The sequence below is a fragment of the Chryseobacterium sp. 22458 genome (genome assembly GCF_052044975.1).
Lineage (GTDB): Bacteria > Bacteroidota > Bacteroidia > Flavobacteriales > Weeksellaceae > Chryseobacterium.
Genome location: NZ_JBQEOA010000001.1, coordinates 822,423 through 880,093, shown reverse-complemented (window position 1 = coordinate 880,093; position 57,671 = coordinate 822,423). Strand labels below are relative to the sequence as shown.

Genomic DNA, 57,671 nt, shown 5'->3' with positions numbered 1-57,671 from the left:
TTCGCCATAGAAATACAGGTTTCCAAGGTTCTGTAAAGCCAATCCGTTTCCAAGCTCTGCAGCTTTCCGGAAACATTTTAATGCTTTTTTGACATCCTGCGGATATCCTATCCCCTCCTGATAATGGTACCCCAGATTATTCCATGCATAGGGCTGGTTTTTCTGTGCCGATTTTTCATACAGAAAAAGACCTTTTTCAAGATCATAAAACTCCGGAATATCACGGTCTGTATAGATGTATCCCAGCTGCATCATCATCTCTGCATCACCACGATCCGCACCAATAGTATAAAGCCTTACCGCATCTTTGATGTTTCCTTCATTTTGGTATTCAGCCGCCTTTGATCTTAGAGTATCATTATCAAAATAAGCCTCATACCCGGAGCCTACCCTTTCTTTCCATTGGTTATAAAAATTTGTGAAATATTCCAGATCTTTTCCACGGAGATTATAGCGTTGCTTATACAAAGCTCCCATTTTGGCATCAGGAACAGGATGTAAGACCCTGTTGATATCCAGAATAAACATTTCTTCTTTTCTGAAAAGACAAAGTAATTCTTCCTGATATTCTATTCCTTCACAGATATAATCGTATACTTCACCGGCAGTTCCCGTCTTATGATCATAATAGAACATGCCTTCACGGGTGGTTATACGAAATGCTTCATGACTGCAGATTTCGATTTTACGGTGGTTTTCAGATAAAGGTAGTAACCATCGGTCTTCAGGAACATTATAAAGGCCAGTTCCGGTATGATCCGTGATGATCATTACATCTTTTATCAGATAATTGAAATTACTGACCGCTATATTCTCAATAATATGATCGCTTAATCTGTATACTTTATGTTTTGTATCCAATATCAACCATCTCTTATCTTTCTTGTAGGCAAAAGATGACCAGTCGTCCAGTTTAACGATCTTATCGATCTCGGTATCCAGAAGATTTCCATCCGGCTGTATGATGCTATGTTTTTTCTGGAATTTATTGGGCTTGACTGAATAATATCCGTCTGAAACGGGATACAACACGTCTTCAGGATGTTCACCCAAGAAAACACCGTCAAATGTATAATAGGCCCTTTTGGAAGTCCCTGCCTTCTTCTGATACAGAAAACCGGAATAATCATGTTCAAATGGCTCCTCCGACTCATTGGCAATAACCTGTTTACCCGCTATATCAATGACAATATATTTCCCTTCTTTTTTAGCATTGAAAAGCCCGGTGTACCACAACAACTCCAGCTCATCATATTCACAGGGAATAACCGTTTTTCCTGTGTAGATGTCGATTAACCCGCTTTTGCTATCTGTTTCTATGATTCCATAATTTCTGTTTTCTATAAAAAGAGAATCAAAGGCTTCATCATAGGTACATTCCACAAGCACTTTTCCGTCATTATTCAGATATCCGAATTTACCGTTTTTCTGTGCTACAGCAATTCCTTCCTCATTAAAAGCAAATATTTCGTCATAGACGGCCGGTATTACTATATTTCCTTTTTTATCTTTTAATCCCCAAAGACTGTTTTCCTCAAAAGCTTCTGTAGGATTTTTATACAGCTCATCATTCCAATAGCCGAGACCATACTCTACCCAGTCTGTCTGCAGCATATCCAGGAAGGATTCATAGCCACTTCTGGCAAAGATTTCTTTTTCCAGCCATCCCAGATTCTGCTTAGATATCGCTTTATCATACAGCCTGCTTTTTTCTTTGATCTCCAGCACCCAGTCTTTGGCCTGATCGCTGTGTTTTTCTTCATTCATATTGAAGACATCCCAGGCATCTATCACAAAAGTATCATAAGGAAGAGCATCCAGCATCTCAAACATTTTGTTGACGGGCTCGTAATATACCTTTTTATAAAGCAACTGATAGTGCTCACCCAATAGCTGATAGAATGATTTCAGCCTTTCTACGCCATTGATCTTATCAAAGTACAGTAGTTTTCCCTTCGATCTCGGCTCACAGGAAAATAGCGGAAGAAACAATTCGGGGATTTCATAATTCCATTCGCCCAGATAATGAGAATATTGTTCTCCTGTTTCTGAATCAACATTATATACGTAAATACGGTGTGCCATATTTTATTCTTAAATTGTTAAAAACCAAATTTGGAAAACAGTCCCGGTTTCTTCCATGAAGCTTTATATTCATCAGCAACAGGATCATAATCTGAAACCGAACGCACCTGATCCAATATCATATGGGCTTCTTTTAAATTTCCAGCCTGATAGAATACCACGGCTTTTGCCAGTTCAACACTTTCCATGAGATCATCATAGCCCCATTCTTCACTATTATAGATGGTTGTAAATCTGTCTGCCAGCAATAATGTCTGATCTTTATTCTTCAGTTTTTCATAAGCCCGTATTCCATAGCTGAGCCACAATACATAATCTTCGGGATCCATTGCTTTCTCGCATTCAGCATCGTATTGACTGAATACAGAAGCTGCTTCTGAGTAACTTCCCTGAAGAAAATCACTTTTTACGATCATATAAATGGTTTTGGCTTTATCAAAAGCATCTAAAAGGAATTCTTTTTTATTAGTGAGATAGTTTTTAGCGGCTAAAGCTACTTTTGCATGGTTCTGCCCCTCATTGTAAATCTGCATCAGGGCATACTGAGGATTGGGTTCCTGAGGAAAACGTTCCGCAACCTGTTCATAATAAGATCTTCTTGTATCCAGATTTTTCGTCTGCAAATCTTCAAACAGAATGCCTTCCAATATATTTTTACCGGCTTCCAAATCCCTGTAATCATAATCATCAATTTCCGGATTTTCTTTGTTGTGTTGATAGATATAGGTAAGCAGCTCTTCAGTTTCCTGACACACATCCCCGGCTCCCAACAATTCATGAAGTTGAATCCGGCGTGCCTTATAATATAGATTTTTGTAAAAATAATCTTCGGATTCCCCGTAAAGGCTGAAATAGGTGGTAAGTGCCTCTTCTGCTTTCTCATAGTTTCCATCATCCAGTAAGGCGTCAATCCGGACCAGATGAAGTTCCATAAACTCAGAGTATTTAAGTCCTTCGGAAGCGGTTTCAGCAGCAGCCTGATAATTGCCCAGTAAAGAATATTTTATCGCCAGGTTATTGCAGCACATTGCCCTTGTATGCAGATCATTGTGATAATCGCTCTCCCACTCTCCTTTTTCAAAATATCTACGGAAGGCTTCATAGGCCTGCTCATAAACTCTGCGGCTAACTTCAATCCATGGAAGCTTGTCATGGTCATCCTCCAGTTCATCTATAAATTCATTCATATAAACGCCTTCGTTATAGATGTCTGCCGGATAATCCGCAAACTCAGGAATTTCAGCTGTAACGGTTTTATACAGGTGATATTCCGATTCTGCCTTTCGTCTCCAGGCTGTGGCATTTGAAGATATTGCAATGGCTTTTTCCAATAAAGGAATGGCTTCAGCATAACGTCCGTTTTCGTACAGATAGGTTCCGGCAAAATGATATCCTGAGAAAAGTTCCGGGTAGGTGTTGATAACTTCAAGGGCATGATGATAATAGAAATCCGGAGCCATATTCAGCATATCGCTGTAATTCCGTTCAATGATCAGCTGATAGTAGAAAACGTCGGGATTACTGAATCCATTCTGAATAAGTTCTGCAAAACGCTGATGCCATTCCACCAGTTTTTCATGAATGTATGTAGCGGAATTTGATCCTTTAATTGCTTTGAGCATCATTTTCAGCGAGAGATCGGGAGCATTATTTTCATAGGCAATATCTGCAAGGTTGATGAAATCATATTCATTTATGCTTACAAATGAAGAATGTTCCTGCTCAATAACAGAAACAAGCTCTTCTCCGGAAATCTTTTTTTCACGATCCAGAAGATAGATCTTTTTGATCCAGAATAATGATATATTCTTATCTTTTTGCTCTCTGTTATCAGCATCTTTCCGGAAATAATATATCCCGGCTTCAAGACTGTTCAGAAGGGCCTGGTTCTCTTCCAGTGATTCGTATATTTTAACCAGAAAATCATATCCATATCCCGCATAGTCAGGATCTTCCAGCATACGTTCCGCATAGCTTATAAATTCATTTTTATTCTCATGAGTAACATGTTTTTTGCTTCTGCCTATCTGCATCAGGGTATATTCATTTTCTAAAGGGTAGCTCAGAATATTGTATAATGCTTTCTGATTGTTGGGATTCAGCTGCAGGATTCTGCGAAGGTAAGGAACAACATGATCTCTGATGGCTTCGTAAATCTCTTCATGCCCTTCATAATAAACAATATCATGATAAGCTACTGCCATTAAAAATAAAACCTCTTCATCTTCAGGATGAGATAATAAATACAGTTCCCCTTCTGCAATACACTGATCCAGATCTCCTCTGTAAAACAGTTGTTGTAATTTATCGTACATTATTAATATTTGCTTTATAATTCAATCGTACATTTCCTGTTTGCCTGTACAAATTCATGATTCATACGATGTGGCATGCAAAATATAAAAAACAATAGGAAAAACAAACGGCAACCCTTATAAATCCCCGAAACCAGTGAGTAAATAACGCCAACCCATAGCCGGATTTGTAGTTTTTAAGTTTTAATTTTACCGTGAAATAAAAAATACAGATTCTTCAATCATAATCAATATGAAAAAATTATTTACAGGACTTTCTCTGGCTTTATCAATGATGGCGGCTGCTCAAAAAGCTCCTGCAAAGAAAAGTCTACTGGTTCTGTACAATTACCAGACCTTTGGATGTAATGTAAAGGGATATTTTGACTCTTCCAAATACAAAAAAGAAGAAATAGACGGTACTTACCAACTTGTACATTCTTTGAACGGATCTCCGTTTTCGTCTCTTACCGTTTTCAATACTGTGAAATTTGACAAAGTGCGTAATAACAGTTCTCCACTTCTGCAACAGGCAGAGAAAGAGTATGAGCAGAGAAAAAGAACACTTAATACTCTAAAAATAATAGACCGCCCCTTATGGAAAAAGCAATATGCAGATGCTGTTCAATTGTTAGAAAATGAATATCAGCTCAGAAAAGAAATCCTTATGGGGTATTCTGATCCTCAATCACTTCAAAAAAGTACCTTTTATAATACCTGTAAAGAGTATATAAATGCCATAACTACAACAGATCAACAGAGAATGTATTCAGTATGGAAGAGTTTATCTGAACCTAAAAATGATGAAGAACCCCATTCAAAAAGAAAGGAAGCTTTTAATGCTAAATGGAATGACCAGCGGAAGGATGATTATGCCCTTATGGATCTTATGAATGCTTTCAGTAATTGTGCGAATCATAGCTTCAGATCTAAGGCTGATGAAAACGGTGATCTTTTTAAAGCTTTCGATGAGGTATTTACCTATCTGAAAAGGGATTGCGACCAGCCATAAACTGATCATAAACCTCCTGTTTAAAGCAAAAAATAAAAATTCTCATTAATTGATAAAAATAACTGCATAAAATTGACACATCTCTTTAATTTTCAAATTAAAAGCCTTAATTTTGCACTGAAATTTTAGAAAATTCGGATTCTTTCTACAACTATGTGCATGGACAAAATGATGGTCGGGCTTTCTCTGGCTTTATCTATTAGTATTTCGGGACAAAAAGTTCCCTCAAAAACCACCAATCTGACACCGTACAGCTATCAGACATTCAATTGTGATAACAAAGGATACTTTGACGCCACCAAATATGAAAAAGAGGAAATAGATGGCGTTAATAAACTTTTATATAAATTTAACGGAGTCCATTTCGACACGAATCCTATTTTTAAACTTTCCAGCCTTGAAGACATCCGTAAAAATAAAGACGCTCATCTGGAAAACCTGGAAAAACAGTATCAGGAGAAAAAACAGGAGCTTTACAGCCTTAAAGTTATTGATCTTCCGGTCTGGAAGAAACTGTATGAAAATGCCATTCGCACTTTTGAAAATGAATATGAGCTGAATAAGGAAGAAATTCTTGCTTTTTCTGATCCATCCTCTCTTAAAAACAGCAGATTTTATGAAACATGCAGAAAATCTATTGATGCCATATCATCTCCGGACAAAGAAAAAATGGTTGCCTCATGGAAAGCTTTTACAGAACTTAAAAGTAAAAACAATGCTGATCCGCAAGGCGTAATGAATCGTTTCAATGCCAAAATGAATGATCCTCAAAGGGAAGATTATGCACTGATCGATATGATTGGCCTAAGCTTCCACAACTGTGCCAACAGCAGCTTCAGACAGAGACCTGAAGAAGAGGAAACGGCTTATAAGGATTTTGACAGAATTTTCATGAAACTGAAGAAGAATTGCGATGTCCCGTAAAGAATAAAATAAAGAGTATATAGCATCCGGTTTGGGTGCTTTTTTTTTGAAATTTTAGTAATTATACTTGTTTTCAGACCTAGAAAATTTCACTTTATAACATAACAAAAAGCATTGATATTCTGCAAGATAAACCATCTGTTTACTTTATATAAAAGTATGGTGATAGCAGATTTATAATCAAAATTACGGGATGAAAAAGTACACCCCGTAACAGATTATTGATTTACGTGCCCATCTTGCTTGAACCTTAAGGTACAATAACACCAAATTTTTTCCATGTATTGAGTGTGGAATCTATACAGATCCATCCCATATGTTCAATAGGCTGAAAAACATCTACAATGTCCCCTTTCACATTTAAATTATTGGTACCGGAAGGTAGCGGGCACATTGCGATCACTCTTACCAAAGGATTTTGTTCAGAATCGTAAGCATAAACATAGCCAAGGTTCACCCTGTTTACAATATTTACATCAAGAGAATGTGTAATACCTGTAGCTTCATTATCACTGAAACGGTTATTGATTCCGACAATTGCCAAACGCTGAGCCTCCCATCTTGAAATATCCAATGCAAGTTTACAATTTCTGAATTCATTATGATCAACAGTATTAATGATTCCGAAGGTACGATGAGGGAAATTTTCAACACTATTACCTGCTTCTCTGAAAGAGACAATTCCTTTATTTAAATTGATAAATTTGTTATGCATGATAGACGGTTTCAAAAGTAGAAGTCCATACATATCTAAAGAAACGCCCCTATTATTCTGAGCTTTATCAGTTGATGAAAATGTATTGTCGGTTATTGAAATTCCACCAATACATTTAGTATCGGACTGGGTTTCGGTATAAAAACACGATCCTGTATCAATGGTTACAATATTCCCCGATATGTTTATTTTTTCAATATAATTATTGGGAGCTGAGGCATGTAAAGATATTGCAGAGACATCCCCGTTGATAATGTTATTGCATACATTTACATTGGATATTCCTCTGTCAGAATTTTGTACTGAAAGACGTATGGCCCCGTCACGATAATGATCTATTTTGTTACCTTCTATAACAATATTGTTCATTCCTCTTACACACTCAATGGCAAAAGCTTCATATGTGCCTGTTTTTGTACCATTGAGATCATACCCGGAATATGATATAATATTATCAGATACTACACCGCCCAATGTATTTTCAAGTTTTATCCCCGAACAATAGTTTGAAATATCTCCCCGCCCGCAATAAAGAATGGTATTGCCTGATATAATATCATCGCCGGTTCCAGCTACGGTTTCTTTATTATCGGTTCCCCGAAGATAAAACCCATGACGTGCTGTATTGCCAATTATATTACCGGTGGCTATCATCCGGCTAATGCCTCCCGCATAATGTACTAATATCCCATGTCTTCCCAGAGGGTCAGAATTGGTTGCCCATCTGTTTTTGATGTGAATATTTCCTGATACAATATGATCAGACATTTTATTGATATCAGTATTATTAAAGAAAATATCTTTTCCACCCGATGCAAGAGATATAAAAATATCTGAATTTGAATAACTGGTATTATTTGTAAAAATACAGTTCCCGCTAATAGTTCCTGCCCCGATATCTATAAAACCGAAATTTGAATCATCAAAGTAATTATTTTCAATTCTTGCTCCCTGTGTTTCCTGAATGGTTATAATCCCACATGCAGCATTATGATCCAATGCTTTAAAGTTGTAAAATGAATTTCCTGAGACGAAAATATCCTGAACACGCCAAAAATAAAGACAGCAGCTACTGTTTGTGTTACTTACCAGCTTAGCTCCTGTTCCGTGAAATGTATTGTCTCTTACGACCGTATTATTCCCTGCGGCTATATAGCAGTTTTGGTAATTTGTGATATAAACGGTACATCCTTCCAAGATCCCGTTATCAGGTATATTAATGGCACGACCTATTTTCATTTTACCGGATCCCTGTCCGGATATTTTCGAGAACTTATTAAAAATTTTATTTACCTTATCAGTATCGTCAGCAGTACCATTTATTCCATAATACATGGGATGAACTCCCTCTTTGAAATGATGCTCCAACTTTATGCTCTGCATGTTACCCATGGAATCTGTGTAGTCTACATTAAAAATGCTCCCATCATCCGGTGCATCCGGGGTATTGGTTAAATAATATTCTATCGGAGCAGGGGTATCTCCTTTCATATCATATCCCAATAATAACACCCCCGAATATACTCCTGACTTAAGGTCTGAAATTTCAGCCGGAGTTAATAAATAAAGTTGTGAAACTGTTTCTTTAATTAGTAAATTACTCATAATTGTTTTTTACGAAATTTACATACAAATCTTAATGAGGTATAATAAAAATGGACTTATGATCTGTCTTTTCAGTAGTTTTTACTTTGTTGAATACTCATGACAGCATCCTGCAACTTATCAAATAAATTAATAATGAATACGTTACGGTTATTCCAATTAAATTCCTTAATTTTGCACCCCGAAAATAAGGATTAGAGATATGAAAAAAATTGGTGAGCACAGAACCCTTCTTGGAGTAGACAAAAATGTTACTTTAAAAGAATTGAAAACAATTTACAGAAATGCGATGAAAGATACGCATCCTGATAAATTCATCAATGATGAAGCCGGAAAACTGGAAGCGGAAGAAAAAAGTAAATCTGTGATTGAAGCCTATCATTTTCTGGTAAGCATTAATCCTGAAACACAGGAAAAATACAAAGAAGAATATACGGAAACCATCACAAAGTCTAATATTCAGGATTTTTATCTTGAAAAATCTATTCTGACTGTTCAGCATTTGAATGGGATGATGTATGAATATATCGGTGTTCCAAAAAATACCTATATCAAAATGATCAATGCTGATTCACCAAGCCGTTTTGCAAGAAGACACATCTATGGAAACTTCGTTTATAGAAAGTCTGGCGAAGCAATGGCAGATTAATTTTTTCTTTACATAAAATAAAAAGGACTTTCACATAACACCGAAAGTCCTTTTTTGCTTTTTGATAATTTAATTTCCTTTAATTAATGATCTCGCCTTCACTATTTTTTAATTTTTCCTGAAACTTTTGAAGTTCTTCAGCGGTTGGCCTCAGCCAGTCTGTTGCTTCCCCGATAATCTTCAATGGGGATTCGGAACGATAGGAACGGGTTGGGTTTCCCGGAAATTTTTTATCTGTAAGATTGGGATCATTTTCATAAGAACCTGTAGGCTCAATGATGTACACCCGTTCACGCCCGGTTCCTTTTGCCAAAGCAGCAGCAAGACCGGCACCATTCACTAAAGCTGTAAAATAAATATGATTCATTCTGAGTTCAGATTTATAGTTGGAATTACTTCCTGCCGTCAGTAAATCTCCAATTTTCAGATCTGCTTTTGTACCATGATAAAAGGGACCTTTGTCTGAGGGATGATTCTTCAATTGCATGGCCAGTTCAAAGTTATCTTTTGCTTTCTCTGTTTCACCCATCTCTTCATAGCATTTGGAGATGTTCAGATAAATAGCAGGAAAAGCACTCTTCACCGTATCATCATTTATTTTTTGGCCCAATTGCAATGTGGTTTCAAGCCATTTTAATCTGTCTGAAACCGTTTTCTGATGTCTGGATATGTAATGAGCCGTGAGAAATTTTTCAAGATCATCAGTCGCTTCCTGCCAGCCTTGCTGAAACAACTGTAAAGCTTCCTCAGGATGCCCTTGTTCTTCCATACTCATCCCCTGAAGACAAAGCTTAACAACCTTATTGAATGGTGAAAATTCCATATTTTTATTTTTTTAACTTAGATGCTGCAAACTTACATAATTTAATCCAGTCCGGAATATAAGCATATCGCAATGAAAAAGCCGCATCCAGGAATATGGAACGGCTTAGATAGAAGATTGCAGTACACAATTATTAAACTCAAAAATATTGGTTATTTCTGAATCTGTTTATGATTACAAACATAAGATCCGGTTATGAAAATAAAAAGCGCCTCAGAAATTCTGAGGCGCTTTCGATTAATTAAAGGTATATGATATTTTATTTGTCTAAATGCTTAGGTGTAAATCCGTCTTCATTCAGTTCTCTGTGTACATAGTCTGCCTTCATTTCAGCTTCGTAGTCTACTTTATTATCTTTACCCATTCTGCGCAGAATAGAATCAAATAATGAATATACTACCGGTACAATGATCAATGTAAGGAATAGAGACGATGTCAGACCACCGATTACTACCCATGCAAGACCTTTGTTCATCTCTGCTCCGGCTCCTGTTGCCAATGCAATCGGTAACATACCGAAGATCATCGCAATAGTTGTCATCAGGATCGGACGAAGACGGGCGTGGTTGGCCTGAATCAATGCATCATGAGTACTTGCTCCCGCTTCTTTTCTTGCGTTGGTAAAGTCTACGATCATAATCGCATTCTTCGCAACAAGACCAATCAACATGATCATCCCCAGCATTGTAAAGATATTCAATGAATTCGCAGTCAAGGCAAGAATTACCATTACCCCGATCATTGCCAGCGGAATAGAGAACAATACCACGAATGGATATACGAAACTGTCATATAATGATACCATTACCAGGTATACCAATACGATAGCTGCCAATAAAGCAATTCCTAAAGTACCGAAACCTTCCTGCTGGTTTTCCATATCACCACTCCAGATGTAATCTACACCCACAGGTTTTTTATCATTCATGAATTTAGCAGCCCATTCGTTCGCTACATCTCCTACCGGTCTACCTACTGCTTTAGCTCTTACTTTTACAGAAGGAGATTTATCTCTACGTTCAAGCAAACTTGGCCCTGAACCCATTTTTACCTCAGCAAACTGGCTCAGACGAACCTGCTGACCCTGAGGGTTTGTAAAGATCAGGTTTTTAACATCATCAATAGATTGTCTGTTGACATCCCCAAAACGGATGTTGATATCATATTCATATTCTCCGGCTCTGAATTTCCCGTCTGTGTTTCCGTTGAATGCAGTCTGCATCGTTTGTCCTACACTTGAAAGGTTTAAGCCTAAAGAAGCCATTTTATCTCTGTCTATTGTCACCTGTACTTCCGGGTTACCAGAGTCTGTTGACAATTCAGCATCTACTGCTCCAGGAACTTTTTTCAACAATTCTAAAATTCTTGTTGCCTCTTTTACAGCAATTGCATTATCAGGAGCTGTAACTACCATTTCGATCGGCGCATTCTCAGCACCCATAATCCCGATTGGAGCTGTTTTGAACTCTACTCCTGTAAATTTCTCTTCTAAAGCTCTTTTTACTTTTGCAGCTTTGATGTTGGTACTTTCAGAACGTTCAGATTTGTCTGTTAAGTTTACCTGAACTTCAGACTGGTATGTTGTTGCCTGTGCTCCACCAAAACCTGTAGACTGCTGTCCTACTGTTGTAATAAGGTCTACAACATCTTTATCGTTTCTTAAAAACTTTTCAACTTCTAATGTCAGCTGGTTTGTTTTTTCAACGGTTGCATCTTTTGAAAGCTCCATTTGTACCAGGAACTGACCACGGTCGATTGGTGGGAAGAATTCACCTCCGATGAATCCGAAGATTACCAAAGAGAATGAACTGATCAGAATAATGAAGGTGATCACAACTGTAGAAATTCTTCTTAAAGTTGTTTTAAGACACCATTCAAGGATGTCTGTAACCCAGTGTGTAAATCTGTCAATTAAACCTTCAAACCAAAGGATGAATTTCTCGAACCAGTTTTTACCGGTCAGGTGCTCAAGTTTACCAAATCTTGATGATAACCAAGGAATGATGGTAAATGAAGCCAGCAAGGATAATAAGGTTGCAATAACCACCGTGACGCAGAACTGTGCCAGGATGTTTGCTACAAGCCCTGAGCTCATCGCAATCGGTAAGAATACCACCACAATTACCAAGGTAATCGCAGCAACGGTAAATCCGATCTCAGAGGCACCGTCATAAGCTGCTCTGATCTTGCTTTTACCCATCTCCATGTGACGGTAAATATTTTCCAGTACAACGATCGCATCATCCACCAGGATTCCTACCACAAGGGACAGTCCCAGTAAACTCATCAGGTTCAAAGTATAGCCCATCAGGTTCATTCCAATGAATGCCGCTACCAATGATGCCGGGATAGAAACCATTACGATAAATGCGTTTCTGATACTGTGAAGGAATAGTAGCATTACAATTGCCACGAGGATAATCGCTAAGAATAAGTCGAAAATAACGTGGTTGGCAGATTCAAGGGTAAATTCAGTCGTATCGTTTACGATTTTTACTTTTACTCCCTGAACTTTGTACGCTTCCTCTACAGTCTTGATGGTTTTCTGAACACTTTCAGATACAGCCACCGCATTGGCGTCAGACTGCTTTTTCACCTGCATCAGGATGGTAGGAAACTGGTTGAATCTCGCTACTTTTTCTACGTCTTTCTGAGAGTCGAAAACGGTTGCAATATCAGATAAACGTACCTGTGCTCCATTTTTATTGGAAACCACAAGGTTGTTCATTTCCTCAGTAGATTTATACTTTCCTGAAAGTCTGATTGTAGATTTTGTAGTTCTCGTTTTCAAACTTCCTGTAGGGAAATCAAGGTTTGATGAAAGAATTGCCTGTTGTACATCACCTATTGAAAGCCCATACCCCTGTAATTTTTTCTCATCCAGGTTCACCTGAATTTCTCTTTCCTGTCCACCTACAAGATCTACCTGTGCCACACCGTTTACACGGGAAAAGATAGGTTCTATCTTTTTATCCAGTAAGTCATAAAGATCCTTACTGTTCAGTTTATCCGATGAAATACTCATCGTGATAATCGGAAGGTCATCCAGTGAGAATTTGTTCAGTGACGGTGCTTTTACATCATCAGGAAGGTCTGCCAGAATAGCATTTACCTTTCTCTGCGCATCATTCAAAGCATAGTCTACATCGGCTCCGTCGTTCAGCTGAACCATGATAACCGATAAACTTTCGTATGAAGAAGATTCTACTTTTTTTACGTTTTCCAAAGACCCTACGGCATCCTCAATCTTCCGGGTTACGGAGGTTTCCACCTCTGCAGGCGAAGCTCCAGGGTATACCGTAGAAATGGTTACCATATTGGTTTCAAACTTCGGAATCAATTCGTATCCCATGAGTGTATAACTCAGGATACCTCCCAACGTCAGAATCGTAAATAATACGATTACCAACGAAGGTCTTTTGATCGATATTTCTGCTAACTTCATAAATCTTCTACTTTATAATGTTCACTTTAGATCCATTGTCCAGGTTGATCTGTCCGCTGGTTACTACTTGTTCACCACCATTCAGTCCGCTCAATACCTGTACTTTGTCTCCGTAAACTTTTCCAATAGTTACTTTGATCAGCTTGGCAACTCCATTTTCAACAACGAATAGCTGCCCTGAACTTACTCCATTTACAAACGCTTCTGCAGGAACTGTCAGCATATTCTGCGTTTCTGCACCGTGGTTTGTGCTGAATTTAGCCGTTGCATACATCCCTGCTTTTAGGTTTCCTCTGTTCTGAACTTCGATTTCAACAGGGAAATTCAAAGAGGCATCACTTTTAGGAGCAATGAATGTAATTCTACCTACGAAAGAATCTTCCGGTAAAACGTTCACTTTAATAGGAACTTCCTGACCCAGCTGAATTTTTCCGATCTGGCTTTCATCCACTAATACCGAAAGTTTCAGGCTGTTGATATTAACGATTTCAAACATTGCCGTTCCCGGAGAAACTACAGTTCCCGGCTCAACCATCTTTTTGTTGATTGTACCGCTGATTCCTGCACGGATGCTTGTATCATTTACTTTTACTCCCTGAGCTTTAACGGCAGCCTGCATATTTTTAAGCTGTAATCTTGAATTGTCAAGCTGTTGTTTGGTAACTCCTCCGGTTTTATATGCATTTTCATAACGCTGGTTATCAATGATCGCATTCTGAAGGTTATTCTGCGCCTGTGTAACGTCAACTTCAATTGCATCTCTTTTGATTGTTGCCAAAACCTGCCCTGCCCCTACTCTGGATCCTTCTTTTACCAAAACATTGACAATACGTCCTGAGATTTCTGAAGACTGATTCATTTCCTGTTTAGGAAGGAAAGTTCCGTTTGCAGAATAATCCGTATCAATATTTTCTCTTGTAACCGTTACAATATTTACGTTGATCTTATCTACCTGCTTGGCAACTTCTTTTACTTCCTGGGTCTGCTTTTCTTTGTTACCGGCAATCTTGTAAGCAGCTAAACCTACCAGTACAGCAGCTACGATGATATATATTAAAGTTTTTTTCATTTTCGTTTATTATAAGTTTTGTAGTGTGTTTAGTTCACCCTTAGCTTTTATCAGTTTGATCTCAGCCTGTTTGTAATCCAGTAATGCATTGGAATAGTTCTGTTTTGCCTGTGTTAAAGCATTTTCAGAATCCAGTACTTCTGTAAGTGTTGCCAGACCATATTGATAGTTTGATTGGGTATTTTTCTGTACTCTTTCAGCCAGTTCTACATTGTCTTTTGTACTTTGGATATTGATAATGGCATTTTCCATATTGGTAATGGCATTTTTATAATCCAGATCAAGGCTCAGCTGTGTTTTCTGAATATCCTGATCAATATCCTGGATATCAATTTCAGCCTGCTGAATTCTTGCTTTTGTAGCACCACCTGTAAAAATTGGAATATTCACATTCAGGCCTATTGCTGAATAATCACTCCAAAGCACTCCGTTATTCAGTCCGTTCGTTAAAGGAAATTTTTTCCCCATACCAGCCCAGCCATAACTTGCGGTAAGATTAACGGTAGGATAAAGGTAGGCTTCTGTAGCTTTTTTATTAAACTGAAGAAGTTCTCTGTTTTTGGATAAAACCTTAAGCTCTGTACGGTTTTCAAGGTTTACATTACTCGCAATCAGTTCAGGTTTTGGCTCAATTGTCTTTTCTTCAAGCTCAATATCAGTCCCGATAGGAACTCCCATATAGAATTTCAAAGCATTCTTTGAAAGTTCCACTGAATTGATCAATTGCTGCTTGTTTGACCCGATATTAGTAAGCTGTACATTGGTACGGTCCAAATCGATTGATTTCGCCAATCCGTTATCTACAAGGCTTTTAATAACATTTCTTACTTTTTCGGTATTGGCATAGCTCGCTTCTACCGTTTTAAGATTCTCTTCCTGTACAAAAACCTGATAATAGGCAGTTGCCACATTTTCAATAATCTGTTCGTTGGTAAGGTCTGCATTCAGTACATAAAATTCTCTTGTAGTTTTTGCAGCTTTCAGTCCTGTAAATACTCTCTGATCGAATAATGCCTGCTGAAGCTGAACAACAGCACTTGAGCTCCAGGGCTGCCCAAGCTGTGCTTTAATTCTTTCACCACCAAATTCAAGCAAAGATTCCTGGATAACCGGGTTGTATGTAAGTCCGGCTGTTGCACTGATCTGTGGAAGAGCTCCGGCTCTGGCCTCATCAATCTTATATTCGGCTTTTTTGATCTGTAAAGCTGCCTTTTTAGCTTCTGCTTTATTCTGAAGTGCCTGTTTGATCGCTTCCTGAAGGGAAACCTGCTGCTGGGCAGACACCGATGAAAAACCGAAAATCATAAATGCTGCAGCTATCCCGATTTTTAGCTTTTTAGCAGTTATACGTTTTCTTTTCATAATTTTATACTTCGTTTATTTTTTATTTAATTTTCAGTCATTATTTTATTTCTAAATGACGAATCATTGTAAGAAATACTTTAATCTTTTTTAATTTTTAAATAATATATTGATAATGATTTCTTTTCTTTCTGAAATAATCTTATCATAATCTTCATCACTGATCATCAGATTCTCCATAAACAGTGGTCTTACAGCACTCGGAAAAACCAATAATGAAACCATGTTCAGGATAAACTGAACGGGAGCCATTTTTTCAATGTTTCCCAATTCCATTTCTTTTTCAATATCGCTATACATCTGGTTGAGGATATCTTCTTCAATTTCTCTCTGATGGCAGGTGCCCTTATTGATCTGCGAAACGATATAGGTCTCCAGATAGGGATACTGAAGGCTTGTGGCAAGGCTTCCTTCTATGAACTTGCTAATCTTTTCTTTAAAAGGGAGATCAGCATTCTGAATGATCTTTGATTTTTCCTGTTCTACTCTTTGCGCTTCATCAAAGATGATCTGGATAAGTTTATCTCTTGAACGGAAATAATAATTAATAAGGGTCCTGTTCACTCCCGCTTCATCGGCAATCTCCTGCGTAGTAGCATCAAATTTTCCTTTCACAAAGAATAAATTCTTCGCTGTCTCCTTGATCAATTCCTGTGTTTGGTCTTTTTTTGCTTGATTTGACATTTTTGTTAAACAAATTTGTGCAAATTTATAGTAAAAAATATTTTTGACAAAATTGTTAAACAAAAAAATTAAACAGAAAAATCATGATATGCATCATGTTTTTGAAATAAGTTCCTGATGATTGAATGCATCAACCTACCTCGCAATAAAAAATATACGTGGAATTTATAGGTCGAGGTAAAGCTTTAAGTGGACAGATCAGCAAAGAACCGGCTCGTGATCAGGGATAATAAAAAACGGGCAGAAATTTCTGCCCGTTTTTATTTTTATAATAATTTGATCTTATCTTCAAGAATATCGATGATCTTATCTTTATAAAGTCCGCCGATTGCTTTTTTAAAGTTTTTCTTGCTCATCTGAAGCTCATCTTTGATCTCTTCAGGTGAAGACTTATCAGACACATACAGCAACCCGTAGTTTTCTTCCAGTTTATCCAGAATCTTCTGTTTAAATTCGTCGATATTTTCAAAGCCGTCAGGCTGTAGTGAAACATCTATTTTTCCGTCTTCACGGATTGCCTTGATGTATCCTTTTTCCTCTGATAAAGGATACAGCTTTTTGAAAACATCAGAAGCGTAAATCAAACCAATATATTGCTTATTGATCACCACATTCCAGCCCAGCTCACCTTCGTTCATCATGATCAGATCTACTTTATCTCCTTTTCTGAAAGGAAGATCCTGATACTGAGGATTTCTCTTGAACTTGGTTGTTCCTGTGATCAGCTCCATATCCTCATCTACATAAATGTAAACAAGATATCTTTTGCCTTCAATAATCTTGGTTTTCTGCTGTTTGTAAGGGATAAATAGATCTTTAATAATTCCCCAGTCCATAAATGCTCCGCTCGGAAGGCTCTGCACACAACTCATGACAGCGAATTCACCTACTTCAGCCAATGGAATTTCCGTAGTAGCCTTAAGTTTATCATCGTCCTGATATACAAAAACTTCAACGTACTCACCCACTTCCTGCTCTTCACGAATGAAGATTTTTGGAAGAAAAGCTTTTTCACCGGATTCTTCATCTGTTAAGATCCATCCTGAATTAATTTTTTCTGAAATTTGTAAATTCTGAGTTTTTCCGAGTTGCATTATGATAAAATTAGCTGACAAAGGTACGGAAATTTGAAGATTTTAACCTATTGAATATTTTTAAGAATCATTTTATCTTTCAAAAAGCCTTTAAAACCTGTACATTTGAATAAAATACCATACCATGAAAAAATATTTTGTTCTCCCCTTCTTTCTTTTCAGCATGATCTCTTATGCACAGCTGTTGGATAAAACAGCCCTTAACATCGGTTACCGCTATACCGGAAGGAATGTTCTGCAGGCAGGCCTGGAGTTCAGAATCGGGGAATCTAATTATAAATCCTTAATTATTGGTCCTTCTGTACTTTACACCCGGATTAATGAGACAGATAAGTTTATTCCGGAAGCTAATATCAACTTTGTTAATAATGGTGTGATGTTTGGGGTTTCCGGCAATCAATATTCGTTGGAGCCTAGGATCGGAATTTCGTTATTCAATGCGCTGTTTCTGAATACGGGATATGCTTTTCCCATTCACAGAGAAAAATATTTTAAAGGAATCACTTTTGGTGTACAGTTCAATATTGCTCCGAAGGGATCTAAATTTTATGACAGGGTAAAGATGATGTAATGTTTAAAATAAAAACTGTGTCTATTCCGATCGGGAAATATACTCCATTACTTCACGTTTGCTGCTTTCAAAATCAAAAGCATCGTATACGACGAAGTACCTGTCTTTATCGGCACAATTACGATACATCGACTTGGCCATTGCTATTTTATTATTATCAAAGCTAAGCACCTTCACCAAATCTCTTATTTGCACAGCAGTAAACATAGTACTTCGCATTTGCTGTTTGATCATAGCTATTTTACCATCATCAAATTTTTCATTTCTCTGCAGCATATCAAAGAACTGGCGGAAAGAATTATTACTCATAACATTTCCGGAATCCGACCAATCTCCGGGATGATTCCCATATGGATTATTCCAGATGTCATTCCAGTCATTAAACCCATATTGTTCTTTTACAGGATAGGAATCTAATAAATATAATCCTTCATTGGTAAAGAAATCCAGTACCATTCTGCTGTTATTACGAAGCATTAAAGTTGTTCTGTAAATTAAAAAACCGTTTTCATAGATAGAGACAGGCACTCTTCCCGACTGCAAATCAAAAAAGCGGTATTTTCCGGCGGCGTTTGCCATCATCTGATCTCCAACTTCCACGGTAAAGAATCCCTGCTCGGGTATTCTCAGAAACACTTCGGCATATCCATAGTTTCTGTTCCACTGATAATCAGGATTTTTTATTCTATTTTCATTTCCTCTTCTTTGAGGAGTTGTATTATTTCCAGATCTCGGCTGATCAAAAGTTTTATTTCTTTCATCCGGGCTTTTAGAGGTTCTCATTTCTGTAATGGAAGCCTCATTTTTTAATAATTCTCCTGCTTTTCCTGCCTGCTGTCCCCATGAACTGATTCCCGCCAAAAGCATCCAACTGATAAAAATCTTTTTCATACATGAAATTTTCAAAAGCATCTCCATTTTCATGCCAAAAGCAGTACAAAAAAGGCTGCTTCAATAAGAAACAGCCTTTAATTTTTTAATATTAAATGATTAAATCTTTTAATCAAATATTACATATGAATAGGTCTCTTTGCCGTAGCATCCAATGCAGCTTCTTTGATAGCCTCTGCATAGGTTGGGTGAGCGTGAGAGCTTCTTGCAATATCTTCAGCGCTTGCACGGAATTCCATAGCAATAACACCTTCTGCGATAAGGTCGGCAGCTCTGGCTCCTACGATGTGCATTCCTAAAACTTCATCTGTTTTTTCGTCTGCAATAATCTTAACAAGACCATCGATATCACCACTTGCACGGCTTCTCCCTAAAGCTCTCATTGGGAAAGAACCTACTTTATAAGCTACTCCTTCTTCTTTAAGCTGCTCTTCAGTTTTACCAACTCCTGCAACTTCCGGCCATGTATAAACTACGCCAGGAATCAGGTTATAATTGATGTGAGGTTTTTGTCCTGCTAATGTTTCAGCAACGAAAACTCCTTCTTCTTCAGCTTTGTGCGCAAGCATTGCTCCTTTGATTACGTCACCGATTGCATAGATGTTAGCAACATTGGTCTGAAGGTGATCGTTTACTTTTACTCTTCCTCTTTCATCCAGTTCTACTCCGGCTTTTTCAAGACCAAGACCGTCTGTATAAGGTTTTCTACCAACAGAAACCAAACAGTAATCTCCTTCTACTGTTACTTCTTCTCCTTTTTTATCTTTAGCAGTGATCTTTACAGTATCTCCGTTTCTCTCAACAGCTGAAACTGCTGTAGAAAGCATGAACTTCATACCTTGTTTTTTAAGAACTTTAGTCAATTCTTTGCTTAAAGCTCCATCCATTCCAGGGATGATTTTATCCATAAATTCAACTACAGTCACCTGAGCACCTAATCTTAAGTATACAGAACCCAGTTCAAGACCGATTACCCCACCTCCGATTACGACTAAATGCTTAGGAATTTCTTTAAGGTTTAAAGCTTCTGTAGAAGTGATCACTCTTTCTTTATCTAAAGTAATGAAAGGCAATGTAGAAGGTTTAGAACCTGTAGCAATGATTGTATATTTAGATTCTACCGTTTCAGAAGAACCGTCATTTTTAGTGATTTTGATCTGAGTAGCAGACTCAAAGCTTCCCACTCCTTCAAAAACCGTGATCTGGTTTTTGTTCATCAGATAGCTGATTCCATCTGTATTCTGTTTGATCACTTCGTTTTTACGTTCGATCATTCTTGCGATATCCGCTTGCGGCTCGTTGATGATGATTCCGTGACCTGCAAAATTGTGTTTTGCATTTTCGAAATGTTCAGAGCTGTCAAGAAGTGCTTTTGACGGAATACATCCAACGTTAAGACAAGTTCCGCCTAAAGTTGAATATTTTTCAATAATTGCTGTTTTGAAACCTAACTGTGCTGCACGGATCGCAGCTACATAACCACCAGGACCGGAACCTATTACGGTAACATCGAATTGACTCATGTTATTGTATGAATTTGTTTATTATTATCTATCTTAATTCTCACAAATTTACATATAAATTACCAAGCACCAAAGTGAGTTTTATCAATTTTAAAAATGATAATTATATGCTTTACTTTTATGAAAAGTATTATTTTATGAACCTGATATTTTCTTCATTCCCTTCCTTCAGGTAGATTGCTGTAAACACAAGTGGTTTTTCAGCGGATGCATTATCAAAATGAAGGATTTTCACATTTTTAGGTTCGTAAAAAGCATCTCCTTCATGAAGTACTACTTTCTCTTGTCCTTCGATCTGAAAAACAGCTTCACCGGAATTGATGATTCCCAAAACTGGGCAGGGGTGCAGATGTTCAGGTGCTCCTTGTCCGGCAGCCATTGTTATTTCCTGAATCTCTGTAGATTTCACTTTCTGATCAAGAGCTGTTTTTAACAATTCTTTTCTTGAGATGGTCTTCTGCTGAGCCGTCATTACAATGGAATTCAGAATAAAAATAACAATGATAAGCGGTTTCATGGATTTGATATTATAAATCAGTTAAATATTACACATTCAATTCTCCCTGTCCGAATTCGCCTGTACTTTCAAAAAATGATCCACCATATACATACCAGTCTAGGCTTTCCAGATATTCGACCGCATTTTCCGGGGTAATCTGTGAACGGTCTTTTTTCGATACAATTCCCTTGTACCACCTTCCTGATTTGGAATAATGCTCATATTCCACAAAATAATGAATCCATATTCTCTGGCACAATTTGCACTGCTGAATCGTCACTTCTCCATGTCTTCCATTGGTATGATCTATACCTAATTCTGAACTTCTGTATTCAGTATAATTGTGGTCCGGCTTTTCACAAGCGCATCCTATTTTAGGAATCGTTTTCATTGTATCCTCGTTTGAAGCACAAAAATAAGAAAAATGAACCAACCTTAGAGATAATGGTATCGCAAGAACATTGTTTTTGGAAGCAGCAAGGTCCTTTTTTCTAATAGCGTACTTTATAACGCCTCTTACAAAATTACTTCCTTTATATACTGAAACTGTTCTATAATGTCCCTGCATTTCTGTATTACCAGATCCGTGTATTTTTCTTCAATGACTGCCAGTCTGTCATCCAGCCTTGATAAATACTCCTTATTATAAAGATTTCTCCGCTTATTTAAAGGGAAAAAACCGGTTTCTGAAGAAAAATCTTCTATTATCCTGATCTCAAAATCTTCAAACGGCTGAATATAATGAGCCTGATCATATAAATATCCCATTTTCAAACATCCTTCACGAAGGGCAACCTGGCCGGTCACCATCGCAATAGCATTGGAATGCATCTTTTTTATATATCTGTTCCGCTTTAATTCGTCAAATTTATTCATCTTATTTGATCAGATCCAACAAAACTTTTTCATATTTATCAAGGATAATATTTTTTGAAAATCGTGATTTAATGGAATTTTTTATTGCTTCCCGGTTATAATTCTGGTGCATGGCATCCATTATTTTACGGGCAAAATCTTCATAATTTTCAATATTGGCAATCTCTCCGTTTATATTATGCTGAATGATTTCGTTGATCCCTCCCGGGCAGTTATTCGCCAGTGAATAAGTTCCGCAGGCTCCGGCTTCTAAAAGTACATTCGGAAAGCCTTCATACCGTGAAGAAAGAATAAAAAGATCGGCATATTTCAGAAACTGATAAGGATTCTCCTGTCTTCCGTGAAAAATCACATTTTTAAGCCCCAGAAGTTCTTTTGTCTGAAATAAAACATCCCTGTCTTTTCCGTCACCTAAAATGTGAAGCAGGATATTTTCATTTTTAAGCCTTGAAAAAACCTTTAACAGATTATCAAAGCCTTTTCTGGCAGACAGATTGCCGATAGCAACTACATTTTTATAATTATACTTGTAGCATTCAGGTTTAAGAGAAATGGCCAGTTTATCATCAATAAAATCAAAATCTACAGGGTTATTGATCTTGACAATTTTTTTCTTCTTAATGTTGAAATTGTCAATCAGGTCTTTCATCATATCATCACTTTGCGCAATGATCCTCTGATAGTTATTATAGAAATTATAAAAGAATTTGATTTCTTTTCTGGTCACGTGCTGGGTAACCACATTGGTTTCCCTTGCAATGAATTTAGTCCTTGGGAAAAGCTTAATAAATAACGATAAGTAAGCATTCACCTCTCCAAAACCGGAAAATACGATATCGGGTTTTCTTCTGTAGATTTCACCTAAAATAGGTTTCAGAGAATGTCTGATCCTGTCGGTATTGATATCAATGATTTCGACATCTTTTTTCAGAAAATTAAGATATCCGCCTTGTTTACGCAACAGCAAAATCTTGGGTTCAAACCGATCCCTGGAAAGATGATTCGCTATAGTGGTAACAATTCTTTCTGCGCCTCCGGTTTCCAAGTCCGGCAGAATAAATATGACAGATATTTTTTTCATCAGTTAAAGTTACTAAAAAGTTTAGTTATAAGTCAAATATTCCTTTTGTCATTACGAGCAGAACGAAGCAATTTCAAAATTGAACAGTAATCTTACAGCCTGGAAAAATGCTGAGCCTCTACTTTTATCGCTCGCTGATTTTGCAGATGACGCAGATGTTTGTGGAAAAATTGATTTGCCAAGCTTTATCTTTGTGAAAATATAGTTGCTAAGAATGCATTTCATAAAAAAGAAGCTCTTCCATGGAAAAGCTTCTTTTTAATTTTTTTATTCTTCTATATAAACTAGTTGGCTACGTCGCTGATAAATTTAATTCTCAGCATTCTTACTTCTTCATCAGACAGCTCATCTCCAAATTCATCCAGTAAAATCTTCATACTGTCACTGTCAGATTCATTCATGAATTCCATGAAGCCGTCTACAATATCTTCATCAAAATTGTCTTCAATATAATAGTCGATATTCAGTTTTGTTCCCTGGTAAACGATTCTTTCCATTTCTTTCAGAAGTTCATCCATAGAAAGATTTTTGGCTCTTGCAATATCTTCAAGATCAATTTTCTTATCGGTACTTTGGATAATGAAAACCTTGTGACTGGATTTGTTGGCCACCTGTTTCAGTACCATATCCTGGGTACGTTCTATATTGTTGTCTTCAACATAGGTTTTAATGTAATCAGCGAATTCTTTACCATATTTTTTGGCTTTTCCTTCTCCTACTCCATAAATTTTGTTGATTTCATCTACTGTAATCGGGTACTGAACGGTCATATCTTCCAGACTCGGATCCATAAATACGGTGTAAGGCGGAATTCCGTGCTTTTTGGCTACTTTTTTCCTTAATTCCTTTAATAGGTTAAACAGCTTCTGGTCTAAACCTCCTCCGGCCTGTTGTTGCAACTGATCACTGTCTGCTTTCGCTTGGGTAAGATCAAATTCTCTGTCTTCCGCAATTAAGAAGGTATCTTTGGATTTACCGGTTAATACATTTTTTCCTTTCTCTGTAATCTTCAGAACGCCGTATGTCTCAATATCTTTCTGTAAAAAATTCTGAACGGTTGCCTGTCTCAGGATCGTTTTCCAGTAATTGTCTTTTTCTTCTTTCCCGAATCCGAAATGTGAACTTTGCTCAAGTTTATAAGATTTTGTCACTGCAGTTTCTTTTCCCACAATCACAGAAATCAGATCTTTAGACTTGAACTTTTCTCCTGTATCACGGATCAGTTCCAAAGCTTTTTTAAGATCAGCCGTTGCATCTTTCAATTTGGGCGGATTGGATGAGTTATCACACATCTTTGCCCCGTCTCCGTTTACCGGATCGAAACTTTCGCCAAAATAATATAAAATGTATTGTCTACGGCTCATTGAGGTTTCAGCATAGCCTACCACTTCATTCAGAAGCTGCAATCCGATTTCTCTTTCGGAAACAGGTTTCTGAGCCAGGAATTTTTCCAGTTTTTCAATATCTTTCGGATCATAGAATGCCAGACAATGGCCTTCGCCGCCATCTCTTCCAGCTCTTCCCGTTTCCTGGTAATAGCTTTCCAGCGATTTGGGGAAATCGTAATGGATCACAAAACGGACATCCGGTTTGTCAATTCCCATCCCGAAGGCAATCGTAGCAACAATCACATCTACTTCTTCCATCAGAAATTTGTCCTGATTGGCAACCCTTATTTTCTGGTCAAGACCGGCATGATAAGGAAGTGCATTGATACCGTTCACCTGCAAAAGCTGGGCAAATTCTTCCACCTTTCTTCTGCTCAGACAGTATACAATTCCTGATTTTCCTTTATGCTGATTGATAAACTTAACGATTTCCTTATCTACATTAATCTTAGGACATACTTCATAATAGAGGTTGGGACGGTTGAAACTTTCTTTAAAGACCAGCGCATTTGTCATTCCCAACGTTTTCTGGATATCATCCTGTACTTTAGGAGTTGCTGTGGCCGTTAATGCAATCACCGGTACATCAGCGATCTTATCTATGATCTGTTTCAGATTTCTGTATTCCGGTCTGAAATCATGCCCCCATTCTGAAATACAGTGAGCTTCATCGATAGCAAAGAAGGATATCTTTACTTCCTTCAAAAAGTCCAGGTAATCATCTTTGATCAATGATTCGGGAGCTACATACAGAAGCTTTGTCTTACCGCTTTTGATATCATCAAAAACCTGCTTGGTCTGCGTCTTATTCAATGATGAATTCAATACATGCGCTACCCCATCGTCAGATGAAAGGCCGTTCACTGCATCTACCTGGTTCTTCATCAACGCTATTAAAGGCGAAACGACAATTGCCGTACCTTCCGAAATAAGTGCCGGAAGCTGATAACATAGTGATTTTCCACCTCCTGTAGGCATCAGAACAAAAATATCCTTCCCATTCAATAGGTTGTCTATGATCTGTTCCTGCTGGCCCTTAAATGTAGAAAACCCAAAATACTTTTTCAATTCGCCTGATAAATTGGCTTTTTTTGCGCTCATCTAATTTTCTATTGCTAAATTTGCATCTAACCCAAAGTTATAAAATTTCTGCTTAAAATAAAAGCGAACGAATTTATAAAAAATAAAATTTATATTAAATATTGTTTTTAAAATATAACGTTTTTTGAAAACTTTTTTGTATACCTTATTGTCATAAAATGGATAGAACCAACATTATATCAATTGCTAAAAGCACATTGGAAATTGAAATTTCGGAATTAGAAAAATTAAAAAACAGAATTGATGACCGGTTTGCCAAGGCTGTAGAGATCATTCATTCAGCAAAAGGTAAGCTCATCGTTGTAGGAATAGGCAAATCTGCCCATGTAGGAAATAAAATTGTAGCAACATTAAATTCAACAGGTACACCTTCACAGTTTTTACATGCTTCAGAAGCTATTCATGGTGATCTGGGTGTGATTCAGAAACAGGATGTGGTCCTGTGTATCTCCAACTCCGGAAATTCTCCTGAAATTGCCAATCTGGTTCCTTATTTAAAAGATTATTCTTCTGCCCTGATCGGAATGACGGGTAATAAAAACAGCAAGCTTGCAGAATTCTCTGAAGTGATTCTGGATACTCACGTTGATGTGGAAGCATGTCCTAATAAACTTGCCCCTACCAGTTCAACAACTATTCAAATGGCATTGGGTGATGCTCTGGCAGTAGCGTTGATGGAACTTAATGATTTCAAAGCTAATGATTTTGCTAAATTTCACCCTGGAGGCAGCTTAGGAAAAAACCTGACTTCCAAAGTAGAGCAGTTCCTTTCTTCCCAGAAACCTCAGGTAACGGAAGATTCTTCCATCAGAGACGTCATTATCTCCATCAGTGCATCAAGCCACGGGATTACCGTAGTAACCAATGAAAACCAGATCATCGGGGTTATCACAGACGGCGACCTGAGAAGAATGCTGATGAAAGGAGAAGACATCAGTAAAGTACTGGCTAAGGACATTATGTCTGCCCATCCAAGAACTATTGAGAAGGAAGCATTGGCCAAAGAAGCTATGAAAATCTTAAAAGAAAATAATATCGGACAGCTTGTAGTGACGGAAAACGGGAAATATTTCGGGATCATAGATCTGCACAAACTGCTGGATGAAGGGATTAACTAATTCTGAAATGCCCCATTTTTTACAAAAACATATTCAGGATATTATTAATCCTACGGATGATGAATTTGAAATCATTCAAAGTTTTTTTGTGAAAAAGAAATTCAGGAAAAGGCAGTTTCTGATCCAGGAGCATCAGCCTGTACATGAAATTTTCCTGATAGAAAAGGGCATTCTTAAAAGCAGTATTATAGACCGCTCCGGGAAAGAGCATATCCTTCAGTTTGCAGCTTCCAACTGGTGGATTTCAGATTTTGCAGCCTTTTTTAAACAGGAAACCTCATCATTAGCCGTAGACTGTATTGAAGATTCTGAAGTATATGCACTGTCATATGAAGATCTGAATATCCTTTGCAAGAAAGTTCCGGTAATGGAACATTTTTTCAGGGTAAAGTCTAATTTCGGGTATGTGGCTCTGCAACAGAGAATCCTCTCTTTAATGAGTAAATCTGCAAAGGAGCGTTATGAAGATTTCATCAAACAATATCCCGGTTTTACAGATCATATCCCCAAACAGCTTATTGCAAGTTATCTGGGCGTTTCAAGAGAAACATTAAGCAGACTATACTCATAAAGATGTGACCTGGGTCACATCTTTTTTTTGAGGTATGTCCTTATAAAAGTTCCATTAAAAATCCAATCTTTGTACTATAATTTTAAACAACAATACCAATGAAAAAGAAAGCATTAATTGTAGTGACAAGTGTAGAAAAGTATCCTGAGATGGAAAGAGCAACTGGTTTGTGGCTGGGTGAAGCGGTTCATTTTTATGAAAAACTGGAGGAAAAAGGGTATGAAATTGATTTTGTAAGTCCGAAAGGAGGCTATACTCCACTCGATCCTGTTTCCCTGCAAATGTTTGTGCAGCCCGCAGACTGGAAATATTATGCTGATAAAACGTTCAGGAATAAGCTGGGTAATACTTTAGAGCCTAAAGATATCAATGCTAAAGATTATAATGTGATTTATTATACAGGAGGCCATGGTGTAATCTGGGATTTTCCAGACAATAGTGAACTGCAGGAAATCGCCCGTGACATTTATGAAAACGGAGGAATTGTATCATCTGTCTGTCACGGAGCTGTAGGTCTGTTCAACATTACGCTTTCCAACGGAGAAAGTCTGATTAAAGGAAAAACAGTAACAGGCTTTTCAAATTCAGAAGAAATTGCTGCAGAACTGGCAGATCACGTTCCTTTTCTTACTGAAGATGTGCTGAAAAGTAAAGGCGCTCATTATGTAAAAGCTGATCAGGATTTTATTCCTTTTGCAGTTGCTGACGGAAAACTGGTGACGGGACAAAACCCACAATCCGGCGCTGCAGTGGCAGAAAAAGTATTGGAAATTCTTGAAAAATAAAGGATTTAAACCTTAAAAAACGAAGCTGTCTCTTATGTTTGTATTGTAAATAGGAGACAGCATTTTATTATATAAGAGGTCAATTCTATTTTTTAATTTTGAATGATCTGTTTTTTAACTGTTTTTTATAGCATTTGTTGATATTATCGTTCTTCTCGCTTTACATTATATGTTATCCAATAATTTTAAATTTCAAACATCAGGCATTTAAGCAAATATTTCATAAATTTGCGCTTTAAAAATTTTATTCTGTGAGTGATGGTAAAGACATGTCCTTTCTTGGGCATATAGGAGAATTAAGAGGACACCTGATCCGTTCTATTATTGCAATCATCATTGCTGCTTTTGCCGTTGGTTTCAATATCAACTGGATCATGGACCATATCTTTTTTGGCCCTACAAGAAATGATTTTCCTACGTTCAGGCTTGTCAATCATTTTTCGAGAATGATCTTGGGAGAAGACAGTATTCACCTTCCAAAAGACTTTCCGGTTCGTGTACAGAGATTATATCAGCAGTTCAATGTGATGATGGCTGTTTCTATTTTCGGAGGGATGGTAGCTGCATTTCCTTATATTGTATGGGAATTATGGCGCTTTATCAGCCCTGCTTTACACCCGAGAGAGAAAAAGAATTCCATCTATATCATCAATGCAGTCTGGATGCTTTTTATGACAGGAGTATTGTGCGGGTATTTTTTAATTCTTCCGTTTGCCGTTAACTTCGGGGTGATTTTTAAGATTTCAGACATTATTGTTCCGCTTTATGATTTAAGTGACTATACCACATTATTTTTACAGGTGGTTTTGGGTATGGGGGTAATCTTCCTCTTCCCTATTCTGATCTATTTCCTTACCAGCATCGGAATTCTGACGCCTACTTTTATGAAAACATACCGTCGCCACGCCATCGTTCTGATTATGGTGGTAGCTGCTATTATTACACCGGCAGATGTTTTAAGTATGCTGATGGCAGCATTTCCGCTCCTTATCTTATACGAATTCAGTATCATGATGTGTACTTTCACTTATAAGAGAGTACAGAAGAGCAATGGTAATCTTCCGGCTGTGCAGGAATCATAAGCTTACAATATTTAATCAAAATCATTCTAAATACAAATGCTGACCTCAAAGGGGGTTAGCATTTTTTTATTTTTCAAATCTGATAGGCAGCAGGTTTTTCTTATGGATATTGAAGAATCAGGGTTAATTTTCACTCTTTAGCCATCAGCCTATTAATTTATTTTCTATTTTTGAAAAGATTATTCAATAAAGTTAAAAAATGAAAAAGCTATCATATACACTTTTATTTGCGTCAGGACTTGTTTTCGGGCAGTTTTTTGAAAAAGACAAGGTTTTTACTAAACAGGACACGCTGAAGGGTTCCAATACCTCATACCGTGATTTCTGGGATGTTAAAAAATATGACCTTTCCGTGGAACCTGATTTCAAGCAGAAAAGCATTAAAGGGATCAATACAATAAGCTTTGAGATCATTAAAGATGTTACCAATCCTACATTCCAGATTGATTTACAGCAGCCTATGAAAGCGGATAAGATAATCGCAAGCTTTCCTATAGCCAATTATAAGCAGGATAGTGATTTCATTTTCATTACCACTCGTAAAAAGTTTAAAAAGGGAGAAAAGTACACCATTGATGTTACCTATTCCGGAAATCCTACTATTGCTAAAAAAGCGCCATGGGATGGCGGGTGGGTTTTCACTGAAGATGAAAAAGGAAATCCGTGGATGAGTGTTGCCGATGAAGGAATCGGTGCTTCGGTCTGGCTTCCTACCAAAGATATCTGGAGTGATGAACCGGACAATGGTATTGTCATGAAAATTATTACTCCCAATGATCTTGTTGGCGTTGGAAACGGAAGACTGATCGATAAGAAAACAGATGGAGGTAAAACGGCTTATACATGGCAGGTTAAAAACCCGATCAATGCCTACTCTATTATCCCGAATATCGGAAAGTATGTGAATTTTAAGGATACCTTCGATGGAGAAAAAGGAAAACTGGATCTGGATTACTGGGTGCTTGATTATAATTTAGATAAGGCGAAGAAGCATTTTGAGCAGGTAAAACCTATGCTTTCTGCTTTTGAGTATTGGTTCGGTCCTTACCCTTTCTACGAAGACTCTTACAAACTGGTAGATTCCCCTTACCTGGGAATGGAGCACCAGAGCAATGTGGCCTATGGTAACAAATATATGAACGGCTACCTCGGAAGAGACCTCTCAGGAACCGGAGTGGGACTGAAATGGGATTTTATCATTATTCATGAGAGCGGGCATGAATGGTTTGCCAATAATATCACAGCCAAAGACCAGGCAGATATGTGGATTCATGAAAGCTTTACCAATTATTCAGAAGTCCTTTTTACAGAAAAATACCTTGATAAAAAATCGGCAGATATTTACGCCATCGGAATCCGTAATATCATAAGCAATGACGTTCCTATTATCGGAAAATACGGGGTAAGAAATGAAGGCAGCGGCGATATGTATCCTAAAGGTGCCAATATGATCCACACTATAAGACAGGTCATCAACAATGATGAAAAATTCAGACAGATCTTAAGAGGGCTGAATAAAGATTTCTATCATCAGACCGTAACTACCCAGCAGGTTGAAAATTATATTTCTTCAAAATCAGGAATTGATTTTTCAAGTGTTTTTGACCAATACCTGAGAACAATAAAGATCCCGACTCTTGAATACACTCAAAATGGAGACAGTCTGAAATTCCGTTATACGGATATTGTAAAGAACCTGAAACTACCGGTAATCATCAATGGTGATCAGACAATAACTCCAACTGAAAGCTGGCAGACCGTGAAACTGAAAAAAAATACTCCGGTTGAATGGAATCCGAACTATTATATTCATTATAAGAACGTTCAATAAATAAAACAAGACAAATTTGTATAGAACAGATTTGTCTTTTTGCTTTTTTTACAAAAATTTTAAGAAAAGTTTAATACTCAGGTTCGTAACAAAATGGAAAAAAAAGCAACTATTTAACTATAAGATTTTAAACCTAATGAGAAAAATTGCAATTAGTTTAGGACTTTTCGCTGCTTTTCTGGCGAATGCACAGTCTATCAAAACAACGATTGATCTTGTCAATGTAAAAGATGACAAGGTTGCCGTTACTATGGAGTTTCCGAAAATGAAATCCGGTGATATCAAATTTCACTTTCCAAAAACGGTTCCTGGCACCTATTCTGAAGATGACTACGGAAGATTTATAGAAGGAATCAAATTCTACGATAATAAAGGCAAAGAACTTACCTATACCAAAGTAAATGACAATACCTATTCATTGAAAAACGCCCAGAATCTGACCAAGATTTCTTATCTGGTCAATGACAGTTTTGACGAAGAAATGGATACGTCAAAGCATAAAGCAGTATTTTCTCCGTCAGGAACAGATATTGAGCAGGGAAAAGTATATATGATCAATACCCATGGTTTTATCGGGTATATTGATAATATGCAGGATGTTCCTTATCAGCTGATCGTTCAGAAACCTGCTGATTTCTATGGTACAACCGCTTTGGTAGACCAGGATAAGTCTGAATCTACAGACACCTACACATTGGCCAACTATGCGAAAGTAACTGATTCTCCGCTGATGTATACCAAGCCGGATTATATCACCTTCAATGCAGGAGGAATGGAACTTGTACTTGGCGTATATTCCCCGACAGGAAAATATAAGGCTGCAGATTTTAAAGATAATCTTGAAAAAATGGTCATCGCCCAAAAGAAATTCCTGGGGGATATGAATACCAATAAGAAATATGCCATCATGCTTTATCTTGCGGGAGGTGACGGACCAAGGATCAAAGGATTCGGAGCTCTGGAGCACCATGAGTCTACCAGTGTGGTTCTTCCTGAAGGTATGCCTAAGCAGGCTATTGACAACACGATCACGGATGTGGTTTCCCATGAGTTCTTCCATACTGTGAACCCTCTGAAAACGCATTCTGAAGAGATTCACTACTTCGATTATGCGGATCCCAAGATGTCTCAGCATCTGTGGATGTACGAGGGCGGAACGGAATATTTTGCGAACCTGTTCCAGATCCAGGAAGGTCTTATAGATAAAGAACATTTCCTTCAGAGAATTGGTGAGAAAATTGCCAACTCAAAGAATTATGATGATACCATGCCGTTCACGGTAATGAGTAAAAATGTATTGAAAGAGCCTTACAAAGATCAGTACAGAAACGTTTATGAAAAAGGCGCTCTTCTGGCAATGTGTCTTGACATCGAATTGAGAAAGCTTTCCAACGGAGAAATGGGGTATCGTGATATGATCAGAAAGCTGTCTCAAAGATTTGGCGAAAACAAGCCTTTCAAAGATGATAAACTGATTGACGAGCTGGTAGCAGTAACCGGATATTCGCAGGTGAAAGATTTCTACAATAAATATATTGCCGGAAACCAGCCTACTCCTTATGCTCAATATCTGAATATGGTAGGAATTGATATTCAGAAACAGGAAAGTAATCCTATCTTCTGGTTTATTAAAGATCCTAACCAAACCGGGTTTGATGAAAAGAACAACGCATTTGCTTTTGATGAGAACTCAGCACTTTCTCCTTTTGCAAAAAGCATAGGCTTTAAAATCACAGACCAGGTTCTTGCTCTGGACGGAAAAAATGTAGATATCAAAAAAATACAGGACTTCATTAGCTATACCCATACTATCAAAGACGGGCAGGAAGTTACGGTAACGATCTTAAGAGACAATGCCGGCAAGAAAGAGAAGATGAACCTTAAAGGAAAGGCAATTCTTGATAAAATGACATTGGAAACGCCTGTATTCAAGGCCAATCCTACTCCGGCAGAACTGAAGCTACAGACTCAGTGGCTGACCGGTAAAAAATAAACAGAAAAGCGGGGAAACAATTTCTCCGCTTTTTTTTATTCCTTAAAATTCAGATTTGATTTCCTCCGGACACCTAAGCCTTTCTGATGGTGATTCTGAATGTACTTCCCTTTCCTACCTCTGTCTGGGAAATTTTAATATCTCCGTTATGGTATTCATGAATGACCCTTCTCGCTAAAGATAGTCCCAGCCCCCAGCCTCTTTTTTTGGTAGAATATCCGGGTTTAAAAGCATTTCTGGCCTGCTGTTTTGTCATTCCGCTTCCCGTATCTTTCACCTCAACCAGAATATTCTTGTTTCTTTCAAAGACAGACAGCACAATGGTCCCCTCACCTTTCATGGCATCCACAGCATTTTTAACAAGGTTTTCGATCACCCAGCTCATCAGGATTTTATTATGGGGAACCAGAAGCGTATAGGTTGGTAGATGCAGGGTAAAATTGATCTTCCTTGATATTCTTGTTTTTAAATAATCAAAATTTTCCTGAATCGTTTCATTGAAGTTCATATCATTGAGCTCAGGAACAGAACCTATTTTTGAAAATCTTTCAGAAATAGTTCTCAGTCTTTCAATGTCTTTTTCAATCTCATGCACTCCTTCAGAGTCCGGATTATCCAGTTTCATGATTTCCATCCAGCCTATCATTGAAGAAAGAGGGGTCCCGATCTGGTGGGCTGTTTCTTTAGCCAAACCTGCCCAGAGATATCCTTCATCTGTTTTTTTTATTGTTCTGAAAAACCAGAAAGAAAAGCCAAAATACAGCAGGATAAACAGTCCTAAAATATAGGGTGAATACCGAAGATTATTAAGCAGTCGTGAGTTGTCATAATATACGAACTGGTTATTACCATCGGGAACCTTGATTTCTATGGGATCATAATTTTTTTCCATATTCCGCATCAGGTCCTGAAGTTTTTCAGGGTCTTTTATTGTGCTTTCAGGAATATTACGGTAATACCCCAGGTCTAGGATCGGGTTTTTGTATTTATCGGTTACAATAAACGGAATGGTATTATTAATATTAAGGATATCCGGAAGCAGATCCAGGACATCCGTATCCGGGGTTTTGACCTCCTGTTGTATCCTGATCGCCTTGGAAAGGAGACTGATCCTTTTGATCTCTTCTTTTCTGAGGAAATTGATCAGCGATGTGGAAGCCACTACAATGGCAATTACCAAAGTAGTCATGACAACAAAAATGATCCAGTTATTCAGCCTGGTGAGTATCGATTTCCTCAAGTTATTTTATTTTAAAACGTTCAGGATCTTTTGCAGCTCTGTATTGCCGCTTCCCTGATAGTTGTTGATAATAATTGAAAACACGTATTTTTTACCGTCTTTTGCCGTATGATAGCCTGCGAAAGATTTGGTATCCCTCATAGTACCGCTCTTCATTTTCATTCCGTTATCCTGCACCGGAAAACCGTCATAGTACGCTTCAAACCATGATTGCTTTTTAGCATATAAAAGTGCCTGTACTTCAGCTTTTGCCGATGCGTAATTCTGTGGAGAGAGCCCGCTTCCGTCTGCAAAGTTGATCATATTCGGATTGATTCCTTTTGATTTCCAGAATTCTTTCAGATAAGAGACTCCGCTTTTGAAGCTAGAATTTCCTTTTTTCTCTTTTCCTAAGGTTTTGATTAAAGTTTCCCCATAAAGGTTGATACTTTTTCTCAGAAACCAGTAAACAATTTTATCCAGCGTAGGAGACTTGTAGGTAAGAATGATATTATTTTTCGGGGCTTCCAGTGCTTTTTTCCCTTCTATTTCCAATTGAGAATTCGTCACTGCTTTCCCAGAAAGTTCAATTCCGGATTCTTTCAGCCATTGTTTTACTTCTGCAGCCAGCTGTAATGGCGGATTGGGTGTAGCCCCCGATACCGTCACCGTTTTCCCAGCCGGCAGCATCCCGTTGATCAGGGCAACATCAGAATGCGGGGCGGTAAAGATCAGGCTCTGGTCTGAGCTTCCACCGGTCTTCAGGTCATTTAACCATTGTACACCTTCTAAAGGATAGGAAAAACTTTTAAAATCAGTTCCGTTGATGTTGATATCAAACTGGTTTTCCCTCCAGTTGATTCCCCAGACTCCTGCACCGTAATAATTACCAAGATCATCCCATGGCCATCCTCCTGGAATTGTCTGATGGTCAAAATACGAATCATCAATCACCAGGTCTCCCGATATTTTTGTAATTCCTGATTTTTTTACGGCTTCTATCAGCTTGTTTTTAAAATTTTCGGGCTTATAGGCATCATACCGCCAGCTTCCCAGGGTAGGATCTCCATTGGAGCTGATAAAAAGGTTACCGCTCAAGGTACCCGCTGATATGCTTCCCGAATAGCTTGATGTGGTAGTATAGGTATACTCTTTTCCCAGAACTTCAAGGGCAGCTCCTGCAGTAAAGATTTTCTGGGTAGATGCTGTAGAAAGCCCTTTGTTTCCCTGATATTCATAAATAAAGTTCCCATTTTCATCTGAAACATAAAATGACAGATTAGAGGAAACGGTTCCCGAAGAATCCATCAGGTCTTTAGTTACCTTATCTAATTTCTGGGCGATATTCTGGGCAGAAACAACCTGTACGGAAAGGATGAATCCTGCAAGTGTTTTCTTCATTACTTTGTCTTTTGGTTCTTAACTTTATTAGTGGCCTGCATTCTGTTATCGCAAAGCCAATCCGTATGAACGATTTCTTCGTACTTATATTTAAAATCTAATCAAATATACTTAAAATAAAAGCTATTCATATTCTTCCAGATCATCCGAAGTAAAAAGGATCTTATGATCCGGAACTCTCTCAAATGAACGGTCGTATTTAAAATACTTCTCATAATCGCTTTCGTCTATAAAAGCATCTATCTGACAGGTCTTTATATAATCTGTTTCTCCTTCATAATCATCTCTGTGGAACTGACTTGCCCCCCATGGCTCGTTACCGCAACGTAAACAATATTTATGATGAAGTGCTTTGTAACCACATATTTCACAATTTTCCAGGCTCTGGAACAAATCTGAAATTTCGTTTTGAATATCCTGCTGAAACAAGTCCAAAGGAAGAGTCTTCAAAAGCAGATAATAGTTCGGCTCGTGCCATGAAAAGCTGAAAGGCTCATCGGCGCTTACAGGTTCCTTTGTGTAAAGCTTTAATTCCTGAAGATCGGATTCTGCTTCTGCTTTAGCGAGATCTTTAATATTGAGGATGGTTTTCTTCTTATACTTTACATTCAGTTCCTCATCAATTTCTATCACGGATTTTTGGTCAAGAAAATGGTTCAGGCATAAAGTGGTCTGCCAGGAATCCACAGTTCTCATTTTACCTTCACTGCCGCATATCTCACAGGTCTTCTGAGATAATTCCGAGTATTTTTCTGTAATCTTCTGAAGTGTAGTATTCAGATTTTTATCTTCAGAATATATATTGCAGCACAGCTCCCCGAAATCTTCCTTTCCAAAAACGTCTTGATCAAGATTCCAGCCTCCTATGGCAAATTCAAACAGCATTTGTCTGATAATTCCCTCCCAACCCGTACTGTTGACAGAGAAATTCTTAAGATTACGCTCTATAAAACGGTCAATATCTTCTTTCTTCATTATAGTGGGCTTCCGCTTTCTATTTCGTAAGGTTCTTTATCTTTCTCAAATATCCTGGTCAGTTCGCTTCCTTCCACGGTAATGGTGTCCCCTATTCTCCTGATCCAGTTTCCTTCTCTAAGTCCTACAACCTTGATGTCATTCTGGGTAAGGAATTCCATGATACGGGTTTCTCTGGTTTCTCCATTGTGTTTCAAATCCGGATTAGGATCAAGATAATGCGGATTGAGATTGAACGGAACCAATCCCATACAATCGAAGCTTGGAGGATAAACGATAGGCATATCATTCGTGGTTTTCATATTTTGCCCTCCGATATTACTTCCTGCACTGCATCCCAGGTAAGGTTTCCCTTTTTCTACGTTTTCTTTTAAAACAGACATCAGCCCTTCTTCGTGCAATGTTTTAACCAGCAAAAATGTATTTCCGCCACCGGTAAAATATCCTTTTGCCTGATGTAAAGCCTCTGTTTTATTTTCAAATTCATGAAGCCCTTTCACTTTGATATTTATGGTTTCGAAAAAAGAGCGTGCTTTCGCTGTGTAATCATCATGGGAAATTCCGCCCGGTCTTGCAAAAGGAATAAAAACGATTTCGTCAATTCCTGCATATAAGCGGATAAGTTCTTCTCTTAGGTATTCTAAATATTCTCCACCGAAAAGTGTAGATGTTGAGGCCAATATAATGTTCATACAATAAAATTATAGGGTAGATCAAAAGTTGAAATACAAAGATAGACCCCAGAACTCAACGAATCAAAAATTACATTAAAAAAAGTACGGATCCCGTTAATATTTTCTAAAAAAACTTAAATCCTCTAAAATTTGGACTTTTCTGGAATTATAATTGAATTTTAGAATTCAAGAATTTTTAAATATAAGAATATGAAAATGGCTAACGTTAATATTAAAAATCTATTTTTAGGTTTAACACTTGTAGGAGCTGCAAGTTTTGCAAACGCACAAACGACTCAGACAGACACTGTAAATAAAACAGCTACTACGGCTGCTGTAACCCAAACAGGTAATCCGACAATTGAAGGTCTTAAGAAACAAATTGAGGCTAACCCGAAAGACACAGAATCATTGGCAAAACTGGCTGCAGCTTATCAGGAAGCTTCAGATTGGACCAATGCTATTGACACCTGGAAAAAAATATCAGCACTGCTTCCGGACTGGGCTCCATCGTATTACAGCCAGGCTTATGCCTATCAGTCTGCTAAAGATGATGCCAATGCAAAAATCGCTTATGAAAAGTATATTGCGACGGTAAAACCGGAAGAAGTAGAACAAAATAAAAAGAATCTGGCTTACGCCTATTTCTATATTGCTTTTGCAGAACAGCAAAGTGATCCTGCCAAAGCAAAAGAGCATATTGCCAAGTCTATTCAGTATGATCCAACCAATCAGGATGCTGTAAAACTCAGCAAAGCTTTAAATTCATAACAACAAAAACCGGAAATTTTCCGGTTTTTTTATTGACTTTTATTCTATTTTCTTTCCGAAGAAATCTGTTTCACCCTGCAAATGCCGGATAATTTTATCAATATTCCGCTCAATAGCAGCTTCTGTTTTCAGATTATTGATATAGCGGATCAGCTCATGCCTTCTTGAAGGAGTAAGCTTTTCGAAATTGGCAGTGGCGAGACTGCTTTCTCTTATAGCTTTTTCCAGCTGTGGATGAATCGTAAGAATTCTTTCCGAATCATCATATTCCAGCATCACTTCAATCACTTCCCCTATCTTCTCAGGTGAATTTTTCAGCATCACCGTATTAATATATAATCTCCACTCTCCTAAATATTTCATCAGATTCTGTTGAAATTCTTTCCCATTCACCGTACCTCTTACCGGAACCGGGCTTTTGTTTCTCCCTGAATCTTTAAAAATCTGATCCAAAACATTTACCGGAACAAAGACAAAAGGATTGATTCCGATAATTTCAAGGGTTGCTGTGAAGTTTTTGTTTTTCATGATGTAAGTTGTCAGTTACAAAACTAATGAGTATGCTCCGGATAAACTAAAATTTCTTCTTCATTCTGAAATTTTTAACCCTTTTTAATCTTCAAAGTTTCCATCACGAGACCCAAAACCTGTGACCTGTACCCTATACGCTCAAACTCTGAAAACTCTCCTGCTATATTCCAGAACTCAATTAATTCGCTTATCTTTGCGGAAATAAATCTATTTATCAAAATGAAATTTTTTATTGACACAGCTAATTTAGAGCAAATCAAGGAAGCAAGAGACCTTGGAATCTTAGACGGGGTAACTACCAACCCTTCGTTAATGGCTAAAGAAGGTATTCAGGGAGCTGAAGCTATCAAAAACCATTACAAAACGATCTGCGAACTTGTAGACGGAGATATTTCTGCGGAAGTTCTTTCTACCACGTATGAAGAAATGATTAAAGAAGGAGACGAATTGGCTGCTATTCACCCTAATATCGTTGTAAAGATCCCAATGATCAAGGACGGGATCAAAGCTTTAAAATATTTTTCAGACAAAGGGATTAAAACCAACTGTACGCTTATTTTCTCTCCGGGACAGGCTCTTTTAGCCGCTAAAGCAGGAGCTACTTACGTTTCTCCGTTCCTTGGAAGATTGGATGATATTTCTACTGACGGATTAAACCTTATCCAGGAGATCAGATTAATTTTCGATAACTATATGTTTGAAACTGAAATTTTAGCTGCTTCTATCCGTCACTCAATGCACATCATCGACTGTGCTAAAATCGGAGCTGATGTTATTACATCTCCACTTCCTCCGATCCTGAGCTTATTAAAGCACCCATTAACAGACAGCGGATTGGCTCAGTTTATTGCAGATTCCCAGAAATTAGCATAATCACTGATTCTTAATTCAGATATAAAAAATCCCGGAACATTGTTCCGGGATTTTATTTGTAATGAGGTTTTTATTTTTTTCTATTCTGTTATATTTTTAACGACCTTACACGGGTTTCCTACTGCAACTACGTTTTCCGGAATATCTCTGGTCACCACACTTCCCGCTCCTATTACTGAATTATTTCCTATAGAAACACCCGGAAGAACGACAACATTTCCTCCCAGCCATACATTGTCACCTATCATAATGGGATATGCATACTCAAGACCTTCATTTCTCTGTTGGGCATCCAGGGGGTGTCCAGCGGTATAGAAACTGCAGTTTGGACCGATAAATACATTATCACCGAACTTTACTTTGGCACAATCCAAAATAACCAGGTTGTGATTGGCATAGAAATTCTCTCCTACTTCAATATTGTATCCGTAATCACACCAGAAACTGGGTTCTATACAGATATTTTCTTTTAGGCTTCCAAGAATGCTTTTAAGGAGTCTGTATCTGTTTTCTATATCAGAATTTTTCAGCCGATTATATTCCTGGCACAGATCTTTACACTGTATCCGCTCCTGAATAAGCTCCTGATCATGGTTGGCATTGTATAAAAGGCCTGCTGCACATTTTTCTTTTTCTGTCATGAGATATAACGCTGATTATTGTTGACTTATTGTTGATTCAAAGAGGAAAAAAAACTTTGATCAGTTTAATGACCCAAACCTGTTGTTCTCCGGAATAAAAAACAGGATGACACTTATGCCACCCTGCCGGTATTAGAAAATATATAATGTTAGTTTACAAGATCCGGTTCTATCGGATTGTTATCTTTTTGAAGGGCCTCTTTCGTTCTTTTTTCCATTTCACGGAATACCTGGCTGGGATCAGAAATTTCCTTTCCGTCTGCGGTTTTTACTTTAAAGGCGACTCTGGTATTGTTCTCACCTCCGTTTTTCATCATCATTTCCCGCATATTTTTGGTGGGATCATTTACATAGGCTTTCCATGCTTTTTTAAACTGATCTTTCGTTACTTCAATCTCTTTTCCACCTACTCCAAGCACTTTTACATGATCGGGAAGCTGAAGGTCTTCGTTGGAGTAAGGAGTATTTACTTTTTTATTGCCTGCCAGAGTCATTTTATGAGATCCCGTAGCATCTTCAATTTTTACGATCAATCCCGGAAGGCCATAGAAAATATACGGACCATCCTGAAAAGGAATATCAGTAGTAAACCAGGCCGTCCATTCTCTTCCTCCCACACTGGCTACCGCTTTCTGGGCATTATATTCTCCGATTTTCTGTTTATCCGGCAGAATTTTCCATTCCGGTTTTTTATCTTCTCTGATTTTGTATTTGTCCATTGAGATGCTTCTGAAAAGATAGGTTTTAAAATCCGGGTATTGCTTGGTCACTTTATATGAAACCTGGCCGGGCTTTTCTCTTCTGTTGATGCTTATACTTCCGCCTCCTGCTTTCAGTTGTTTTTCAAGTTCGGCTTTTGACAGGGAATCTGCTACAAATTTATCATGACTGTAATAATCTGATCCGTCTTTACTGATATCCAGCAGCATCATTTCTTTCTTCACATCCTCCTTATTGCCGGAATCCGGGATAAATGTATATTCATAAAAGAATCTGTTGATCTGAGCACTGGTCAGTATTCCCAGAAGCATAAAAAATAGGACTTTACTTTTCATAGGTGTTATTATAAAAAAGGCTTTGCCGGTATTGTATTGACAAAGCCTGATGGAACTTTATTTCTTTGTTTCAACTTTTACCTCGCCTTTCTTAAAATCTCCGGTTTTCTGATTATTGACCATAACTCTGGCAATTTCAGAAGGGTTTAAGCGATTAACATCATCTTTGGAAACCTCCCTTCCGTCAATATAATATTTGTACATGACATCATCTCCACTGCTTATATTGAACTTTTTCACCCCATCCATAGAAATATTTCCATTGCCGTCTTTTTTAATGAAATCCGCATTCATTACAATCACCTTAGACGAGTTTCCCAACTGGGAAAAATTAATTTCCTTAAGGCTTTTCATACTTTCTGCGGCTATTTTTTGTGCATCAATTCTTGCCTTTTCTGCATCTTTACGTATCTTTTCTACGTCAATTTTTATTCTCCCGCTTTCTATCCTGGCTTTGTCAGCATCTATTCTTGCCATTTGACCTGCCATCATAGCTTTTTGGCTTTCTTTCATGGCCTTCATGCTCTCCTGCATCGCTTTTTTAGCCTCCTTCATTGCTTTACGTACCTTTTCTTTTTCTTTAGGTCCCAGATCTCTGTAATTTACAAAATTATCGTTAAAATACAATACTTTAGGAGCTTCGGGCTCTTCAGGAGCTGCAGGCGGCGCAGGAGGAACCGGTAGTTTACCAACCATCTTTGCAGCCTCCCGTCCGGCTTTTGCAGCTTCTCTTTTTATTCTTCGGATTTCTTTTTTATTAAGAGGCTCTAGATTTTCAAGTTCCTTCATCTGGTTTTTCCATTCAGGAGAGTTGAAATGTTTATCAACTTCTATGTTGGCAACAACTGACCCTATTTCTGCAGCCAGACTGCTTATCTCATCAATTTTCTTATTAAAAGCATCACTTTCAGGATCCAGCCCCTTTAGCTCTGTCTCTTTTTCTTTTATATTTTTCTCAAGTGCAGCTAATTTTGCTTCTGTCTCCGGAGATGAAGGCTCACCGGCTTCTATGATTCCTTTTTGAGCTTTCTGCTCAGGTCTTATAGTATCTTTTTTAATTTCTGAAACTGCTTTTTCAATAGAAAGATTGGTCTCTTCAATTTCTCTGTTTTTAGCATTTACCAGATAAGCAAAGGCTACTGAGAATAAAACCGGTAATGCAAAAATTCTTCGCGCATATCCGAACTTGGTTTTTGGTTTCTGTAACATCTTAAGTCTTTTTTTAAGGTTTGAACTTAGAAACGGACTGGCAGCAGGCAACTGTGTTCCGGAAAAGTGGCTTGCTAAAAGCATCTGCGCAAATGCTTTGGTGTCCGAATGTTTTACGGCTTTTTTATCAGCCAGATATTCATGGATTAGATTAATTTCTTTTTTAATGATATGAAAAAACGGATTGAACCAGAAAACAGCGGTAATGATTTCGATAAAGATCTTATCAAATGAATGCTTCTGTTCAATATGAACCATTTCGTGCTTTAAAATCTGTTTCCCGATCTCAGAATTCAATGTGATTGTATTCTTCCAGAAAAGGTTTTTAAAGTAAGAGAACGGAGCTTCGGTCAGGTTTGTACGGTAAAAATTGATCCCGTCAAAACTCTCTTTCTGAAACTGTTTTTTGAATTGGCGGATTTTAAAAATCCCGTAGGTCAATCTTCCTAAAAAATAGAAAGAAACCAGTCCCAGAGCTGAAAAAATAATGTTAAAATAAAGGTTACCATTGTCTAATTTTTTGTCTGTATTAAAATTCTGAATCCTGTCAAGAAGCATATATACATCACTGTTTACTTCAATTGTGAAATCATCTATTCTGATCAGAGGCAGCAATAATGATATCAATATGGCCGCCAGCAGATAAAATCTGTTGTAATGATGAAATGTCTTGTCTTTTAAAGACAACTGATAGTACAAAAACATTACACCTGAACATAAAATTGTTTTTCCAAAGTATAAAAGTATTGCTTCCATGGGTATTTAGTCTTTGTTTTTGAGTTCGTCCAATAGCATTTCAAGATCTTCCACTGTCATTTCATTTTTTTCTACCAGAAATGAAACAGCACTTTTATAAGATCCTTTAAAATAGTTTTTCACAAGACTTTTCATCGTCTTTCCAGAATACTGTTCCTTGGATACCAACGGAAAATACTCATGCTGTCTTCCATGCACACGATAGTCTACAAATTCCTTATCCTTCAATACTTTCAGGATGGTAGAAACAGTATTGGTGTGCGGTTTCGGTTCAGGAAAAAGATCAAGAACATCCTTCAGGAATCCCTTTTCTATTTTCCATAAATACTGCATTACCTGTTCCTCTGCTTTCGTTAATGTCTGAATTTTCATATTCCGTTTCTTTTATCATTATAGTAATATGAGACCATGAATTCCTATATCACTAAGAAATTAGTTATACAAATGTAGAAATAAAAATGAATCAAACAACTATTTTTTTAGTGATAAAACGATACAAAAGGTCAATTAATTGAAAATCAGTTAAATAAATTAATTAAAATATAATTAAATGGGCACCTATTTTATTATTAAGTGAAAAAACAGCTAAAAGTAAACTGGTTTTTATTTAAAAATGAAAACAGCAAAAAAATTAATAACCTCCGCCATCAATAACAGCGGAGGATTATCCAAAACTGAAGCAGATTCAGACAGCATTGAAGAATTACCTTTTCAGGATCACAGCTATCATGAAAATACTTGAATGTATTTTGAGAATTGAATATAAATCAGTTTAATCTATTTTACTGAAGCTTAATGATTGTCACGCTGGAAAGACTCGCAGCATCAAAGATAACGGTTCCGTTGTAATTACTTCCGGCTGCTCCCCTGGTAGACTGCAGGGTTAAAATTTGTCCTGCATTTGCGTAGATATACGATGTAGAACCAAATGCAAATCTTCCATTAATATTAATATCAGAAGGATTATATTGAGGTACAACCGTAGAGATATTGGAAGAGGCAAGTACCCCGTCTAAGTTGAAGTGGATATAATCATGCAGCTCAGATTCTTCAACTGCAGGACTTTGCCTTAATGCAAGATTGGCACTCACCAGATACAGACCTGGTGCATTAATACGAACCTGATAATTATTGAGCTTTTCAAAAACCGAAGGATCATCATTAAAAACCACAGAACCAAAAACATCAATATTTACCGGACTGCCTACTGTAGGGGGATTGAAATTGGTGGTACTCGAAGAAAGATTATTAAACTTTACAGCTTTTACTGTTGTTTTGGTACCCAATGAAGCAGGAAATACCCATTCATTATTGACCCAAATATATACTCCCGGAATAACAGCTGTTGGCCCTGTTCCGGATTTTATGGTGTTAAATACCATGGTTCCGTCAGGTATATTTCCAGACAGGGGAAGTTTATTATTGGTTGCTGAAAGTGTTACTCTCGGGATAAGAACTCCTTTATTGGGAGAAGTTATATCTAAAACAGAAGACGAAACAGGATTTACCGTACCTATGCCCACCTGCCCGAAGGAAATGCTATAGCTAAAAACCAGAACGATTATTTTAAAAATATTTTTCATTGTGTTTAATTTTAAAGTAATATTTTAACGAATACGGGATATGACAATACTGGATTCACCGTTCTGACTGAAACTTACCGGAGCAGAACCATCACTCCCGGAATATGTTCCAATAGTTTTTCTTATTCCGACACTTACTATATCTCCATCATTAAGTTCGAGATACTCTGTAAATGAGTGGGAAAACAGCCCCTTACCATCATCTACACCTAATGTGTGATCAGAATTGATAACCTGCTCAGTGCCAACGGGGCTTCCATTGACATATACCCTCGCACTTAATGAAACATCCCCTTCACTCCCGCCATCCAGTTTATTTAAGGATAATAATGCAGAGATAGAATACAGCCCTGCCTTACCGATCGTTACAGTATTATTCAAAGCATTGACTGAATAGACCACTGTACTTTCATTAAAAATCTTGTTCCCGAAAAGCTTAGCATTCTGCCAAAAAGTAGTATTATAATTAGTACTCATTTCAGTATTGGTATACTTTACAATGACATTTTCAATGTTCGTATTGATATTGGTCCACTGCTGCTCTTCAGCACTCCACCAATGAAGTCCCTGTGTAATCGTATTCGGAAATACTCCCGTGGTGGCTGTATTGAAGACCATGGTTCCGGTAGGAATTGTAGATGCTAAGGGGCTTGTCAGAGTTCGTGAAACCAGTGCAACCCGTGGAAATAAGACCCCTTTATCTGTTGCCTCCAGCTGAAGAGCTACCCCGTCATTAATTGTTGATGTATTAATTCCCACCTGCCCATAATTAAAAATTGAGCATAGGGCTAAACATATACCCATGTAAATTTTTTTCATAGTTATCTTAATCTTTGTATTGATATTGTTGATGTATTTGTGTTTTTAAAGTACACTTCAGTACCCGAATCTATTTCATATGCTTGAATCCTTAACGTACTTCCTGCTATATTGACAGGAATATAAAACACCACAGACTTGCCTACCGAAGCATTTTCGGTTGCTCTTCCCGGTATATAAAACCTGTCTGCAGGGATACTGACCCCGTTGATAAAAAGCCTGATCCCAAAGTTATCATTAACCCCGTCCCTATTCGTAAGGTCAAGATTCAGAATAACTTTATAATATCCTACTTCATTAATTTTCAATGTCGTATTATCCAGTTTCTGATACAACACAGAATCATTATTGAATCTTACGTTGGCAAAAAGATCCGCAAAATTCACTCCGTCATTTAAATCTGTAGAAGTGTCCTGATTGGAAAATAATGCGGTATCATCAGCATCTGTCTGCGACATTCTTTTCCATAGCAATCTTACGTTATCCCAAAAATAGACTCCCGGTGATACAAAAGTACTCCCTGTTCCGCCTACAGCAGTATTATACACCATAAGTCCGGTAGTTGGAGTTCCGGTAACCGGAGCAAAAACATTCGCAGCTGTGAGAGCTACTCTTGGAAATAAAATACCCCCATATGACGTACTGCCGGTATGGGGATTGCTTTCAACCTGTAGTATAATATTGGAATTTACCGTACTGGTCCCAATACCAATTTGACCCAAAGAAAAGGGTGACATTGCAAGTGCTGCAATAATTAAGTTTTTTTTCATCATTTGTGCTTGTTAAATATTCTACAATATAATTTGGCTCACTATCTGCCCGTCATGTAACTTGTACAAAATCAGCAAAATAAGACAATGCCATCTGTAGTTATGGTTTGCAAATATACTGTTGGGCATAGTGTAAACTCCAATAAAAACCCTGTCAAAATTTGTCGAAACCTGTCGAAACCTGTCGAAAAACCCGATTTTTCATAATACCGGATGCTGATAAGGTATACTGTTAGTATGATGCAAAATTTTTGAACTTAAAAAATCTTATGAAATTAAAGTATATAAAAAAGGTGTACTTTATTTCTTGTACACCCAATATTGAGTAAGCTATTGCTTAAAATTTACCATTCCTGTTTTTCCATTGTTCCTGAGGTAAAATAGTCTCGATAACATCCCAGTGTTCAGCTATCTTACCATTTTCAACACGGAACAGATCATAGAATGCATCATGGTCTTTTCCGAAATGTCCTTCACTTACCACCAGTACAAAATTCCCCTGCCCAAGCACCTTATGGATCTTATCGTATTTCATGAAAATTCCCTGCTCTCCCAGAGCCTTCAATGCCGCACCCAAACCAGAAAGGTTATCCGGAATAGCGGGATTGTGCTGAATATAATTGTCCCCATCAAAATAACCTGCCAGCTTATCCATCTTACCGTTGACAAGAATATCCTCAACAAACTGCTTTACAAGAGCTTTATTGGCTTCTGTTTTCTCAAGATCCTTTACATCAGTGCTTCCGTCAATCATGGTATGTCCGCTGGGATTAGGTTTTGACGGAGTTTCCTGAAGATTGTCCCAGTGTTCAACAATCTTACCGTTTTCAAAACGGAAAATATCAAAACCGATTTTAGCTCCAAAAAAATTATATTCCGTATGGGTAAATACATAATCGCCATCCTGAAATGCACGCACTGTATTTACCTTTGCTGAGTTAGGAGGCAGTTGTTGTAATGCTTCTCCAAAACCGGCCAAACCATCGGCAATCCCCAAATTATGCTGAACATATTGATCAGGATTAATATAAGCTACAGGCTCTTTTGCACCTGTTTCAATACTTTTTAAAAGGGCTACCACCTTTTCTTTGTTTGATGCTTCCATATTTTTATTTTTTTTCGTTTGAGTACTCAATTGATTTCCATGATTACAGGATATTATTCCCAACCCTGCACTTAATGCTGTAAACAGAATTATTCTTTTCATAATCAGACATTTATTTTACAATGCAAAGATCTGGTAAACACCGTTTCCTCAAAAGGTAGATATGGTCTTTTAGATGATACTTTTAATCATTGGAAAATTTTTCTCTGAACTCAATGGGAGTCTGTGTATTGTGTTTTCTGAAGTATTTTATAAAGTTGGTAGGCTCCTCAAAACCCAGCTTATAGCCAATTTCCTTTACGCTTTCTGTAGTGTAGATCAGAAGCCTTTTAGCTTCAAGCATCACTCTTTCATCAATCAGTTTTTTGGGTGACTTTCCCAGTATTTTAGACGTAGCCTGGTTTAAACGTTTTTCGGTAACATGAATTTCTTTAGCATAACTGCTCACCTGTTTAAGCCTTGTATAATTTTTTTCCAGCATATCTTTGAATACAATCACATAATCCAGGTCCGCACTTTTTTTCGGTCCGCTGAATCCTTCTTTTTCCCTTTCTCTTTCTGCCAAAAGAAGAAAACTGTGCAGGTAATTTCTTAAAAGTTCCGGCTGAAAATGATCTGCCGGATGTAAAAGCTCATTCTCCATCAGCTCAATAATTCCTGTAAATATACTTTCTTCATTGATTGTTATTTGAGGAAGTGTCAATAAATCATTAAACAAAGCTGTACTGTTCAAAAACCGGGAATGTTCTTCCGTTTTACAAAAGAAATCATCGGTAAAAAGTATGGCCAACCCATTAAGATTAACTTTTTCATCAAAACTATGAATCTTATGCCTGCTCAAAAATATAATGGTGTTGGATTCTATTTCTACGGGTTCAAAGTCTACCAGATGATTATATCCTCCGTTCTTAAACCAGACAATATGATAGAAATTCGTTCTGTGGGGAACCGTCATAATTCTTTTACTCGTATGGTACAGATCCTGTAATTTTACAATTTCAAACTCAAACTGCAGATCTGTTTTGAACTGATATCTTTTAATTTCTTTTTTCATTTTTGCATTCTTTTACGTTAATGAAATGAAAATATGATCCGGAAATATAAGTAATTAATACAAAATGATACTTTTATCTCATAAAAAACCTGAAGATTACTTCAGGCATTGATGAGGTTCTAGTGACCTCTTTTATATGGAATTTGTGTTTTTAATTTCCTTATTTTAATCTTTTTACAGAGGCAAAGGTTACAAGCCCGCTTCCTGTACTACTAGAATGTGAAGCAACCATAAGAACCACAGCAATAAGAGTATATGTCTGCAAAGGATTTAATATTTTCTTGCCAGCAATAAGTTTAGCAGGAAAGTACCTGTCCAGTTACTGTCACTAAGTCCATCGTTTCCAGTATAGTCAGCACGGGCAACTGAAACAGTAAGTCTGGTTCTTCCACCAGTACCATTATTGGCAAGACTTACAAATGATCCTGTAAATATATCAGGAAAACTTGAGTTGTTTCCTGCTGTTAAAATAGGATACATATTGGAGATATTAAAAGGAGTTCCCTGGTATTCATATACAATGGTCATTCTACTTGTTCTGGAATAGTTGGATGAAAATTCATAACTTATTGAATTCTTACTAATAACCCACCATCTGTCAGTTCCCGAGCCTGTATCAAAACTTGTATCAGCATGGTTATCCCAGTCAGCAACTGTTCCACCTGCATGAGGTGGAATTGAAAGTTGCGCTCCATAAATCTCTACATTACTCGGTTTAGGAAGTACTGTAAAAGACAAATCCCATGTTCCTCCTGTAATATTACTGTTGTTCACCACCTCAGCATAAGCCCCCACAGGAATCACCAAAGAAGTTACTGGTGTATTCTCAATCCGCAACGTATTACCGCTTGATGCCTGAAGCGTAATGGTGGAAGAAGAAATATTTTTGATTTTGTAGATCCTTCCTGTATAACTTGTAAGCCCTGTTCCAATAACCGGAAGTGTAAATGTTGTATTTGCAGCCCCATTATAAGTAATATAATGATCAGTAGCCAAAATATTGTAAGCTGTTGTTGTTACTTCCTTATAGCCAGCTCCTAAAGATCCGTTGATTGCTAAAGTACTATTTGGGGTAATGGTATTAATACCCACCTGCCCGAAAGAATAGGCTCCTAAAATACATAAAGCCATTTGTAAAATTTTTTTTCTCATTGTTTTAATTTTTAATCCTGCAAAAATAACTAGCAATCAAATAATTAAAGCATTTTGTAAGCTATCAATATCTATCGAAACCTATCACAATTAATCAAATCCCAAGATTTGAATCTTTGAGTTCTTAGCCCAACATATTTCTCTTAAAATGAAAATACCTGAAGCAAGAGCTTCAGGTATTCATCAGGTAAGAAGTACCTCCTTATATGAAATTTGTGTTTTTAAATGATCAGATTAATTAGTAATTAGTGTTGCAATAATAGATGATTGTGAAGAGTAAGCATTCCACGTATAAGTTCCAGCATATGCTCCTGTAGTACCACCAAACTTATAAAAATCCTTTGCAACAACATCTAAGGTATAAGTCTGCCCTTTAATAACGCTTAGTTTACCAACAACTAATGTTGTTTCTGGATTAAAGGCTGCTGGAGGGCTAGCACTTCCTATTGGAGTGGACATCCCATAAAATGCTTCAGTACCATTAACTCTTATGGCAATCTGAGTATTAGTAAAAACAAGACTTCCTGATCCTGAGTTTTCCCCCAATGCTGTATAAATAGTAGCCTGGATAAGCAAAACTCCATCAGCGGGTGCCGTATAGGTATAATTCAACCCCGGAATAGAATTAAAAGATGTAGAGCCATTGACACTCTTTCCGGTACTAAAAATGTTAAAGGCTAAAGAACTCTGCCCGCTAAGTTCGCGTAAAGTATTCCAGGCCGGAGGTGTTCCTGCCCCTTGAGAGACCAAAACTTGTCCTGGCGATCCTGCAGAACCTACTGTTGTATCACTCCCTCCTACATTGAATTCATTAGTAACCTGCAGGCTGCCATTTACATGCAGTGTTTTTTTGGGTGTTACAGTATTGATCCCTACATTTCCTGTTTGTCCAAAATAAAGGGAGCTTAAAAGAATTAAATGAAAGCTTAGTTTTTTCATCATCTGTGATTTTTAATTAAATTATTCATATGAATTAATAATTGTTTTCCTGAGTTTATATGGATGTTGTTTTTAAGAAAAATGGTATTAATCAGTATAAAATATGATTACCCAACATTTAAATTGAGCATTAATTTTATACATGCAAAAGTATTGCAGACCATTAAAACACAATAATTTTTAAGCTGTCAAAAGCTATCGAAAACTATCGTATTCAATCAAAAACCCAACAAACCTTGTTTTTTATAAGTTGTTTTTAAAAAAACAGGATTAAAATTCCACCCAACTCAAAAAGGTATCGATACGCAACAACTGACAATCTTGTATTATCTGCGGAAAAAAAATCTCGTAAAAACAAAAAAATCTACAAACACATTAAATGGCCTGATCTTTTTAAATCCTCCTTATTTCTGATCATTTCCGATAGCTTTCGATAGCTTTCGACAGTCTTTGTTTATCGCTTCATACAGATTTTGAATTTAGCTTTGTAAAAAAAAGCACCTATGAAAATTATTGCATTATTATTAGTATTCGGTAGCTTCAGTGTATATTCACAAACAGGGAGCGTAGGGATTAATACATCCAATCCTGATCCGTCAGCAATTCTGGATATCAAATCATCTGATAAGGGATTACTCATTCCCAGAATTGCTTTACAGAATGAAACAGATATTACCACCATTGCATCCCCAGCCAAGGGGTTGGTAATTTATAATACCAATTCCTCCCTGGTAAACGGGGAAGGGTTTTATATTAACTATGGTACCCCGGCTGCTGCACAATGGACGACTTTTGCACCCAGCAATACCAATAATTATCAGCTTGACAATGCTTATTCTTCCATAGCAACAAACAGCGTTACCCAGGCTGTTTCCGGCTCTCCTTCCACCACCACGATTAATAATATCGCTCTTGGATTGGCTGTTACAGTCACGATTCCTCCTTTAACCACTACCCAGGTGATCGTAACCTATTCAACCCCGATGGGATTTACCAATCCTTCTATTGGTTCTTTTGGAGGATATATGGGGATTCGTTTTCTTAAAAACGGAATTGAGGCTGCAAGCGGATCAAGAAAATATACAATACCCCAAATTATCAGCGGTACCGCTTACTATACAATGGTGAGTGTAGGGGCAACCTATACTGAAACAATCGTAAACAGCAGTTCAACCCCCCAAACGGTAACGTATAGTCTAAATGGTTATATAGAAAAAGTATTAGGAACACAACCTGTCACCTTTATTTTTAACATGTTTGATTCAAATCCTGCCAATAATAACTTCAACTGGGGGAAAGGAGCAATATCTGCTCAGGTTTTTAAAAAATCCCTCTAAAGAAACAACTTTTTAATAATAAAACACAATATCATGTCTTTTAATTTTAAGAACATCCATATAGGATCTCTTATCAGTCAGCGTATTGAAGAACTCAAAATAGATAACGAACGTATCTGTAAATTTCTCAAATGTTCTGATGGAGAACTGGAAAATATCTTATCCGAAAAATATGTCGGAACGGAGTTCCTTATGAAATTCAGCATTTTACTCCAATATGATTTTTTCAGGATTTACTCTCAATATCTGATACTCTATTCACCTCCATCCAAAATGATTAGAGAAAATAATGCTGATACCATATCATCACTTCCCAATTTCAGAAAGAATATTTATACCAAGGAAATTATTGAATTTATATTAGAACTCGTAAACTCCGGACAAAAAAGTAAAAAACAAATTATAGAAGAATATAATATTCCCAAGACCACTTTACACAAATGGATGAACAAATACTTAAGGAGCAATTAAATAAACCAGATTACATCAAAATTTTCAATGATATCATTGAGCTTAAATTTCCACAAAAAAAAAATCTGGACTTTCCTCTTTTACAAAAGGACAGCTTATCTGCACTGGAAGTTATAAAAATGAATAAAATGATATTCGGTACTTCAGGAAATAATGAAAATATCAATCAAAAACATCGTTGTTATGATGAAAAAACCATAAAAGACATTCTGGAATATCAGAAGAAAAATTCTCTGAACAATACTCAGCTGGCAAATCATTTTAAACTAAGCAGAAATTCGGTTGCGAAATGGAAGAAAAGTTTTCTATAAATATTATAATTATTTGTATTAAATTTATAGAACAAGATCTTCATTATTCAGGATGTCATTATAAGCACTCCGAATTAAGGTTTTATAAATGCCTTTGCCATGAGAGCTAAAATATTTTTTTTATTCGTGCTGTTGGGTAATCTTATATATGCTCAAACCAGTACTGCTCAAATAAAAAGTATTGATAGTTTATTTGAAACCACCCAAAGTAAAAGTGCCTATTTAGATAAAGGTTCGAAGGAAATTCTGCGTATCTGCACGGAGGTTTATTATCGTTCAAAGGAAATTCAAAATGAAAAGGGTATGCTAAAAGCCATCTTGAAGATGGTTGAAGTCTATATAAATGAACAGCAGTATGAAGAAGCTCTAAAGAAGATTTCGGAAGGAATTTCGTTAGCTGAAACTATTAAAAAATATGATGCCTTATCACAACTCTATCTGAGTGAGGGTATGGTTTATACAGAAATTGGCTATACAAAAAAATCAAGGCAGGCTTTATCACTATGCCTTGCCAGTCTTATACATGCTTCCAAAGAAAATATTCCTATACTGAAATCTTCGGTCTATAGAACATTAGCGAGAAATATAAAAAAAGAAAGTAATACGGATAAAAAAGATTCAACAATTTTCTATCTTCAAAAAGGATATAATGAATCTAAAAAAATTAATACAAAATTCACCTATAAAAACTTTTACCTGGCATCTTTTGCACAGGATTTAGCCAATGAATATTATTCACAGGGAGAACTTCAGAAGGCAGAAATTTATCTTGCAAAGTTTGAGGAACATTTAAAAAATGAAAAGGACCACTCTGATTTTATTACGCATTATATAATCAAAGGAAATATTGAAAATAAAAGAAAAAACTTTGAAAAAGCTCTGGAGTATTTTGAAGCATCTGAAAATTTAACAAAAGAATATAAAATTTACACCGCATCATTAAAAGATATTTACTCCGGGAAAGCAGAATCCTATTCTGGTCTTCAGGACTATAAAAATGAGGCTCTCTTTGCAACAAAAGCAAAAAAGATAACAGACAGTATCGCTACTGTTGAAAAAAAGATTCTAAATTCTTCTCTTATTGCTGATAAAGCAAATTCTGCTCAGGAAGATACTTTCTTTAAAAAATATGAAAGCTTTAAATATGTTCTCATTTTCTTGCTGCTGATAGCAGGCTTTTTCATCTATAGATTTTACAGCAAGAAAAACAACAGCAATAATGAGACGGATAAAAACATGGACCTTGTATTATCTGAAAATGATGAACCCACCTCCAATGAAGATACCGATATATTTAGTGAACAAAATAATGATCCGGGCTCTGAACGCAAAAGCAGTATAGACACCCAAAGTCTGGAGGAGCTTATTACCCTGGCACAAAATAATGATAAATATTTTCATTTGAAGTTCTCAAAGTTATTTCCTAAGTTCAATCAACAGCTTCTGGATATTAATACCCAGCTTACCCAATCGGATTTAGAATACTGTGCATTAATCAAACTGAACTTATCAACGAAGGAAATTGCTCAATATAAGAATGTAACGGTGAATTCAGTAGTCAGTAAGAAATACAGAATCCGAAAGAAACTGAATATAAGTACCAATGAAAATATTTACACATGGATTTTTGATATTGGATAATCTACATTTACTCTGATTCTGTCCTTTCCAACTGTAATCCATAAATAAATTGGATTGTATTGTCCTATACCCTGTAGAAAGTGAACGATTTTAACTCACAACCGTTTATTTTAAAATTAGATAAAGTTTATTTTAAATTCTTAAAAAAATAATCAGTTATTTCTTAAAACAACGTAAATTAATAAAAGACTGAAAATTAGCTAAATAAAAACAATGAGCCTCAACTTAAATCTGCTTAATTCATAGAAAAATTAATGATTCTACTTCAAATTCTTAAAACATGTTAAATTTTATTAAATAAAATCAAAATGAAATTTGTTTTAACCGGGAAATTATATTTATTTTAGTGCTTTAAAAATTTCTCATGAAAAGATATAACTTACTGATTGTACTATTGCTGCTTATTTTTAACGTTACTACAGCACAGAAAAAAAATTCTCCGGCTGCTGACCTTAGTATACTGAAAGATACAAAATCAAAAATTGAAGCTACAGTTCCATTGGTTATTCAGCACCTTCAGACCATTTCTACAAAGGAAGCTGATAACAATATTGTAACAAACGGAAAGGTTGCTTTGGGTAAAGAATATGGTATTCTGGAATCTGAATGGTTCCTGTACAGAAACAATATGAAAAACTGTATCCTGAACAATTCTTCGAAAAAAGCTAAAAAATGTATGGAGTACCATACTCAATATCTGAGAAATACTTTCATCAATTACAGTAATTATATTACCAACCTTACAAGAAAGAACGGATATCTGGGTGTAGAGGGTGATACTAAGTTTGATTTCAAGCCCGCTGATATTGCTACAAAACTAAGCGAAGCTTATTTTAATGCCAATGATGCTGCAGGAAGAATGAAGGCAGATCAGAAAAGAGAGTTTTTGGGGCAGACAATGTCTGATGACAACAAGCTTACTCCTTATGCTCAACTGGCTCAATAATATTCAACTTTAAAATAATAAATCCCACTTTTTTTCAGAGTGGGATTTTTTTATCTTTTTTTTGAGTGTCACTGTAGAAAAAGAATAAATCTAAAGCAAAAAATCTCCGTCAGAAAAAGCAGTTTTGTGGTACTAATCATAAAACTTGGGGAAAAAGTAGAAAATTAGACGGAGATTTTTTTGCAACACTCTACAGGGCCAACTGTCCTACCCATGACCCCTGGAGCTGTACAAAAATAAAATTATGCTTTTGTACCGTAAAAGAATCGCTGTAGAATTAAATGACGATTTCTGTAGAAATAATTCGACTCAACATTTTGTTTTCAGTTTTCCTTTATTATTTCCACCAGTGGTAGTAATTGTGCAATCCGTCATACTCAAATCCGCATCGGGGATATAACGTGTTTCCTATATCATTGGTCTTTTCCGTTTCAAGCATCAGGCCGCAGGCTCCCGTTTCTTCGCACCATTGCTTACTGCGGTCAATCAAAGCTACAGAAAGTCCTTTTCCCCTGTAATCTGGGTGTACAAAAAGGTCACTTAGCAGCCATTGCTTTTGTAGTTTAGTATAATGAAACAGTTTGTAAAGCTGTACAAAGCCAACAGCTTTTCCATCTGCTATGGCAAGAAAAATATCAGATTCACTGTTTAAAAATCTTTCTTTAAGAAAAGCTTTCCCTTTTTCAACGTCTGATTCCTGTCTGTAAAAAACACGGTAAAGATTAAACAGTTCTGCTGTTTCATTAAGATCCTCAAGGCTTGCTTTTTTAATTGTGTAATTCATCGTTATCTTTATTTTAATTAACACTGCAAAAGTATTTTTAAACTGGTATAGTCTTATCATCCAGATTTGAGTTATATCAATGGTCCAGCACTGAGCAAAAGCTTCATCGGAGGTATCTACCTATCAATCATCCTCAAGTTTAATAAAACATTATCCAAATCAATACAATAGGCGAAATATTCTGCCTTAGCTTTCAATTACAATCTTTCTTTCTCAATAGTTAAATACCGCACGTTTCGGATTGTATATCTTTCCATAGCTACAGAACTTTGCTGTATAAAAAACAAACAATGACAGATATTATCAAAAAAATAGAAAGTACAGACTGGCAACATATTACAGAGGAGATGCATCAGAATGGGTATGCTGTTCTTCCGGGTATCCTGTCAGACCATGAATGTGAAATATTAAAATCCGGTTATGACGATAATTCCCGGTACCGCAAAACGGTTGTAATGGCCCGTCACAGATTCGGGTTAGGTGAATATAAATATTTTGATTATCCTTTACCTGACCTGATCCGGAAGATCAGAACGTCTGTTTATCCATATCTGGTACCTATTGCCAATTCCTGGTTTAAAGCCTTACACATCAATACTTCCTTTCCATCAGACCACGCTGATTTTCTGCAACAGTGCAATGCTTGTGGCCAGCAAAAAGCAACCGTTCTAATTTTAAAATATGATGAAGGAGGTTTCAATACTTTACATCAGGATCTGTATGGCGATCTGTATTTTCCTATTCAGATTGTTTTAATGCTCAGTGAACCTGATCAGGATTTCACAGGTGGAGAATTTGTACTTACTCAACAGGTTCCCAGAGCACAGTCAAAAGCTATTGTTTTAAAGCCTAAAAAGGGTGATGCCCTTATTTTCACTACAAATTTTAAACCTGAAAGAGGCGCCAAAGGATACTACAGAGTCAATATGAAACATGGAGTAAGCGAAGTACAGAAGGGAAACCGGTATGCCCTGGGAATTATTTTTCACGATGCAGCCAGCTAATCTTCTACTCATTATTTTAAAAATATGATACACCATTCACAAATATCCATCATAGATCTGAGAAGTAAAATCCACAACCGGGAAATTCTATTGGGTGGAAATAAAAAACTGAAAATCTATGGTTTACTCAATTGTAAATCAGGAAAAAGAATGAAAAAGGAAAACAGAGTTTTCTTTACAGATGAAGCAGAAGCGCTCCAAAATAATTACCGTCCCTGTGGACACTGTATGAGAGGTGCTTATCAACAATGGAAAGTCAGTACCGGAAATTAAAAACGACTTTTTTAGCCACGAATTCATGAATCTGTTTCTATTCGTGGATTCCTGGTAATCTAAAGCAATATTCAATTTTATTGTAGTTACAGTCAAATTGAGATTTCTTTGCTTTGCTCGCAATGACATGGACAGAGATATTCATCAACCTTTATTGTCAGCAAAATCAACAAAGCTTGAAACAACAGAAATAAAAAAGAGAAGTAATGTGACATTACTTCTCTCGTTGAGTAGCGGGAACCGGACTCGAACCGATGACCTTCGGGTTATGAGCCCGACGAGCTACCTACTGCTCCATCCCGCGGT

53 protein-coding genes and 1 tRNA gene (1 of these 54 only partly in view) are annotated in these 57,671 nt (G+C 37.0%); 20 read left to right on the top strand and 34 right to left on the bottom strand.

Going from position 1 to position 57,671, the window contains the following annotated elements; all coding sequences use genetic code 11:
* Both ACTJJF_RS03815 and ACTJJF_RS03810 read right to left on the bottom strand, forming a co-directional pair.
* Positions 1 to 2,085: the 5' portion of an SEL1-like repeat protein gene (locus ACTJJF_RS03815; RefSeq protein ID WP_440698752.1), read on the bottom strand. It extends 375 nt beyond the left edge of the window; 2,085 of the gene's 2,460 nt are visible here — the first part of the coding sequence; it begins with the start codon at positions 2,083 to 2,085; its stop codon lies beyond the left edge, outside the window.
* 17 nt (positions 2,086 to 2,102) lie between these two features.
* Positions 2,103 to 4,400 carry a tetratricopeptide repeat protein gene (locus ACTJJF_RS03810; RefSeq protein ID WP_440698751.1) on the bottom strand — a complete coding sequence of 766 codons (2,298 nt, stop codon included), beginning with the start codon at positions 4,398 to 4,400 and terminating at the stop codon, positions 2,103 to 2,105.
* A 232-nt stretch (positions 4,401 to 4,632) separates the two neighbouring features.
* On the opposite strand from ACTJJF_RS03810, the gene ACTJJF_RS03805 reads away from it, so the two are divergent.
* Both ACTJJF_RS03805 and ACTJJF_RS03800 read left to right on the top strand, forming a co-directional pair.
* Entirely contained in the window at positions 4,633 to 5,391 is a 759-nt protein-coding gene (locus ACTJJF_RS03805) for a hypothetical protein (protein WP_440698750.1), read from the top strand.
* 159 nt (positions 5,392 to 5,550) lie between these two features.
* On the top strand, positions 5,551 to 6,315 hold the full coding sequence (locus ACTJJF_RS03800) for a hypothetical protein (RefSeq protein WP_440698749.1): 765 nt from the start codon (positions 5,551 to 5,553) through the stop codon (positions 6,313 to 6,315).
* Between the two features lie 250 nt (positions 6,316 to 6,565).
* Here the strand turns inward: ACTJJF_RS03800 and ACTJJF_RS03795 are convergent, their stop codons facing one another.
* On the bottom strand, positions 6,566 to 8,635 hold the full coding sequence (locus ACTJJF_RS03795; protein ID WP_440698748.1) for a hypothetical protein: 2,070 nt from the start codon (positions 8,633 to 8,635) through the stop codon (positions 6,566 to 6,568).
* Positions 8,636 to 8,837: 202 nt separating this feature from the next.
* Here ACTJJF_RS03795 and ACTJJF_RS03790 point away from each other — a divergent pair, with 202 nt between their 5' ends.
* Positions 8,838 to 9,284 carry a KTSC domain-containing protein gene (locus ACTJJF_RS03790; protein WP_065398132.1) on the top strand — a complete coding sequence of 149 codons (447 nt, stop codon included), beginning with the start codon at positions 8,838 to 8,840 and terminating at the stop codon, positions 9,282 to 9,284.
* A gap of 79 nt (positions 9,285 to 9,363) precedes the next feature.
* Here ACTJJF_RS03790 and arr read toward each other — a convergent pair whose 3' ends face one another.
* From arr to ACTJJF_RS03760, 6 genes are all read right to left on the bottom strand, one after another.
* Positions 9,364 to 9,771, bottom strand: a complete 408-nt coding sequence (gene arr / locus ACTJJF_RS03785; protein ID WP_440699227.1) for an NAD(+)--rifampin ADP-ribosyltransferase — start codon at positions 9,769 to 9,771, stop codon at positions 9,364 to 9,366.
* 595 nt (positions 9,772 to 10,366) lie between these two features.
* Positions 10,367 to 13,552 carry an efflux RND transporter permease subunit gene (locus tag ACTJJF_RS03780; RefSeq protein ID WP_312302822.1) on the bottom strand — a complete coding sequence of 1,062 codons (3,186 nt, stop codon included), beginning with the start codon at positions 13,550 to 13,552 and terminating at the stop codon, positions 10,367 to 10,369.
* 7 nt (positions 13,553 to 13,559) lie between these two features.
* Positions 13,560 to 14,621: an efflux RND transporter periplasmic adaptor subunit gene (locus ACTJJF_RS03775; protein WP_312302819.1), complete on the bottom strand. Its 1,062-nt coding sequence runs from the start codon at positions 14,619 to 14,621 to the stop codon at positions 13,560 to 13,562.
* Positions 14,622 to 14,630: 9 nt separating this feature from the next.
* Entirely contained in the window at positions 14,631 to 15,983 is a 1,353-nt protein-coding gene (locus tag ACTJJF_RS03770; protein WP_440698747.1) for a TolC family protein, read from the bottom strand.
* 90 nt (positions 15,984 to 16,073) lie between these two features.
* Complete coding sequence (locus ACTJJF_RS03765) at positions 16,074 to 16,667, bottom strand: TetR/AcrR family transcriptional regulator (protein WP_276162389.1); 594 nt, start codon at positions 16,665 to 16,667, stop codon at positions 16,074 to 16,076.
* Between the two features lie 266 nt (positions 16,668 to 16,933).
* On the bottom strand, positions 16,934 to 17,761 hold the full coding sequence (locus tag ACTJJF_RS03760; protein WP_312302810.1) for a CvfB family protein: 828 nt from the start codon (positions 17,759 to 17,761) through the stop codon (positions 16,934 to 16,936).
* Positions 17,762 to 17,885: 124 nt separating this feature from the next.
* Here ACTJJF_RS03760 and ACTJJF_RS03755 point away from each other — a divergent pair, with 124 nt between their 5' ends.
* Complete coding sequence (locus ACTJJF_RS03755) at positions 17,886 to 18,332, top strand: hypothetical protein (protein WP_440698746.1); 447 nt, start codon at positions 17,886 to 17,888, stop codon at positions 18,330 to 18,332.
* A 21-nt stretch (positions 18,333 to 18,353) separates the two neighbouring features.
* Here the strand turns inward: ACTJJF_RS03755 and ACTJJF_RS03750 are convergent, their stop codons facing one another.
* The 7 genes from ACTJJF_RS03750 to recQ all read right to left on the bottom strand — a co-directional run bounded on the left by ACTJJF_RS03750 (position 18,354) and on the right by recQ (position 25,691).
* Complete coding sequence (locus tag ACTJJF_RS03750; RefSeq protein ID WP_440698745.1) at positions 18,354 to 19,223, bottom strand: DUF4476 domain-containing protein; 870 nt, start codon at positions 19,221 to 19,223, stop codon at positions 18,354 to 18,356.
* 119 nt (positions 19,224 to 19,342) lie between these two features.
* Positions 19,343 to 20,746, bottom strand: a complete 1,404-nt coding sequence (gene lpdA, locus ACTJJF_RS03745) for a dihydrolipoyl dehydrogenase (RefSeq protein WP_065398141.1) — start codon at positions 20,744 to 20,746, stop codon at positions 19,343 to 19,345.
* Positions 20,747 to 20,876: 130 nt separating this feature from the next.
* Positions 20,877 to 21,263, bottom strand: coding sequence for a cupin domain-containing protein (locus ACTJJF_RS03740; protein WP_440698744.1), 387 nt, complete (start codon positions 21,261 to 21,263; stop codon positions 20,877 to 20,879).
* Positions 21,264 to 21,291: 28 nt separating this feature from the next.
* The gene (locus tag ACTJJF_RS03735) at positions 21,292 to 21,636 is read right to left on the bottom strand and encodes a hypothetical protein (protein ID WP_440698743.1); all 345 of its coding nucleotides are present in this window, start codon (positions 21,634 to 21,636) and stop codon (positions 21,292 to 21,294) included.
* Positions 21,637 to 21,761: 125 nt separating this feature from the next.
* Positions 21,762 to 22,121, bottom strand: coding sequence for a hypothetical protein (locus ACTJJF_RS03730; protein ID WP_440698742.1), 360 nt, complete (start codon positions 22,119 to 22,121; stop codon positions 21,762 to 21,764).
* 1 nt (position 22,122) lies between these two features.
* Entirely contained in the window at positions 22,123 to 23,202 is a 1,080-nt protein-coding gene (locus tag ACTJJF_RS03725) for a glycosyltransferase (protein ID WP_312300485.1), read from the bottom strand.
* A 284-nt stretch (positions 23,203 to 23,486) separates the two neighbouring features.
* The gene (recQ, locus tag ACTJJF_RS03720) at positions 23,487 to 25,691 is read right to left on the bottom strand and encodes a DNA helicase RecQ (protein ID WP_440698741.1); all 2,205 of its coding nucleotides are present in this window, start codon (positions 25,689 to 25,691) and stop codon (positions 23,487 to 23,489) included.
* A 158-nt stretch (positions 25,692 to 25,849) separates the two neighbouring features.
* On the opposite strand from recQ, the gene ACTJJF_RS03715 reads away from it, so the two are divergent.
* The 6 genes from ACTJJF_RS03715 to ACTJJF_RS03690 all read left to right on the top strand — a co-directional run bounded on the left by ACTJJF_RS03715 (position 25,850) and on the right by ACTJJF_RS03690 (position 33,071).
* The gene (locus ACTJJF_RS03715; protein ID WP_440698740.1) at positions 25,850 to 26,809 is read left to right on the top strand and encodes a KpsF/GutQ family sugar-phosphate isomerase; all 960 of its coding nucleotides are present in this window, start codon (positions 25,850 to 25,852) and stop codon (positions 26,807 to 26,809) included.
* A gap of 7 nt (positions 26,810 to 26,816) precedes the next feature.
* On the top strand, positions 26,817 to 27,380 hold the full coding sequence (locus tag ACTJJF_RS03710; RefSeq protein ID WP_440698739.1) for a Crp/Fnr family transcriptional regulator: 564 nt from the start codon (positions 26,817 to 26,819) through the stop codon (positions 27,378 to 27,380).
* A 98-nt stretch (positions 27,381 to 27,478) separates the two neighbouring features.
* Positions 27,479 to 28,165 (top strand): type 1 glutamine amidotransferase domain-containing protein, encoded by a 687-nt coding sequence (locus ACTJJF_RS03705; protein ID WP_440698738.1) that lies wholly within the window; start codon positions 27,479 to 27,481, stop codon positions 28,163 to 28,165.
* A 251-nt stretch (positions 28,166 to 28,416) separates the two neighbouring features.
* Entirely contained in the window at positions 28,417 to 29,247 is an 831-nt protein-coding gene (gene tatC / locus ACTJJF_RS03700; protein WP_312300502.1) for a twin-arginine translocase subunit TatC, read from the top strand.
* Positions 29,248 to 29,446: 199 nt separating this feature from the next.
* Positions 29,447 to 31,078, top strand: a complete 1,632-nt coding sequence (locus ACTJJF_RS03695) for a M1 family metallopeptidase (protein WP_440698737.1) — start codon at positions 29,447 to 29,449, stop codon at positions 31,076 to 31,078.
* 136 nt (positions 31,079 to 31,214) lie between these two features.
* Positions 31,215 to 33,071, top strand: a complete 1,857-nt coding sequence (locus ACTJJF_RS03690) for a M61 family metallopeptidase (protein WP_312300508.1) — start codon at positions 31,215 to 31,217, stop codon at positions 33,069 to 33,071.
* Positions 33,072 to 33,144: 73 nt separating this feature from the next.
* Here the strand turns inward: ACTJJF_RS03690 and ACTJJF_RS03685 are convergent, their stop codons facing one another.
* The 4 genes from ACTJJF_RS03685 to pepE form a co-directional block, all read right to left on the bottom strand.
* Positions 33,145 to 34,311 carry a sensor histidine kinase gene (locus ACTJJF_RS03685; RefSeq protein WP_440698736.1) on the bottom strand — a complete coding sequence of 389 codons (1,167 nt, stop codon included), beginning with the start codon at positions 34,309 to 34,311 and terminating at the stop codon, positions 33,145 to 33,147.
* 6 nt (positions 34,312 to 34,317) lie between these two features.
* Positions 34,318 to 35,691 (bottom strand): D-alanyl-D-alanine carboxypeptidase/D-alanyl-D-alanine endopeptidase, encoded by a 1,374-nt coding sequence (gene dacB / locus ACTJJF_RS03680; RefSeq protein ID WP_440698735.1) that lies wholly within the window; start codon positions 35,689 to 35,691, stop codon positions 34,318 to 34,320.
* Positions 35,692 to 35,814: 123 nt separating this feature from the next.
* Positions 35,815 to 36,666 carry a hypothetical protein gene (locus tag ACTJJF_RS03675; RefSeq protein WP_440698734.1) on the bottom strand — a complete coding sequence of 284 codons (852 nt, stop codon included), beginning with the start codon at positions 36,664 to 36,666 and terminating at the stop codon, positions 35,815 to 35,817.
* Positions 36,666 to 37,358: a dipeptidase PepE gene (gene pepE, locus ACTJJF_RS03670; protein ID WP_440698733.1), complete on the bottom strand. Its 693-nt coding sequence runs from the start codon at positions 37,356 to 37,358 to the stop codon at positions 36,666 to 36,668. The genes ACTJJF_RS03675 and pepE overlap by 1 nt, the downstream gene beginning before the upstream one ends.
* Positions 37,359 to 37,550: 192 nt before the next feature.
* Between pepE and ACTJJF_RS03665 the strand changes: the two genes are divergently transcribed.
* Positions 37,551 to 38,111 carry a tetratricopeptide repeat protein gene (locus tag ACTJJF_RS03665; RefSeq protein WP_312300522.1) on the top strand — a complete coding sequence of 187 codons (561 nt, stop codon included), beginning with the start codon at positions 37,551 to 37,553 and terminating at the stop codon, positions 38,109 to 38,111.
* Between the two features lie 39 nt (positions 38,112 to 38,150).
* Here ACTJJF_RS03665 and ACTJJF_RS03660 read toward each other — a convergent pair whose 3' ends face one another.
* Positions 38,151 to 38,639, bottom strand: a complete 489-nt coding sequence (locus tag ACTJJF_RS03660; RefSeq protein WP_312300524.1) for a YdeI/OmpD-associated family protein — start codon at positions 38,637 to 38,639, stop codon at positions 38,151 to 38,153.
* Between the two features lie 222 nt (positions 38,640 to 38,861).
* Between ACTJJF_RS03660 and fsa the strand changes: the two genes are divergently transcribed.
* Positions 38,862 to 39,515: a fructose-6-phosphate aldolase gene (gene fsa / locus ACTJJF_RS03655; protein ID WP_047094862.1), complete on the top strand. Its 654-nt coding sequence runs from the start codon at positions 38,862 to 38,864 to the stop codon at positions 39,513 to 39,515.
* A gap of 80 nt (positions 39,516 to 39,595) precedes the next feature.
* On the opposite strand, the gene ACTJJF_RS03650 is transcribed toward fsa, so the two are convergent.
* The 4 genes from ACTJJF_RS03650 to ACTJJF_RS03635 form a co-directional block, all read right to left on the bottom strand.
* Positions 39,596 to 40,156 (bottom strand): sugar O-acetyltransferase, encoded by a 561-nt coding sequence (locus tag ACTJJF_RS03650; RefSeq protein ID WP_440698732.1) that lies wholly within the window; start codon positions 40,154 to 40,156, stop codon positions 39,596 to 39,598.
* A 149-nt stretch (positions 40,157 to 40,305) separates the two neighbouring features.
* Positions 40,306 to 41,211: a GLPGLI family protein gene (locus ACTJJF_RS03645; RefSeq protein WP_440698731.1), complete on the bottom strand. Its 906-nt coding sequence runs from the start codon at positions 41,209 to 41,211 to the stop codon at positions 40,306 to 40,308.
* Positions 41,212 to 41,268: 57 nt separating this feature from the next.
* Positions 41,269 to 43,176: a M56 family metallopeptidase gene (locus ACTJJF_RS03640; protein ID WP_440698730.1), complete on the bottom strand. Its 1,908-nt coding sequence runs from the start codon at positions 43,174 to 43,176 to the stop codon at positions 41,269 to 41,271.
* Positions 43,177 to 43,182: 6 nt separating this feature from the next.
* On the bottom strand, positions 43,183 to 43,548 hold the full coding sequence (locus ACTJJF_RS03635) for a BlaI/MecI/CopY family transcriptional regulator (RefSeq protein ID WP_202838784.1): 366 nt from the start codon (positions 43,546 to 43,548) through the stop codon (positions 43,183 to 43,185).
* A gap of 241 nt (positions 43,549 to 43,789) precedes the next feature.
* Between ACTJJF_RS03635 and ACTJJF_RS03630 the strand changes: the two genes are divergently transcribed.
* Positions 43,790 to 43,918, top strand: coding sequence for a hypothetical protein (locus tag ACTJJF_RS03630; RefSeq protein WP_440698729.1), 129 nt, complete (start codon positions 43,790 to 43,792; stop codon positions 43,916 to 43,918).
* A 40-nt stretch (positions 43,919 to 43,958) separates the two neighbouring features.
* Here the strand turns inward: ACTJJF_RS03630 and ACTJJF_RS03625 are convergent, their stop codons facing one another.
* The 7 genes from ACTJJF_RS03625 to ACTJJF_RS03595 all read right to left on the bottom strand — a co-directional run bounded on the left by ACTJJF_RS03625 (position 43,959) and on the right by ACTJJF_RS03595 (position 50,601).
* The gene (locus ACTJJF_RS03625; protein ID WP_440698728.1) at positions 43,959 to 44,759 is read right to left on the bottom strand and encodes a hypothetical protein; all 801 of its coding nucleotides are present in this window, start codon (positions 44,757 to 44,759) and stop codon (positions 43,959 to 43,961) included.
* Positions 44,760 to 44,783: 24 nt separating this feature from the next.
* Complete coding sequence (locus ACTJJF_RS03620; protein ID WP_440698727.1) at positions 44,784 to 45,578, bottom strand: hypothetical protein; 795 nt, start codon at positions 45,576 to 45,578, stop codon at positions 44,784 to 44,786.
* Between the two features lie 2 nt (positions 45,579 to 45,580).
* On the bottom strand, positions 45,581 to 46,348 hold the full coding sequence (locus ACTJJF_RS03615) for a hypothetical protein (protein ID WP_440698726.1): 768 nt from the start codon (positions 46,346 to 46,348) through the stop codon (positions 45,581 to 45,583).
* Between the two features lie 337 nt (positions 46,349 to 46,685).
* Positions 46,686 to 47,555, bottom strand: coding sequence for a nuclear transport factor 2 family protein (locus ACTJJF_RS03610; RefSeq protein ID WP_440698725.1), 870 nt, complete (start codon positions 47,553 to 47,555; stop codon positions 46,686 to 46,688).
* Positions 47,556 to 47,637: 82 nt separating this feature from the next.
* Positions 47,638 to 48,507, bottom strand: coding sequence for a helix-turn-helix domain-containing protein (locus tag ACTJJF_RS03605; protein ID WP_440698724.1), 870 nt, complete (start codon positions 48,505 to 48,507; stop codon positions 47,638 to 47,640).
* A 270-nt stretch (positions 48,508 to 48,777) separates the two neighbouring features.
* Positions 48,778 to 49,659, bottom strand: coding sequence for a hypothetical protein (locus ACTJJF_RS03600; protein ID WP_440698723.1), 882 nt, complete (start codon positions 49,657 to 49,659; stop codon positions 48,778 to 48,780).
* A 234-nt stretch (positions 49,660 to 49,893) separates the two neighbouring features.
* The gene (locus tag ACTJJF_RS03595) at positions 49,894 to 50,601 is read right to left on the bottom strand and encodes a hypothetical protein (protein WP_440698722.1); all 708 of its coding nucleotides are present in this window, start codon (positions 50,599 to 50,601) and stop codon (positions 49,894 to 49,896) included.
* Between the two features lie 500 nt (positions 50,602 to 51,101).
* Here ACTJJF_RS03595 and ACTJJF_RS03590 point away from each other — a divergent pair, with 500 nt between their 5' ends.
* The 5 genes from ACTJJF_RS03590 to ACTJJF_RS03570 all read left to right on the top strand — a co-directional run bounded on the left by ACTJJF_RS03590 (position 51,102) and on the right by ACTJJF_RS03570 (position 55,304).
* Entirely contained in the window at positions 51,102 to 51,935 is an 834-nt protein-coding gene (locus ACTJJF_RS03590) for a hypothetical protein (protein WP_312300552.1), read from the top strand.
* A gap of 33 nt (positions 51,936 to 51,968) precedes the next feature.
* Entirely contained in the window at positions 51,969 to 52,406 is a 438-nt protein-coding gene (locus tag ACTJJF_RS03585) for a transposase (RefSeq protein ID WP_312300553.1), read from the top strand.
* Complete coding sequence (locus tag ACTJJF_RS03580) at positions 52,376 to 52,717, top strand: helix-turn-helix domain-containing protein (protein ID WP_440698721.1); 342 nt, start codon at positions 52,376 to 52,378, stop codon at positions 52,715 to 52,717. The genes ACTJJF_RS03585 and ACTJJF_RS03580 overlap by 31 nt, the downstream gene beginning before the upstream one ends.
* A gap of 303 nt (positions 52,718 to 53,020) precedes the next feature.
* Complete coding sequence (locus ACTJJF_RS03575; protein WP_440698720.1) at positions 53,021 to 54,358, top strand: helix-turn-helix transcriptional regulator; 1,338 nt, start codon at positions 53,021 to 53,023, stop codon at positions 54,356 to 54,358.
* 364 nt (positions 54,359 to 54,722) lie between these two features.
* The gene (locus ACTJJF_RS03570) at positions 54,723 to 55,304 is read left to right on the top strand and encodes a hypothetical protein (RefSeq protein ID WP_312300562.1); all 582 of its coding nucleotides are present in this window, start codon (positions 54,723 to 54,725) and stop codon (positions 55,302 to 55,304) included.
* A 337-nt stretch (positions 55,305 to 55,641) separates the two neighbouring features.
* Here ACTJJF_RS03570 and ACTJJF_RS03565 read toward each other — a convergent pair whose 3' ends face one another.
* Positions 55,642 to 56,088: a GNAT family N-acetyltransferase gene (locus ACTJJF_RS03565; protein ID WP_312300565.1), complete on the bottom strand. Its 447-nt coding sequence runs from the start codon at positions 56,086 to 56,088 to the stop codon at positions 55,642 to 55,644.
* Between the two features lie 290 nt (positions 56,089 to 56,378).
* On the opposite strand from ACTJJF_RS03565, the gene ACTJJF_RS03560 reads away from it, so the two are divergent.
* A complete protein-coding gene (locus ACTJJF_RS03560) occupies positions 56,379 to 57,092 on the top strand; it encodes a 2OG-Fe(II) oxygenase (RefSeq protein ID WP_440698719.1) in 714 nt (237 codons plus the stop codon).
* Positions 57,093 to 57,116: 24 nt separating this feature from the next.
* Positions 57,117 to 57,365 carry an Ada metal-binding domain-containing protein gene (locus tag ACTJJF_RS03555; RefSeq protein WP_440698718.1) on the top strand — a complete coding sequence of 83 codons (249 nt, stop codon included), beginning with the start codon at positions 57,117 to 57,119 and terminating at the stop codon, positions 57,363 to 57,365.
* A 231-nt stretch (positions 57,366 to 57,596) separates the two neighbouring features.
* On the opposite strand, the gene ACTJJF_RS03550 is transcribed toward ACTJJF_RS03555, so the two are convergent.
* Positions 57,597 to 57,669, bottom strand: a tRNA-Met gene (locus ACTJJF_RS03550).
* Positions 57,670 to 57,671: the final 2 nt, after the last annotated feature.

What these genes read in the sequence shown, in the direction of transcription:
- ACTJJF_RS03555 (WP_440698718.1), top strand. Translation starts at nt 57,117, where the DNA reads ATGATACACCATTCACAAATATCCATCATAGATCTGAGAAGTAAAATC.
- ACTJJF_RS03755 (WP_440698746.1), top strand. Translation starts at nt 17,886, where the DNA reads ATGAAAAAATATTTTGTTCTCCCCTTCTTTCTTTTCAGCATGATCTCT.
- ACTJJF_RS03575 (WP_440698720.1), top strand. Translation starts at nt 53,021, where the DNA reads ATGCTAAAAGCCATCTTGAAGATGGTTGAAGTCTATATAAATGAACAG.
- arr (WP_440699227.1), bottom strand. Translation starts at nt 9,771, where the DNA reads ATGCAATTGAAGAATCATCCCTCAGACAAAGGTCCCTTTTATCATGGT.
- ACTJJF_RS03790 (WP_065398132.1), top strand. Translation starts at nt 8,838, where the DNA reads ATGAAAAAAATTGGTGAGCACAGAACCCTTCTTGGAGTAGACAAAAAT.
- ACTJJF_RS03625 (WP_440698728.1), bottom strand. Translation starts at nt 44,759, where the DNA reads ATGAAAAATATTTTTAAAATAATCGTTCTGGTTTTTAGCTATAGCATT.
- pepE (WP_440698733.1), bottom strand. Translation starts at nt 37,358, where the DNA reads ATGAACATTATATTGGCCTCAACATCTACACTTTTCGGTGGAGAATAT.
- ACTJJF_RS03725 (WP_312300485.1), bottom strand. Translation starts at nt 23,202, where the DNA reads ATGAAAAAAATATCTGTCATATTTATTCTGCCGGACTTGGAAACCGGA.
- ACTJJF_RS03645 (WP_440698731.1), bottom strand. Translation starts at nt 41,211, where the DNA reads ATGAAAAGTAAAGTCCTATTTTTTATGCTTCTGGGAATACTGACCAGT.
- ACTJJF_RS03760 (WP_312302810.1), bottom strand. Translation starts at nt 17,761, where the DNA reads ATGCAACTCGGAAAAACTCAGAATTTACAAATTTCAGAAAAAATTAAT.
- ACTJJF_RS03740 (WP_440698744.1), bottom strand. Translation starts at nt 21,263, where the DNA reads ATGAAACCGCTTATCATTGTTATTTTTATTCTGAATTCCATTGTAATG.
- ACTJJF_RS03765 (WP_276162389.1), bottom strand. Translation starts at nt 16,667, where the DNA reads ATGTCAAATCAAGCAAAAAAAGACCAAACACAGGAATTGATCAAGGAG.
- ACTJJF_RS03570 (WP_312300562.1), top strand. Translation starts at nt 54,723, where the DNA reads ATGAAAAGATATAACTTACTGATTGTACTATTGCTGCTTATTTTTAAC.
- ACTJJF_RS03810 (WP_440698751.1), bottom strand. Translation starts at nt 4,400, where the DNA reads ATGTACGATAAATTACAACAACTGTTTTACAGAGGAGATCTGGATCAG.
- ACTJJF_RS03565 (WP_312300565.1), bottom strand. Translation starts at nt 56,088, where the DNA reads ATGAATTACACAATTAAAAAAGCAAGCCTTGAGGATCTTAATGAAACA.
- ACTJJF_RS03805 (WP_440698750.1), top strand. Translation starts at nt 4,633, where the DNA reads ATGAAAAAATTATTTACAGGACTTTCTCTGGCTTTATCAATGATGGCG.
- ACTJJF_RS03750 (WP_440698745.1), bottom strand. Translation starts at nt 19,223, where the DNA reads ATGAAAAAGATTTTTATCAGTTGGATGCTTTTGGCGGGAATCAGTTCA.
- ACTJJF_RS03635 (WP_202838784.1), bottom strand. Translation starts at nt 43,548, where the DNA reads ATGAAAATTCAGACATTAACGAAAGCAGAGGAACAGGTAATGCAGTAT.
- ACTJJF_RS03640 (WP_440698730.1), bottom strand. Translation starts at nt 43,176, where the DNA reads ATGGAAGCAATACTTTTATACTTTGGAAAAACAATTTTATGTTCAGGT.
- ACTJJF_RS03620 (WP_440698727.1), bottom strand. Translation starts at nt 45,578, where the DNA reads ATGAAAAAAATTTACATGGGTATATGTTTAGCCCTATGCTCAATTTTT.
- ACTJJF_RS03695 (WP_440698737.1), top strand. Translation starts at nt 29,447, where the DNA reads ATGAAAAAGCTATCATATACACTTTTATTTGCGTCAGGACTTGTTTTC.
- ACTJJF_RS03610 (WP_440698725.1), bottom strand. Translation starts at nt 47,555, where the DNA reads ATGAAAAGAATAATTCTGTTTACAGCATTAAGTGCAGGGTTGGGAATA.
- ACTJJF_RS03730 (WP_440698742.1), bottom strand. Translation starts at nt 22,121, where the DNA reads ATGAATAAATTTGACGAATTAAAGCGGAACAGATATATAAAAAAGATG.
- fsa (WP_047094862.1), top strand. Translation starts at nt 38,862, where the DNA reads ATGAAATTTTTTATTGACACAGCTAATTTAGAGCAAATCAAGGAAGCA.
- ACTJJF_RS03715 (WP_440698740.1), top strand. Translation starts at nt 25,850, where the DNA reads ATGGATAGAACCAACATTATATCAATTGCTAAAAGCACATTGGAAATT.
- ACTJJF_RS03585 (WP_312300553.1), top strand. Translation starts at nt 51,969, where the DNA reads ATGTCTTTTAATTTTAAGAACATCCATATAGGATCTCTTATCAGTCAG.
- ACTJJF_RS03795 (WP_440698748.1), bottom strand. Translation starts at nt 8,635, where the DNA reads ATGAGTAATTTACTAATTAAAGAAACAGTTTCACAACTTTATTTATTA.
- ACTJJF_RS03660 (WP_312300524.1), bottom strand. Translation starts at nt 38,639, where the DNA reads ATGAAAAACAAAAACTTCACAGCAACCCTTGAAATTATCGGAATCAAT.
- ACTJJF_RS03600 (WP_440698723.1), bottom strand. Translation starts at nt 49,659, where the DNA reads ATGAGAAAAAAAATTTTACAAATGGCTTTATGTATTTTAGGAGCCTAT.
- ACTJJF_RS03560 (WP_440698719.1), top strand. Translation starts at nt 56,379, where the DNA reads ATGACAGATATTATCAAAAAAATAGAAAGTACAGACTGGCAACATATT.
- ACTJJF_RS03580 (WP_440698721.1), top strand. Translation starts at nt 52,376, where the DNA reads ATGGATGAACAAATACTTAAGGAGCAATTAAATAAACCAGATTACATC.
- ACTJJF_RS03710 (WP_440698739.1), top strand. Translation starts at nt 26,817, where the DNA reads ATGCCCCATTTTTTACAAAAACATATTCAGGATATTATTAATCCTACG.
- ACTJJF_RS03735 (WP_440698743.1), bottom strand. Translation starts at nt 21,636, where the DNA reads ATGAAAACGATTCCTAAAATAGGATGCGCTTGTGAAAAGCCGGACCAC.
- ACTJJF_RS03605 (WP_440698724.1), bottom strand. Translation starts at nt 48,507, where the DNA reads ATGAAAAAAGAAATTAAAAGATATCAGTTCAAAACAGATCTGCAGTTT.
- ACTJJF_RS03650 (WP_440698732.1), bottom strand. Translation starts at nt 40,156, where the DNA reads ATGACAGAAAAAGAAAAATGTGCAGCAGGCCTTTTATACAATGCCAAC.
- ACTJJF_RS03630 (WP_440698729.1), top strand. Translation starts at nt 43,790, where the DNA reads ATGAAAACAGCAAAAAAATTAATAACCTCCGCCATCAATAACAGCGGA.
- recQ (WP_440698741.1), bottom strand. Translation starts at nt 25,691, where the DNA reads ATGAGCGCAAAAAAAGCCAATTTATCAGGCGAATTGAAAAAGTATTTT.
- ACTJJF_RS03595 (WP_440698722.1), bottom strand. Translation starts at nt 50,601, where the DNA reads ATGATGAAAAAACTAAGCTTTCATTTAATTCTTTTAAGCTCCCTTTAT.
- ACTJJF_RS03665 (WP_312300522.1), top strand. Translation starts at nt 37,551, where the DNA reads ATGAAAATGGCTAACGTTAATATTAAAAATCTATTTTTAGGTTTAACA.
- ACTJJF_RS03780 (WP_312302822.1), bottom strand. Translation starts at nt 13,552, where the DNA reads ATGAAGTTAGCAGAAATATCGATCAAAAGACCTTCGTTGGTAATCGTA.
- ACTJJF_RS03690 (WP_312300508.1), top strand. Translation starts at nt 31,215, where the DNA reads ATGAGAAAAATTGCAATTAGTTTAGGACTTTTCGCTGCTTTTCTGGCG.
- ACTJJF_RS03770 (WP_440698747.1), bottom strand. Translation starts at nt 15,983, where the DNA reads ATGAAAAGAAAACGTATAACTGCTAAAAAGCTAAAAATCGGGATAGCT.
- ACTJJF_RS03615 (WP_440698726.1), bottom strand. Translation starts at nt 46,348, where the DNA reads ATGAAAAAAAACTTAATTATTGCAGCACTTGCAATGTCACCCTTTTCT.
- ACTJJF_RS03675 (WP_440698734.1), bottom strand. Translation starts at nt 36,666, where the DNA reads ATGAAGAAAGAAGATATTGACCGTTTTATAGAGCGTAATCTTAAGAAT.
- lpdA (WP_065398141.1), bottom strand. Translation starts at nt 20,746, where the DNA reads ATGAGTCAATTCGATGTTACCGTAATAGGTTCCGGTCCTGGTGGTTAT.
- ACTJJF_RS03590 (WP_312300552.1), top strand. Translation starts at nt 51,102, where the DNA reads ATGAAAATTATTGCATTATTATTAGTATTCGGTAGCTTCAGTGTATAT.
- ACTJJF_RS03800 (WP_440698749.1), top strand. Translation starts at nt 5,551, where the DNA reads ATGGACAAAATGATGGTCGGGCTTTCTCTGGCTTTATCTATTAGTATT.
- ACTJJF_RS03775 (WP_312302819.1), bottom strand. Translation starts at nt 14,621, where the DNA reads ATGAAAAAAACTTTAATATATATCATCGTAGCTGCTGTACTGGTAGGT.
- ACTJJF_RS03705 (WP_440698738.1), top strand. Translation starts at nt 27,479, where the DNA reads ATGAAAAAGAAAGCATTAATTGTAGTGACAAGTGTAGAAAAGTATCCT.
- dacB (WP_440698735.1), bottom strand. Translation starts at nt 35,691, where the DNA reads ATGAAGAAAACACTTGCAGGATTCATCCTTTCCGTACAGGTTGTTTCT.